Genomic DNA, 57,671 nt, shown 5'->3' with positions numbered 1-57,671 from the left:
CCATTGTCGAGCGTGTTGGGTTATCTAGAAACGTGGAAGATTCAAAACCCGCAATCAGACCCATTAATTGACGTTGCTTACCGCAATGGCAATAAGTTGTCTGAACAGCTCCATTCACTGCTCGACAGTGCCAAACATGACAATTCTGTTCCTACCTATCAATACGTGTCGATAGATTTGAATGGGTTACTGAGTGAGTGCTTAGAAACGATTCAAAGTCAGTACCGCCATAAAGATGTCGAACTTAAGGTGGATATGCCTGATGGAGTAAAAGCGGCTGGTGACAGTGACTTGCTTGAAAGGTTGATTTTGAACTTGTTAGACAATGCGTTGAGGCATAGCCCAAGTGGAACAGCAGTTTCACTGAGTGTGGATTTTGAACCGGACTCGAAGCGAGTGAGAGTCGTGATTCACAATGAGGTGGAGCAGGAAGCACCGAATGGTTCATTGGGCATAGGAACCAAGATCGCTCAGTCGATACTGATGTTGCATCACAGTGTGCTAGAAACAACAAAGGCAGAGAACTCATTTCAGCAAAGCTTTTACTTGCCTTCGATATAGTTCTTTCTGCCTTTGGTATTCGCTGGGCTGTTTTTGAATTGCAGCCAGCTAAAGATTAAGCAAGGTTACGCGTCTTTCTTCTCTTCGTTGCCTTCATTTACTTTTGCGTAGAAGTGAAGCAACTCAGTTAACTCTTTAACCCAACCGAATGCATCTTTAGGTGCGTTCTTTAAGATCTTCTCTACTTTTTCGCAGTGCACTTCGATTGCGATTGCTTCTTCAAGGTTGAAAGAGATTGAGTAGAAGTGCCAAAGCAGTAGGCGAGTCATGCGCTCGATGTTTTGTTGTGAGTTATCCGACTCAGAAAACGCTAGGTTTACTTCGCCAAGCGCAATAGCCGTCATTCGCAGCATCGCATCGAATTTTGCCGACTGCATGCGCTCTTCGCTGGTTACTTCTTCTTGTTCGAACGTGAACAATTCTGTCATTGCGTCTTCAGGAACAAGGCGATGGATCATTCTTAAACTAAATTCTTCTAGTTCATGACGAGGCATGGTGATTAAACAAGTTAAGGTGTAGTCGCGTTGCATGGTGTTCTCTTGAATCAGCAAAAAGGTCGGACAGTTTAATGGAGAAGCGAGCTTAGAAAAAGCAGATTTTAGATAAGCCTACCTTTGCAGGCTTATCTGGGTGCCACGTATTTGAAAACTAGTGGAAATGGTGAACATCAACAGCATTACGCTTTACTATGGCTTGGCGGCTGATATTGCATGGATTGGTCGTTTCTCATAAAGATATTGCTCGCGACCAAGCTACCAATGCAAATCGAACCAAGGGCGAGCCAAGTCATCGCATCGGGAATCTCGTTAAAAAGCGGGATGGCTAACAAGGTTGCTACTGCGGGGGTTGCACTGCCAAAGGCGGCAGAACGTTCAGCCCCTAAGGTATTGACCGCATAAAGGTAAGTGAACGCCGCTATTAAACCCGCTCCAACACCTTGTACCATTGAATGAATGGCTAGCTCTGCGAAAGGCCATTGAGCGAAAGGGGTATCCATTAAATGGCTAGGGAGCTTTCCGGTGAGGATAAGCAGCACTAACAACAAAGTAGAGCAGAGAGAAATAAACCCTGCACTGACCAAAGCATCTAGGTTGGCGACACGGGCAGAGATAGTGAAGGTTGCCCACATCAAGCTCCCGCACAGGAACAGTAAGTGACCTTTGGTGTATTCAAAGTTGAAGCTGTTTAAGCTACTCCCCAAAAACAACAGTATGCCGAGCAAAACCAGACCTAAACCTACAACACGGTGTCGGCTGAGTGGTTGCTTAAAAAAGAGTACTGCAATTCCTGTGACGAACAGCGGAAGTGTCCCCGGAACTAACGCACTGCCATGTGATACGGGGACAAACTGCATGGCCGTTCCGGCAACAAGTAGATAAGGCAATCCGCTACCCACAAACATACCCGTTAGATATCGTTTAGGGACGACTGCAATGGCGCAGCGTGCTTTCCACATCAACGGTAATAGCACCAAAGCCGGTATGAGAAATCTTGTGAGAGCGATATCTGCAGGTGTTAAATCTGAATTCGCGCCGCCTTTAAGAGAAAGGAAAAAGCTCGCCCAGATCAGCAGAGTGACGGTAATTGATAGATAGCCAAGGTTCATAATAAACAATGAAAGTGAATGATGACTAATTATGGAGGAGAGCTCGTGCCTCAAGTTGGCAAGTTTCGTTCTAACTTGACCTATCATTGAGGATTTCTGCTAACATTCTTTCAATTGTTAACGAATTGAACTAATGAATGGCTTTCACTATGGACAGAATTGATAGACATCTTCTCGAGTTGCTGCAAAAGGACGGTAGATTGACCACAGCAGAGTTAGCTGATGAAGTCGGCTTATCCCCGTCACCTTGTGCTAGACGTATCAAAAGGCTTGAAGAAAAAGGCATTATCGACGGTTACCGCGTGAGCTTATCTCGAGAGAAGGTGGGTGTGGCGATGAGTGTGTTTGTCGAAGTGAGCCTAAACAACCACCAAGAAGTGTCGATCGATAAGTTCGAAGGTGCCATTGTCGAGATGGAGGAGGTGATCAGCTGCCATGTCGTTTCTGGCGCTTACGATTATCTGTTAGAAGTCGTTAGCCCGAACCTGATGGCCTATGAAGCGTTTACCAGAAAGCTTCAGCGTCTCTCTAACGTTAAAGACATCCATACTCATCTCGCGATAAGACAAGTGAAAGGCAATGCGCCGCTTCCTGTTTACACCGACTAAGCAGAGGGAAAGTGTGAGTGTTATCGAGTATAGTGAGCTGAAAACGAAATGGTTTGATCTTTGGATAACAATGCGAAGGTGACAAAAGATCTTCCACAAAATGACAAAATCACGGCAATAAAAAACGGAGCACCTCGTGAAAGGTACTCCGTATATGATAGGTGCAAAACTTAGTGATACTTAAAGTGAGAGATTGAACAATCCCCAGTTTGTGCATTAATTCTGAATGAAAAAGCATGTGAATGGTAATCCACACCATCATTCCAAATTGTTTCTCCAAATATCTTACATAGCTCTAGCTCACTTACTGAACCGAACTCTTCCATGTGTTTAGCTACAGATAAAAGTTTACCTCTTATCTCTGCAGTCCATTCCGTGTTACTCAAGCAGTTGAAAGCCATAGTCTTTTGCATATTACCTAGCCAAAATGTTTCTTGTTATTAAGTTATATGAAGATTCATGATAACAATTTTCTGGCGTTTGTAAATCTATTTTGTGATGAATATCTCACATACTCGCTTGCATTGGTCGGAAATTGAACTGCATTGTTGATAGTTAGCACATTAGTTTTACAACTTATTGATAAAGCTTTGATTAGCGAGCTCTTAGAATATTATGAACTGGGTAGAACATATTTATCGGAAAAGTCCAGTCGAACAGTGAGGTGATCTAATGGTTTCTTCAGTTTGATACATCGCTTACCGGTTGGTTTGTGTGGCGTGCTTCATCAAGCATCGTAGCTTCTCTACGGTATATTGAAGACAGCTGCCGAAATTTTTCACTGAGTGTATAGAGATCTCGAGAGAGTGATTGTGAGCTTTGTACGTGCACCTGCGCACTTTCTGTTTGTCTCGGTAGTTTTGCTCTAGCACAATGTTTAGCGACGGCTTGCCAAGAATGTGTGAGAGACTCAGCCCCATCTAACTCGGTAGACACAACGTATGCCTGTTTTAATAGAACCTCAGAGATATTGTAAGCGGTATTCATATGACTATTGAGCTGTACATTAAACCTTTGTTCGTACTTTGCCCAAAGCTTAATGATCTGCTTTTTGGTGAAATGTTTGGATAACAGCGTTTGTGACTTGTAGGTTGAGAGAACTTGGTTGAATTCTTTGGTGTATTGGTTGTAACGTCCTTCAAATGAGAGCTGGCGATCCAACAGTATTTGCCAGTTTTCACTGCTACATTGGTTTGCTAGCACGACATTAGTACTCAAAGGTACACACACAATGATAACCTTCACCCAAAAACTCATGACTTTCCTCTGCTTACCGCGTTCTCTATATAGAGTATAGATGAGCAGCAGCATGAGTTGGTGTACACTTGAACCATACCTAAAACGGAAGAGCTGGTGGATTTGATGAAAAAAGCGCTGATCGCTTTACTTGTGTTGTTAATATTGGGAGGAGGAGCTGCGTATTACTTCTTGATCATGAATAAAGCCCCAATTCCACCAGAGAAAATAGAAGAGCCAGCTGTAGAAGTTACTCAGCAGTCAGAATCTGACCTTGCACCCATAATGGATCTTCAGCCTGAACCAGAACAGACGGAATTTTACGTTTTGGATAGAAAGCTTGAAGTGGTAGAACAGCCTGAAATTGATGGGTTGATAACAGATTATCTCTACAAAGGTGAAAAGATCGAAGTGTTAGAGAAACAAGGCGAATGGGCTCGTATCTCTGATTATATTGTTCTCAAAGAAGGTGGCCCGCAGACAGCTGAATGGGTGTCTATGTCAGGTCTATCTAATGATGAAGTGATTATCTCAGAAAAAGAAAGCAAAGAGATATTAGATTCCTATTTGGTTAAGTCTGATGACCTCAAGATTCATCAAGAGAAATTCCGTAATTCGGTGGCTAAACTGATCTCTGAAGGGGAGTGTGTCCCAAGTGATTTTGAAGAACTCGGCGGGTGGGTGAAATCGGTTAAGTACAGCAATCGAGATGTTTATTTTATTTATTGTGGTGGGTTGTCCCTTGAAAATAAAATTTATCTTGATGTAAATACAAATGAAATATTTATGAGGTAGAACCCCACGCTCTATTTATTAATAATGTTTACTTAAGCCCACTCATAGATTGAGTGGGCTTTTTTTGCCTATTCATAATGTTCAGTTTTCCAATCCAGAACGTTAATTATATTGAGTTTTATATGGAATGATAAGGAACCATTTATTAATGGCTAATAAGAGTTTTATTATTATTACCATGATCAATCGTTTCAAAATCTCACTTTGCATTCTTCTTGAAACAAGCTAAGAAATATGGGTTTATCTCTTGTTAACAATGACTTATCTACTTGGTGATAAAGTTAAAAGTAAATAAATCTTTTTGATATCAGTATCTTGCATTAATTTACATGTTCGCAACATTTCATTGGTTTTGAGAGGGAAGTCAAGTTTTTAATCATAAGATATAAATATTTTCCATTTGTAATAATATTTTTTGATTTTGAGTTGTAGGGTTTAATTAAAGCAAAACGTAAAGTTTAATTATCAACTAAGACATTATCTTATTAACATCATTGTTATTTAATTGCTTGTAAGGGATGGAACCATTAATGAAAAAGCTTGCTTTAATTACAGGGTCAAAAGGCGGTATCGGCTCAGCAATTTCCTCTAAATTAGTTGCAGACGGTTATCGTGTCATCGCGACTTATTTTACAGGAAACTACCAATGTGCATTGGAATGGTTTAACGAAAAAAAATTCACCGAAGATCAAGTGAGATTGTTTGAATTAGATGTTACCAATACTGCGGAATGTGCGCTGAGCTTAAGCAAGTTGTTAGAAGAAGAAGGCACTGTGGATGTACTGGTCAACAACGCAGGTATTACTCGTGATAGCGTATTTAAAAAGATGGATGCTGAAGCATGGAAAGAGGTTATCGAAACGAACTTAAACAGTTTGTTCAACGTGACTCAACCTTTGTTCGCTCCTATGTGCGAAAAGGGTAATTGTCGAGTCATCAATATCTCTTCCGTCAATGGTCTTAAAGGTCAATTCGGACAAACTAACTACTCGGCAGCGAAAGCTGGAATGATTGGTTTCTCTAAAGCTTTGGCTGCGGAAGGCGCTCGTAGTGGCGTAACAGTGAACGTAATTGCCCCTGGCTACACAGCAACTCCTATGGTTGAGCAAATGAAGCCTGAAGTACTGGATTCAATCAAGAACCAAATCCCGATGAAACGCTTAGCAACACCTGTTGAAATTGCGGACGCAGTGGGCTTTTTAGCGAGTGAATCTGGCGCGTACATTACAGGCGAAACATTGTCTGTGAATGGCGGCTTGTACATGCACTAATTGGCGAAACTGAAGGGAATGGAATGATGGAAAAAGTATTTATTGTTGCAGCTAAGCGCACTCCTATTGGTGCATTCACCGGGTCACTAAAAAACGTATCTGCGGGTGATTTGGCTGGCGTTGCTATCAAAGGCGCACTTGAGTCTGTCGATCTTGCGTTGGATGCGATTGATGAAGTGATTGTCGGCAACGTGATTTCGGCTGGTCAAGGCATGGGGGTTGCTCGTCAGGCTTCCATCTATGCAGGGTTACCTGAGGAAACACCTGCATACGGCGTGAACATGATTTGCGGCAGCGGCATGAAATCAGTGATGGATGCAGCGGCGCACATCAAAGCACAAGATGCTGAAGTCGTTATTGCTGCTGGCGTTGAAGTCATGTCTCAAATTCCTTTTGTGGTACCAGCGAGCGTTCGTAACGGTCACAAAATGGGTGACATCTCAATGAAAGACTTACTGGTTGGTGATGGCTTAACCGATGCGTTTAATCACTACCACATGGGCATGACCGCTGAAAATATCGCGAATACGTTGAATATTTCTCGCCTTGCTCAAGATAACTATGCCCTAGAAAGCCAACAGAAAGCAGTTGCGGCGATTGAAGCGGGTAAGTTTAACGATCAAATTGTGCCTGTAGAAGTTAAGCAGCGTCGACAAACTGTCACTTTTGATACCGATGAGTACCCGAAGTCAGACGCAACCTTCGAAGGTCTACAAAAGCTTCGCCCAGCATTTGACCGTGAAGGGTCTGTGACTGCGGGTAACGCTTCGGGCATCAATGATGGCGCGAGTGCAATCATCTTAGCGTCTGAATCGGCGGTAGTGAAACATGGTCTAACACCTTTAGTGGAACTGACCAGTTACGCACAGTCAGGTCTGGACCCAAAGATTATGGGGTTAGGCCCAGTAGAAGCCGTTTCTAAAACGCTTGATAAGGCGAATCTAACTCTAGAAGAAGTAGATTTGTTTGAATTGAATGAAGCGTTTGCAGCACAAGCTCTTGGCGTAATGTACCAATTGTCAGAGCAGCATGACTTACCGCTTGATGAGTTCAAGCCAAAGGTCAATGTGAATGGTGGTGCAATCGCGCTTGGCCATCCTTTAGGTGCTTCAGGCAATCGAATTATTGTTTCACTCATCCATGAAATGCTTGAACAGAAAACGACTTATGGCGTTGCTTCACTCTGTGTGGGTGGAGGAATGGGAACCGCTGTTTTGCTAAAAGGTATTGAAGGTTAGAGCCTGATATATCGGTAGCAATCTTAAATATCGGATCAGCTTTTCAAAGCATCGTGAGTTAATCGATGAGCGTTGGCTGAACCGATAGTGACACAAATTTATTAAACTATGTATTCATCAGGAGTTACTTATGTACACGGATATTTTCAAAACAATTACTGACCAAACTGAAAAGCAATTTGAACCGTACTTAAAGTTCAACAAGTTGGTTGCAAAGAACGTCCAAACGATGACTGAACTGCAAATGAATGCAATGCAGACTTACACGGACATGGGTCTTGCGCAAATGAAAGCAGTGACTGAAATCAAAGACGTGGCTAGCCTAACGGCGTTCAACAGCCAGCAACTAGCAGCGCTAACTCAACTGTCTCAACAGATGATGAGTGATAGCTCAAAAATGCAAGCTGCTGCAAAAGAGTTCAAAGAAGATGTTGAAACACTAACAACTGAAAACTTGAAAACAGTTACACCTGCATAAATTTAATCGCCATCGAGTTAGCGCAGTGTTTACTGTGAGGCTCGGTGGCGATTTTCCGATTATTGGAGTCATGTTATGTTTCAACACTTCTTTTCGGACTACCTTGTTAAACTTCAACAAACGAACCAGCAATGGTGGGAAAGCTTTGAACAAAACAAGGAAGCCGCGCAATCTCCCCTAAACCAAGCGATGCAAGAATTGAACTTTGATGATGCATCAAAAATCTTCGAGCAAGCCGCTAACCAACCCGCCGTTCTACTTCAGTTACAATCTCAATGGTGGGAACAGCAACTTAAGATCTGGCAGAATACCGCGCTGATGGGCAACACCGAGAGTGTTATCTCAGAAGACCGCAGCGACAAGCGCTTTATTGATGAAGCGTGGAAAAACGACCCGTTCTACAGCTTTATAAAACAATCCTATTTGTTATTCAGTAAAAGCTATATCGACACCATCAACTCGATCGAAGGTATTGACGAAAAAACCAAAGAGCGAGTGGCGTTCTTTTCTCGTCAGGCAATCAATGCACTTTCTCCAAGCAACTTTATTGCAACGAATCCAGAGTTGATGAAACTGACGCTTGAGCGAAATGGTGAAAACCTCCTCGATGGATTAGAGCAGTTACAAGCAGACGTTGAAGCAAGCGCCGATATACTCAAGATCCGCATGACCAACAACAACGCTTTCCGATTGGGTGTGGATGTTGCGAACACCGAAGGTGATGTTGTCTTTCAAAACGAGCTGTTTGAGCTGATTCAGTACCATCCAAAGACACCGCAGGTTAACGCGACGCCTTTGTTAATCGTTCCGCCGTTCATCAATAAGTACTACATTCTTGACCTTCGTGAGAAGAACTCGATGGTTCGCTGGTTACTTGAGCAAGGACATAGCGTATTCATGATGTCTTGGCGCAACCCTGGTGAAGCGCAGAAAGACACTGAGTTTGGTGATTATGTTACGGAAGGCGTGGTTAAAGCCGTTGCTGCGATTGAAGACATTACCGGTAAAGAGCAGATTAATGCAGCAGGTTACTGTATTGGTGGCACTGTGCTCGCTTCAACGGTGGCTTACTACGCTGCAAAACGCATGAAGAAACGTATTAAAACCGCGACGTTCTTTACCACCTTGTTGGATTTCTCGCAGCCGGGTGAGGTGGGCGCGTATATCAATGAGACAATCATCAACGCGATTGAGAAGCAGAACGATGGCAAGGGCTATATGGATGGTCGTTCGTTGAGTGTGACGTTCAGTTTGCTTCGTGAAAACAGTCTGTACTGGAACTACTACATTGATAACTACCTCAAAGGCAGCAGCCCGATGGAGTTTGATCTTCTGTACTGGAACAGTGACAGCACAAACGTGGCGGCTAAGTGTCATAACTTCTTGTTGCGAGAGCTTTATCTAGAAAACAAACTGGTTCAAGACAAAGGCGTGAAAGTGGGCGGTGTTTGGATTGATCTCAATAAGATAAAAATACCAAGCTATTTCATTTCAGCCAAAGAAGATCATATCGCTCTTTGGCAGGGGACTTACCGTGGTGCCTTGAATACCGGTGGCAACAAGACGTTCGTGCTGGGCGAGTCTGGTCATATTGCGGGTATTGTTAATCACCCAGACAAGAAGAAGTATGGATTCTGGCTTAACGATAACTTAGATGATTCTGCAGACGAGTGGTTATCGAATGCGACTCACAATGAAGGTTCATGGTGGACACACTGGAATCAGTGGCTCCAAGGTTTTGAAACTGAAGAAAAAATCGAACCTTTCAATCAAGGCTCAGAGCTTAATCCTGTGATTGGCAAGGCTCCAGGTAACTATGTAAAACAGGTACTTCCTATCGTCGATAAAGAAAACGTTGATACAGAAGTTGCTAAGAAAGACGTACCGGAAAGTGAAGCTTAGAGTACGTATACGTATTTGAAAGTAAAAGTACAGAGCGTCAGATAATAAAAAAGCCACTGAAATCAGTGGCTTTTCCTATCAACGCATTATCAGAAGTAACTGGTAGACGTTGATGCAATCTCGATTATTAATCGATTTCTTTGTCTTTACCCATAGATAAAATCCAAAGAGAAACGGCTGCAACACCTGCGAAGCCGCCAAGAATGATAACTGGCATAGCGCTGTAACCTAGGATGTGCCAAATTACGCTTTCTAAAGTACTCATTCAATCGCTCCTTATTGCCAGCCTTCAACGCCGTGCATGTCTGGTAGTTTGTGTGCAATACCTTTGTGACAGTCTACACACGTTTTTTCACCAGAAGCTAGCGCAGTCGAGTGTTGTTTCGCGCTACGAGGGCTCTGCTCTGAGAAGTCCATGTAATCGAACTGGTGACAGTTACGACACTCAAGTGAATCGTTCTTTTTCAATCGAGCCCATTCGCGTTCCGCTAGGTGAGCACGACGTGCTTTGAACTTTTCTTCAGTATTGATGGTTTTCGCAATAAAGTGTGCGTATAGCTCTTTAGATGCTTGAACCTTACGAACAATTTTATCTGTCCATTCATGAGGTACGTGACAGTCTGAACAGATAGCACGAACACCAGAACGGTTAGAGTAGTGAATTGTCTCTTGGATTTCAGCAACGATAGGTGCGTGACAGCCAGAACAGAACTCTTCCGTGTTAGTTGCCTCCATACCCGTGTTGAATGCACCCCAGAACAAAAGACCACCCGAGAAACCCAAGAACAAAACAACGCCTACGGCTGCTTTACTTGGTGTCGCGAGTCTTTTCCAAAACGCTTTAAGTAATTTTATCATATATAGCCTCTCTTACAGTCCGGCTACGATTAACGCAGTGAATCTACAGGTTTGAACTCGTTCTCAACTAGTGGCTTAGCATTAGCTTGAGGTACGTGACACTGTAGACAGAAGTAACGACGAGGTGATACGTCTGCAAGTACCGCATCTTCACGGTTCATGTAGTGAGTTACACTCACTTTAGTAGCACCCATTTCTTTTGCGTTTTTCCAGCTGTGGCAAGAAAGACACTTGTTAGCGTTAAGAGAAACTTCATAGCTACGAATAGTATGAGGCACTAGAGGTGGTTGGTATACGTAGTCACTCTCAAGTACTTGGTCACGAGGGAACTTTTTGAAGTCATCTGCTGCGCGAGTTGCTTCAAGTTCACTTGCACCACGTAGAGATTCTACGCCACCAATGCCGCCTGGGTTATCCAGTTCAGCTTGAGCTTGAACTGCACCAGCTAGCAAAAGACCAGCTGATAGTAGAGCAGTAATCAGTTTTTTCATGGTTAATTTCTCCGCCTAAAGGCTAATTCTTTGAGAGGACTACTTTTTTCAAAAGCGTGAAAAAAGTAGCCGCAATATTAGATACTTAAGATCGTCTCTCTAAGCCTAGGGCTTAAGCGACTTTAGTGATCTTAACTGGACACTTCTTGTAGTCCGTCTGTTTAGACAGAGGATCCGTTGCATCCAAGATCAACTTGTTGATCAGAATTCTTGCATCAAAGAATGGTACGAATACCAAGCCTTGTGGTGGACGGTTACGGCCGCGAGTTTCAACACGCACACGAACTTCACCACGTTTGTTTTCGATAAGAACTTCATCACCACGGCGAAGACCACGAGCTTTAGCGTCAGCAGGGTGGATGTAACAAAGTGCATCCGGTACTGCTTTGTAAAGCTCTGGTACACGACGAGTCATAGTACCTGTATGCCAGTGCTCAAGAACACGGCCTGTACATAGCCACATATCGTATTCTTCGTTTGGTACTTCTGGTGGAGCTTCATATGGAGCATTGATGATCAGCGCTTTACCATCTGGTTTTCCGTAGAAGTCCCAGCCAGAGCCTTTCTTAGCGTATGGATCTGAACCTTCTTTAAAGCGCCATAGTGTTTCTTTACCGTCAACAACTGGCCAACGTAGGCCGCGTACTTTGTGATAAGTATCGTATGGTGCTAAATCGTGACCGTGGTCGCGACCAAATGCAGCGTACTCTTCGAATAGACCTTTTTGAACGTAGAAACCTTGTGCTTGTGCATCGTCGTTAAGCTCTTGAGCTTCAGACAGAGGGAACGCATCAACATTGCCGTTTTTGTAAAGTACGTCGTACATGGTTTTGCCACGGTACTCAGGCATCTTCGCAACCAGTTCTTCCCCCCAAACTTCTTCAATAGTGAAGCGCTTAGAGAACTCCATGATTTGCCATAGGTCAGACTTAGCTTCACCTACCGTTTTCACTTGTTGGTACCAAGCTTGTGTACGACGCTCAGCGTTACCGTAAGCACCTTCTTTCTCAATCCACATTGCGGTAGGAAGTATAAGGTCAGCAGCTTGAGCTGTTGCTGTTGGGTACGGGTCTGAACAAACAATGAAGTTGTCTGGGTTACGGTAACCAGGTAGACGCTCAGTGTTGATGTTTGGACCAGCTTGCATGTTGTTGTTACACATTACCCAGTAAGCGTTGATCGTACCGTCTTTCAATGCTCGGTCTTGAGCAACAGCGTGTTTACCAGGTTTTGCTGGGATAGTGCCTTCTGGAAGTTTCCAGATGTCTTCTGCAATCTTACGGTGTTTAGGGTTAGCAACCACCATATCTGCAGGTAGACGGTGAGAGAACGTACCTACTTCACGAGCTGTACCACACGCAGATGGCTGGCCAGTTAGTGAGAATGGGCTGTTACCTGGAGTAGAAATCTTACCTGTTAGAAGGTGGATGTTGTACACAAGGCTGTTCATCCATACACCACGAGTATGTTGGTTCATACCCATAGTCCAAAGTGACATCACTTTGATGTTTGGATCCGCGTATTGCTTAGCAAGCTTGATCAGGTTCTCTTCAGATACGCCTGACATTTCAGATGCTTTTTCTACTGTGTACTCAGCAACCGATGCTTTGTAATCTTCGAAAGAGATTGCAGTCATTGCGCCTGAGTTAGGGTTTGCTGCTGCTTTCTGTAGAGGGTCATCATCACGAAGACCGTAACCGATGTCTGTTGTTGCTTGCTTGAAGTTCGTGTGTTTGTTCACGAAGTCCCAGTTAACTGCATCGTTTTGGATGATGTAGTTTGCGATGAAGTTTGCAATCGCAAGGTCAGACTGAGGGTTGAAGATGTAACCAGTGTCTGCAAGCTCAAAAGAACGGTGGTAGTAAGTAGACAGTACGTTTACTTGAACGTGTGGGTGGCTTAGACGACGGTCTGTAATACGAGTCCATAGTACTGGGTGCATTTCTGCCATGTTTGAACCCCACAGTACAAATGCGTCTGCGTGTTCAAAGTCATCGTAACAACCCATTGGCTCATCGATACCGAAGGTACGCATGAATGCACCTACCGCAGAAGCCATACAGTGACGAGCGTTTGGATCGATGTTGTTTGAACGGAAACCCGCTTTCATCATCTTAACGGCTGCGTAGCCTTCCATTACTGTCCACTGACCAGAACCGAACATACCAACACCTGTTGGGCCGTTCTTCTTAAGAGATGCTTTCCATTTCTCAGCCATCACGTCGAACGCTTTGTCCCAAGATACTGGTGCGAAATCACCATCTTTATGGAACTCGCCATCTTTCATACGAAGAAGAGGCTGTTCTAGACGGTCTTTGCCGTACATGATTTTTGAAAGGAAGTAGCCTTTGATACAGTTAAGGCCTTTGTTTACCGGTGCTTCTGGGTCGCCTTGAGTCGCAACCACTTTGCCGTTTTGAGTACCTACTAGTACCGAACAGCCCGTACCACAAAAACGACAAGGCGCTTTATCCCACGTGATTTTTGTTTGATCAGAGCTAGCAATCAGATTGGTTGCTGTTGCTGGTAGTGTCACACCTGCAACGGCTGCCGCTGATGCAGCTGCGTTTGCTTTCACAAACGCACGTCTTGTCATTTTCATACTTCACCCTCAAGTTGAGAATTGTTGCTTCCAGTTTCTAAATCCGTTTCTTCTAGTCCAGTTTCGATTTGGTGATAAACCAAAGCTGTCCCTAAAACGTTCTTAATGTTGTTTATTGCTTCGATGGTGTCCGTTACAAAACCTTGGTTTTCGGTTTCTAGGACCACGATGATTTTGCCTTCAGGGCTATCTCCGTAGATTTCAGCGTTATCGAATTGCTCGATCTCTGCTTTGATCTCATTGAGATGCTCTGGGCTCACATGCACGACTAAACTTGATATATGCACTTCATTTAGTGCCATAAATTGCTCTCGTTATTTTTATTTATGCATTACTCACAAGAATAGCTGAAGTAGGGCAAACTGCTACGCAGGCTCCACAACCGTTACACTCATTTAACTCGATTTTTGGTAGAGCAACACTGCCTGCTCTAAGTTGAAATTGAATGGCCATAGGTTCACACATGTCACCACAGCTTCGGCATTCAACATTTTGTTGCGCTAAACACTTATCAGAGATACTTGCTTTTGCTTGCCAAGGCTCTCCTTGCTTTGGCGTAAAAATGGGTTCAGGACAAACGTCTGCGCATTGATAGCAGAACGTACATTCATCAATTGAGAAATCGACAGTAGGAAACCCACCATCGCCTACAATGATTATCTCAGTCTCACAACTCTCGATGCATTTACCGCAACGAGTGCAGTCATCTGCAAAGCTTTCTAGGTTTTTAATCCAAGGCAAACGAATCTGGCTTGAATCAACTTTTTGCCTAGAAAATAGACGGCGTTTTGATAGATCTACCACTAGATACCCATAGATGTTGCTAACATGTTGTAATTGTAGGTCATTATTCCATTAATATCTTGTAATTTGTCCTCACAAGTAGTGTAGTTTTAGAAACAATTGTATAAATACCCCCTTAGGGCTAATTGGGGGCATATATTGTCTCAGATCAATAAATTACGAAGCGAGTGATCACATATTGAATGGAGCTATGATTTTTGATGTGTGACAATACGATCTTGCTGGCAAGTCATTTATCAATAGGAAGGCTCTTTTGCTTATAAAACCGGTTTCATCTGTAACGAGTACGATAGCTAAGTCACTGCTATCTATACTGCTGTTGTCGGTTACTACGACTGGCTTTGCTATCTTTACATTGGCTTCAAGTCTGAATGATGCAGAAGCGGTGAATGTCGCAGGTTCAATGCGAATGCAGAGTTACCGTCTAGCCCATGATATTCAAATAGAATCAGTTGATTATGATTCTCATATCCGTGAATTCGAAAGCTCTCTTTACTCACCGTCGATGACCAATTTGGTAAGTTGGGAAGTTCCGACAGACATCACAGAAGACTATTATCTAATCATTGGCCGTTGGCATGAGCTGAAACGTGTATTGAACAGTGAAGATCGCAAACACTATCTCGTGTTAGTTGAAAACTTCGTGACTGAAATCGATGGCTTCGTTTTTAAGCTGCAAGAGTTCTCTGAAGATAAGCTGATAAAACTGGCGTGGGCTGGTGGTATTGGTTTAGGCGGAATTCTGGTCATATCTCTTTTTGTTGTTCACTTTGTACGTAAACAAGTTGTTAAACCGCTACATGCCTTAGTTGGAGCCAGCCAGCGAATTAAGAACAGTGATTTTGAAGTAGAACTCAAAGTGACCAGTAGCAACGAAATGGGCATTTTGACTAAAACCTTTAACTCGATGGCGAAAGATCTCGGCGTGCTTTATCGCAATCTTGAAGATGTAGTAGATGCTAAGACGGTAGAACTACAAAATGCTAACCAGTCACTGCAGGCACTTTATCACTCGTCACAAGAACTTACGGTTACACGTATCGCCCCAGAAAACTTCCGAGCTATTCTGCAGCACCTAGTCAGTCTAGAAGGAATAGAGTCGTTAAGGCTTGAGATAGCTGATAACTCGGGTCGTTCATTGATTATGGATGAAGGCTACGATTCGAATTTAGATTACGAAAAGTTCGAGATGAAGCTAGATGATAACGAACTCATTCTCGGTTACTTGTACTGTTCGTATCACCATGGGCATTCTACCAAGGCGTTGATCGAGAGCTTTATTCAACTGTTATCTCGAGCTATTTATTATAATCGTGCCCAAAAGAAAGCCGAACAGCTTATTATTATGGAAGAACGAGCGACGATCGCACGTGAGTTGCACGATTCACTGGCTCAATCACTATCCTACTTGAAAATCCAAGTTACATTATTAAAGCGTGTGATTGGTAAGTTACCAGAGCAGCAACACAGAGAGCAGTCAGAACAAATAGCGTCGGAAATCGGTAACGGTTTAGCAGACGCCTACACTCAGTTAAGAGAGCTACTCACCACATTCAGGTTGACCATAAAAGAGGGCAACTTCGGAGATGCTTTGAGCACCATGCTTGAAGAGCTCAGCGAAAGAACAGATGCAAAGATTAACCTAACCAATAATCTTTCATCCATAGAGCTTGATGCACACAGTCAGGTTCACTTGCTTCAGTTGATTCGTGAGGCAACAATAAATGCAATAAAACACGCCAATGCCGACTTGATAGATGTATGCTGTATCGATGAGGACGGTGAAGTATTAGTCGTGATTAAAGATAATGGAGATGGCTTTGACTCAAGTAGTTCTAAGACGAACCACTACGGGATGAGCATTATGCAGGAGCGTGCGGCAAGACTGAATGGCGACTTAACGATTGAAGCAGCTCAAGGTGAAGGCTGTACAGTCATATTGAAATATAAAAGTTTGAAGGAAGTTAAAGTTGACGATTTGTAAAGTAATGCTGGTTGATGATCATCCATTGATGCGTAGAGGTATAAGTCAATTACTGAGCTTTGAAGATGAATTCGAAGTGATTGCAGAAGCAAGTAACGGCACTGAAGCAGTCGCTCTTGCCCATGAAGAAGAACCTGATTTGATCTTATTGGATCTTAATATGAAAGGTATGTCTGGACTTGATACGCTGAAAGCACTTCGTACTGACGGCTCAAGCGCAAACATTGTAATCCTGACTGTCTCTGATAGCCCTGCAGACATTGAAGCGATTGTAAAAGCGGGTGCTGATGGTTACTTGTTGAAAGACACAGAACCCGATGAGTTAATCGAACTGCTTAAGCAAGCACACAGTGGTGACAAGGCATACAGCAGTGTGGTTGCTCGTTACTTAAATGACGCAGGTAGCCGTAATGATATCTTCGACCAACTGACTGAACGCGAAATGCAAATCCTTCAAGAAGTTGCGAAAGGTTACCGCAACAAACAGATCGCTGATCACCTGTTTATTTCTGAATCGACAGTTAAGGTACATATGAAAAGCTTGCTGAAAAAGCTGCAAGTGCCTTCACGTACTGCTGCCACGGTTCTGTATCTAGAACGCTATGGTGAAATGAAGTAGGGCTTGTTCCTTTGAAATAAAACTATTTCAAGCCTGACGGCTTATACGTGTCTCGATAGTCTTAACGATGTTGAGACAGTGATATTAAAAAGGCGCTGAACTTATTAAGTTCAGCGCCTTTTGTTTAAGCATTTTATATCGATATTGGTGTTACTAAGTAGCTGTGCTTACTAACGTTGGCTTACGCTGCCATAGGAACCAATACAAGCGTACCGAAGATAACCGTAATAAGACCACAGATTACAGGTACAGACGTACGTTTTACTACTTCAAATGGGCTGATTTTACCCATACCAGATGTCGCTACAATTACACCAGATACTGGCGAGATGGTACGACCTAGGTTCGATGCTTGAAGCATTGGGATGATTAGGAACGCAGGGTTCAAGCCCATTTTCGCAGCCAGTGATGGAGCCAGTTCTACGAATGCATAGAATGGCGCGTTACCAGAACCTGTCGCGATAGCTGCAGCCACCGTTAGACCCGTCAGGATAAGCATCAATGCGATACCGCCTGCGCCTGCAGATTCAGCAAGACCGATTAGGTTATCAATCGCACCAATAGACATTAGACCTTGAGCAAATACGCCCGCCGCAACCAACAGCATTACCACGCCTTTGAACGCGTCAGCCATACCTTGGTAGCAAGAGTCTAAATCTTCTAGTGTTTTCTCGCCGTCAAACTTCTTAACAACGTAATCGATGACCGCGCCCACGAAGATAGAACCTACCACAATGGTGTAGATATCAAGTGAAAGCCCTGGAATCGTACGACCGTTGAATAGGAAAACGCCGATGATAGGTAGGAATGGAAGTGCAGCGTAGAAAGCTGGTGCCGTTGTTTCGATTTCAGAAACGTCAACTTTTTCCATTGGTGTGTTTTCTTTCTTATCCAGATATTTGTTCCAGAAGAAAGCGGCCGCAGCCATCACGATGATCGCACAGATAGAAACAGGCAGTACCGTTTGAACAGCAAACACATCAAGAGACATGCCTGACTTTTCTGCCGCGATGACCACATCACCAGAGGTTGGTGAAAGAATGATGGCTGCAGGTGATGCACAAACCGCAACTGCCGCTGGGCGAGAAATACCCATTGCCGTCATCATTGGGAATAGGGTTGCCATCAATAGTACACCGAGACCCGTTGCAGAACTTACTGCTAGAGACATTAGACACGCTACGATGTAAGCCGCAACAAGAAGTACGTAGGGAGATTTGATCGCAGCAAGTGGTTTAGAGAACTGTTTCACTACCACATTGTTAGCACCAATGTGCGTCATGTAAGAAGCAAAACCACAAAGAAGCATGATTTGCATGCCTAGGCCGCCCCCGCGGTACTGAAGCATGTATTTAACAAATTCTAGTGAGTCGGTAACCATGTTACCTGTTGAAGCGACTTTAGCTGGTAAGACTGTGTGACCAATAAGGCCGGTGATAAGAAGTAGGGCAAGGCCAGCAGTTAGTAATACACCCGCCGCTTTATAGCCTTTCACAATAAAGTAACCAACAGCGATAGTAATCACTAATCCGATCAAGAGCTCTAACATAGAAATCTCCACAAAGTTTAAAAAATATAAGAAAGTGTTTCAGAATATGACAATGAATGTACAGAAAACTGCACTGTGGCACGAGGCATAGTTGAGGTTGATATGATCTAAGACAAACATTTTTTTCGATGTTAATTGTGGTTGTAAATCGTGATTAACTACTGTTGTTTAGATGTTAATAAACAAATTTTGCGGCTCGTTAGAATATAACTTGGATCACCTTTGGTTGTTCTAGTTGCATATGGAGGTTTCGTTTTATAAATCGTGAGTGTTTTTTGTACTTTGGAAGGGAACGTGTAACGAAGTGGGTATTTATCGGAGTAAAGAGGTGAGAATCTTAGCTTTGAAGCCTACTTATGTTTAAAGATTACTTATGTTTAACGCCTACTTACTTCCCATAAGTAAGCGCTAAAACACAAGTTATAATAAGGCGATTCTTCAGCTTCTTCGTTTAACTCAGAACCTTCATTTAATACGACTTCGTCCTCGAGTACCACTTCTTCAACTTCTTCTGCGAATAGGGGCATAGAGAAAGCGATTAGAACGAAAGTTAGCTTTGGTAGGAATCGTGTGTATGAAATTGTATTTGCTAATGGGTGCGATGTTCGTGAGATAGTGTGTTTCGACATAATGGTTTTGTATATAAAGTGATTTAACACGACGAACTAAGTGTTAGTCTGATGAGTAGACAGTGATCGAATCGAACCGTTGGCATTGCCGGCGCAGCTTTCATCGTAATCGACTCCCAATTCATTTTTGGGGTCGGAATGGTATGCACGGATTGGATTAAGTGGAGGTGCTGATTGAATAAACTTACTTCACTTACAGCGTTCTCAAGTTGTTTGGTATTCATCTACATTCCTGTCGACTGTTGTTCTTGTAATTTGGCGCTTAGTTTATGGTCAAAGCGCGCGAACAGTATTTAAATGAATGTGAATGATCTTTCGTGAGGTTGCTTGATATTCGTTTAGGAATATTTCGACTGTGGATAGGTTAGGCTCTGTTTATGAGGGAGGAAGTGGCACATCGAGCCGGGTGCAAAATGAACTCGAAAAAGTATGACAGGCAAGAAAAGCGAAACCCTGCGTTAAGAGCAGGGTTTTTTATTGAATTAGGATTGAGTCGTTCGGCTATGCAATATGCGTCATTTTGTTCATCACAAAGCTTTCAATACAATCTTCGGTCGCAGCTACGTACTCAGCGATGTGCTGGCTTGCTAAGTGCTGCTCTAGGTGAGCTTCAGACTCCCAGTTTTCATGAAAAACGAAGTGAGCCGGATTATCGTTATCTTGGTGTAGATCGTAGTTAATACAGCCATCTTCAATACGGGTTTTATCGATCAATTTAATCATCTCGGATTTAACTAACTCAATCTTACTTCCTTTAGAGACGATTGTTGCAATAATGGTTAGCTTACTCATTCTAATTCCTTGGTTTTTAACTCAATAAGTGCAAGTAATATAGTTATAAATTCAGATTCAAGAAAGAGTTCTGAAATCCAATAACTATGGTTCTTGGCGTCCACAATTCAAACTCGAGAGCATAAAGCTAGTGGTAATCGGTTACGCTTATTAAAAAGCCCTCATAGTAATATGAGGGCTTCTTAGGGTTCAATTGAGTGGGTTAGTTACTGAAATCTGCTTTGACCCAAACCATACGGTGATCTGAAGAAACATCTTTTCCGTTACCATAATCACCAATTCGTGAGTCATTGAATAGCTTGCGTCCTTCTTCGTACGAAGCTGACCAATAAACACCAGATTCAACAATGTTTAATGAAGCGGACGGCAGTGCGTAATCTACAGCAAGTCCAAATGTCGAAGTGATACGGTTTGGCTGTGGGTGAGACGATGATTTATCTACCGCATGTTCAGCTGCACCATAACTTGTTGGGTACAAGCTGCCATTGGTGACATCTTGGTTAACTAATACATCATTGTGCAAGTCCTGCATTACAGAACTAATACCGTCGCCATCTACTGGGTCTAGGTTTTGATCGCCCATCATGACAAAGTGTTTACCTTGCTCTAAGCCGCCAGTTTTTCCTGAGTCGTCATAGATGAATGATTTGTTTTGGATGTACTGGTGCCAGAAGTCGACTTCTGCTGCGTTCTGTTCAATGTTCTTACCTACATCGAAAGCGGGCGGAGTAGGGTGTGACATCAGTAAGTGAACGGTTTCTGTGCCATCTTTGGTTGGGATGAGGATCGGCGCATCAACGTGGTTCTTTGAAGATAAACGAACTTCTGCCCATTCTTCGGCCGTGTACCACTCATCGCCGCAAACCATACCTGTTGGGAACTTACTAGGGTCGTCGCAAACAGTGATTGTTGGAATAGTGGCACCTTCGAGATCTTTCCATTTGAACTCTTGGAATGTACGAGTGTTGGCTGTATCGATTTCATATTTTGACATTAGAGCAAATGCGTATTGCCCATGATACAAACCGAAGCCCCACGCATCTCCTGGCAATGTTCCAGCGTTACCATCATTATCTAAATCAAAACCAAATTCGTTCAGTAAACCTGTATTAGTTGAGTAGCTTTCAAAGTATGGGTATGAGATTGGCTCTAGGTTCGCGTCGCCACCTGCACCTTCAATACTTTGAGCAACAGAAAGGTAGTTCTTTTGAAAACCTTCAAGCGCTGATTTATCAGCACCTGTTCCGTCATTGTTAAACTCAGCCATCATAAGCACATCAGGACGATTCTTTTGAATCACAGCTGCGACGTTACGGATCTGAATAACTTTTGCTGCCTTTTCTTTGTCAGCGGCGCTAATTGTATTGTCCAAATAATCGGACACCAACCTCGCTTGAACGCTAGGTTCGATTTGCATTTCAGTGACGAGATCTTGGAATGTCGCACGATCAAAAGACAAGTTATAAGTAGCGATCTTTACTTCTTCAGGTTGAACGTAATCAGTGTCGCTGCTGCAACCAATTAAAAGCGCAGAAGAGATAGCGAAAGCGATAGAGGTTTTTAACATTTTCATAAAATGGGTCCGCTGATTGCTGAAAGAATTTTGGGACGCGCATGTTATGAGATGGATGTCATTCTGTAAGTGACATTACTCACAGGTATGATTCTGGAATGACATTTTGTTGCATTGAAAATGTGACATTTGGAACTGGTGTCTGTTATTAGAATAAATACTTAAATTTCATGAATTTAATTAGATCTGTGAAATAAAAAAGCCCTCATGGCAAGATGAGGGCTTTTGAATAAGAAATAAACTGAGTTGTTATTGGTGTGTTAAGTGTACTACTCCACCTTAAGCATATTGTTCCACTGTCATCACCCAATTTTTCTTCTGTTGTTCGAAATTCATTTTGATTTGCTGGTAACGAACTTTAAGAACTGAGTGTTCGTACTTCTTCACAACGTCTTCACGTTTACTTTCAAGTAGCTGCTTTTTGACTTCGTAGTACTCGTTCATGTTTGATACTAGAGCATCGAACTCTTGTTGAAGCTTGTCTGCGATTTGTTGCTTGTCGGCACGGTGCATAATTTTTTGCTGCGTGCGTTTAAGTAGCATAGACGCTTCGGCTTTCTCGATACGAGCTTGAGGGGTTTTCTTTAGCTTACTTGCCAGTCCCATCAGCGAAGCACTCTTGATCAACCACTTTGTTGGATCGTATTGCCACCAGTAGATTCCGTTACGGTAGTCGTTCTCAAAGATGTGGTGGAAGTTGTGGTAGCCTTCGCCGAAAGTGAGTACTGCTAACACACCGTTATCACGCGCTGTGTTTTTGTCAGTAAAAGGTTGGCTCCCCCAGATGTGAGCAAGAGAGTTAATGAAGAATGTTGTGTGGTGGTTAAGTACCAAACGAACCGCACCTACGATTAACAACATGCCAAGCACGTCACCGTAAATAACACCTAAAGCGATAGGAACACCGAAGTTCATCAGCAATGCCAACAGAACATAGTGTTTGTGCTGCCACATAACAATCTTGTCTTTTTTAAGATCACGACAGTTTTCATAGTTTTCATACATTGAGGTACTGTAATTACGAATCATCCAGCCTATGTGTGAGTACCAAAACCCTCGTTTTGCAGAGTATGGGTCTTTGTCATTATTATCGACATGCTTGTGGTGCACTCGGTGATCAGAAGACCAGTGTAGCGCGCTGTTCTGCAGGGCAAATGCACCACCTAATGCAAATAAGAATCTTAGGCTTGAATGCGCTTCAAAAGCTTTGTGTGACCATAAACGGTGATAACCTGTCGTGATTGAAAGGTTACAGAACGTAAAACAGATCGCTAGCCATATCCAGTGCTCCATACCATAGCCAAAAAAGTAGCCATAAACAGGGGCTGCAACAACAGCAAGCAGCATACTAAAAGAGAATATAAAAATATTGAGCCAGATTAATGGCGGCTTTTTTGTTGATGGGTTATCGGCACTATTCATTAGCAAATTTCCATTGAGCTTACATCTGTGCGCTAGAATATCAGCGTACACGTGTAAGTCAAGATTGAAAGTGTAAACGTGTATTAGTATGTTTTACTTAAATATTGTATAAAGGTAGTGTGAAATGTAGTAGCAAGTCATAAATGGAAGTACTAAGGGCTAATAAATGGAAATTAAGGTAGCTGAATATAAAGATTATGAGCGGATTGCCCAATTACATGCGGATAGCTGGAAGCTATATTACCGCGGCATTCTTGCTGATGATTACTTAGAGAATGATGTTTTGGAGGACAGATCTGTTATTTGGCAGACTCGTTTGATTAATCCTCCTTTCAACCAACATGTTTTATTGCTTGAAGAAGGCGGTTTACTGGTTGGTTTCGTCTGCGCGTTTGGTAATCACAACTTTGAGCGTGGCACGTTCATTGATGCGTTACATGTAGACAATAATTATCGCGGTAGAGGTATTGGTAAGCGTCTACTGTCTGAATTATCAAAATGGTTGCAGCAATACTATTCGGACTCAGGGCTTTACCTAGAGGTGATGTCTGAGAACCACCAAGCGATAGCTTTTTATGAGGCGATTGGCGGCAAAGAAGAACTTGAGCAAGTTTGGAACGCACCATGCGGTAGTCAAGTGAACGAGAAAGTGATTTCTTGGAACTCTCCTGTTGAACTTGAACAGAAAACAGCAAGCGTCGTGTATTCTTAGTTGATTCTTGTTTAATACTGGTTTTTTTGCTAATTAACAACTTCTGACCGAAGTTACTTTAAAGCCGAAGAACAAAGACAAAAGCCCCGAGCATTAAATTGTTCGGGGCTTTTTTGATTGGATTCGTGGCCGTTTTAATGATTCGCTAAGACGCGTGAAATACTGGGCGATTAATCACACCATGTGATCTTATTCCTACCGCCTTTCTTCGAAATGTAGAGTGCTTGGTCGGCGTCGTCGATAAGTTGCTCTACAGAACCAAGGGCCTGCGGTGCATGTTTCACACCGATTGAAATCGTTACTTCTAACCTAAGGCGAGAAGGGGATTCTAAAAGGGAATTAACTAGCGATTCAATTGAAGCCTCGGTTTCTCCTTGAACCATCACCAAAAACTCTTCACCACCGTATCGAAAGCAGTTACTGCTGGTCGGTAGTCGTTTTTGAATTTCATCGGCCAATTCTTTGATCACCATATCGCCCATTTGGTGGCCGTAGGTGTCGTTAATCAATTTGAAATGATCAATATCTATCATGATCGATGTAATGGATAGCTGACGGTTTATGCTCGGTTCTATCACCTGATGAAGATAAAGGCGGTTGTAGCAGCCCGTTAGCGCGTCTTGATAAGAAAGCGCCTCAAACATATTGGATTGTTTGCGAAGCTGAATCGCTTGTTTACGCAGTTGCTCGGATTGAGCGAAACGTTTGTGTACTTCTAAATTACGTCTTATACAGGCCGCTGAGATTAGGATGTAAGCCGAAATATAAACAGAAATTGTGTCGATCTCATGCTTTGGCTCAGCTTCATAAAGCAGTGGCGCAAGGCCGATGAGATAAGCCAAAAAGATAAACGACAGGGTAGAGATACTGTACTTGGCTGACAACCTTGAAAACGTACCAATGTAGATCATCACTAAAATGATACCGCCTTGGTAATCGAAGTTGTTCAGCTCAATAGCAAGTCGACCGACATAGACCAAGAAAAGTGAGCTAATTACAAGGAAAGTACTTTCTACGAGTTCCAAAACGTTGGGTTTGCTTGTAATGCAGTATCTGGCGACAGCCATCATCAATAGAAAAAGTATGACTCTGAAAATGATAGGTGTAAGACACTCACTCCCAAAGTGTATGTAGTCGGTAACGAGGAAAGCACAGAATATTGAGATCGGGATGTAGATGAAATTTATGTACGGCAAATAAATTTCATTATCGAAATAGGTTTTAAATCTTTGATTCTTGAACCCAGAATAAGAGCGCATTGAGAAATTAGCCGAGATTGATACACAATAATTTGCGTAGTATGTCACAGTCTTTGGGATTGTAAACGACCATTTCTATAGATTTGTCAGTATGTTAGCTAGATCAACAAACCGTATCAGGCAATATTCATGTTCTATGGGGAATAGAACATGAATACTTTAGAGGCTGATGTAAAAATGATTAAGAGAGATTAACGTTTGTTCTTCAAGTAACGCTTACGACGCTCCTCTTTCTTCTTAATCTGTTGTTCGGCTTTCAGAGCAGCAGCTTCTTCAACTTCGATCAGCTCTTGTGTGATCATTTCTGGCAACTCAAGCGTTACCTTACCTAAAGTGCCGTTACGCAATTCGTGAAGTAGGATTTCCGAACATTTGTGAATGTCGATATGACCACCGGCACGAAGTGCGCCACGCTTACGACCAATCGCTTCCATCAATTCGATGTCAGACTCTGGCAGCTCTTCAATTTGGTAACGTTCTTGCAAAAGGTTAGGGTACTGCTTTGCTAGGTATTCTACTGTGTAGAATGCCACTTCATCGTATTCCATTGCCGTATCTTTTACAGCACCTGTTGCAGCCAAGCGGAAGCCACTGTGTGGGTTTTCTACTTTAGGCCAAAGGATTCCAGGAGTGTCTGAAAGGATCACGCCATTTTGCAGATTGATACGTTGTTGGCGACGAGTTACCGCAGGTTGGTTACCTGTAACCGCAATCGTACGTCCAGCCAAGCAGTTGATGATGGTCGATTTGCCTACGTTCGGGATCCCCATGATCATTGTGCGAATGTTCTTGCCCATCTGTTCACGGTGTGGCGCCAGCTTACGTACTAGCTCCATAACGTGGTTAACTTCTTCTTTTACGCTAGTAGTAATCGCAATCGCTTTAACGCCTTGCTCTTTCTCGAAGTGCTCAATCCAACGTTGAGTCAGTTCAGGATCTGCAAGGTCACGCTTGTTCAACACTTTTACACAAGGCTTATCGCCGCGCAGTGAAGAGATCATTGGGTTTTCGCTACTGAACGGGATACGAGCGTCCAATACTTCGATGATCACATCAACTTGTGGGATAACTTCTTCGATTTCTTTGCGGGCTTTATGCATGTGACCCGGAAACCATTGAATAGACATAGAGACAAACCTTGATAAATATATTTGCTGCACATTGTAAGGGTTCGCTAGGGCGTGTAAAGCGCTATGTTGTACCTGAAGCCATGTCTTTACAGTGTTACCTAGGAGCTATGGATGTCGCCTGACTAGATATGGCAGGAGTTTCCCTGCCATTTAACAACACTTAGTAACAATGGATGAGAGTGTAGGAACGACAGAAAGTTCTGGTTTGACGGATTATTTCCTAGATCGAGACTCTAAGAAATAGGTCATAAATAGCATGTATAGCAAGACTAAAAATAGCTGGAAAATGCGAACGTAGAATTTGTCATCCAATGCGCCGCTGCTTATTGATGTTCCCATAAGTACATTGAACCCGGTAAAGGCCGTAATATATATAGGCGCCTTTTGTGGTTCGGTATAAATCTTTATTCCGAAAAGCGTAATGACACTGAGTACAACCATCATATATACATACATATTAGGTGCTAAAGATATGATGAGAAAAGCGACGAATGTAATTAGACCTGCGAGGATGTTACTTGCTGTGAAAAATAACGCGGTCTTACCGGACGTTTCACTGCTTGCCATTAACGATAATAACATTACAAATGCAACGGTAAGCAGTATCTGAGAAAGTTGAAAATAGAAGTAAAAGCATACGAGCGGAAACGAAATCACCCATGCGCGCACAGCGGCTGTCCACCGCATTTCTTTGGTCAGTAGGGATGCGGGAAACCCTTCAAAGTCCGTCTTCTCTTCTTCTGGAAAATAAACGTGCGAAAGGGCGTACAAAGCGACGGCCAAAGTGCCTGAAAACGCAAAACCGATTCCTACATTAAGCGCGGATGCTTGATCGATTATCGTTATAGATGGAAGTAATATCAGTTCGATCATTAGGAATGTTGCGAACATGACCCATTTAGGGTCGGTAAACAAATAGTATGCCCAAAGCATCCCGAGTGTGAGTGTAGAAAGAAAGGCAATTTTATACTCAGGTAGCCCTGTTGATACTGCGAATCCAATAGCAGCGCTGGATAGAAGCGCGTAGGCCAACTGTTTGACATGGAGAATATGAAATTGAGGCTTATCAGCGATAAATTTTGCGGTCAGAAGTGGCGTGCAAAAAGCTAATGGCCAGTTAAACCATAGTGCAAGGAATGTTGCTAGGCCGACTGCCGTGACGTAGCGAAAAATCCTACGCTCTTGTGCTTGCTCTATTTTATCGAACATAAGAGAACAAGCTCACTACATTAATCCAGGTTTTTCCAAGCAGGTTAAATAGAGTGTTTTCGCCAGTATAAACGATGACATCTGCTTGGCCTCCAATTCGCATTGAGTGGATCGCCGATGGTTCGTTTATTTTAATCGTAACTGGAATACGTTGTGTGTCTCTTAACCATCCATTTTGGTTTTGTACATTCGCAAGGTCACCAAGTTGTTCGTTTTTACCCCATGTGACCCCCAAGTCGATTGAAGAAACTGTGCCTTTGAATGTCGTGCCTGGAGCAAGATCTAATGCAATTTCAACGTCATCGCCTGGTTTTATGTTACCGAGACTATTTTCTCTAAAATAAGCTTCAAGCCATAAATTGTCGCTTTCGACGAAGGTGATCAATGGAGAGCCTGAAGAAGCGTAAGAACCTTCTGATAAGCTCAAGTTGGTTACCGCACCATCTGAAGGCGCTGATAGGGTTGTGCGCGATAAGTCCAATTGGGCTTTTTGTAATTCAAGTAGTGCTGATTGTATTTGGGCATTTTCCTCTCCCTCAGGACCCACTTGAGCTTTGGCTTTTTCTAGATTAGCGCGAGCGTTCATGACTTCAGCATTAGCTTTATCAATCGTGGCACGTGTTGTATCGGCATCAGACTTTGATACGACCCCTTTGTCTGCCATAGCCAATACTCGTTGACCCTGACGCCGAGCATTTTGTTGTGCAACTAACGATGTTGTGAGTTGTGCTTGAGCGGAAATAATACTGGCCATTTGCGCCCCAACTTGCTGCCCGGCTATCTTCAATTTTGCTTCTGCTTGTTTAACGGCTATCTCATAGTCGGTAGAGACAATTTTGAGTAACACGTCATTTTTCTCAACTTTAGTGTTTGCAGTAATATTAATTCTCTCTATTTGTCCTGATACTTGTGGTTTTAAGGAAATGACGTTGCCTTCAACCCTAACGTTGTCGGTAGTTGGAATAATTCTGTCTGAAACTACAGCGATGCCGATGGAAAGGATGGTGAATGCCAATAAACTGTTTGTTGTTATTTTTACTTTATTGATGGGTTTCTTTTTTTGCGTTCCGGTGTCGATTTGTTTTATTTCTGACATGCGAGGCTCTCAATTTAAGATTCTGATATGTAGGGATTTAGGTGTTCTACTCCCATCAATGAACCATCAGGTTATTAATGAGAGAGTGAACTGTTTTTAAGATGAACATAAGATCAAATATCTTGATTTAATGGCCATATCGTGACATTGAAATTTTTATTGGCGTGATGAAATTGGAATGTATCCTCGGGCAGAGTCGAATCGGTATAAATTAAAGTGGTTATTTTTGATGTGTCGCCAAATGGCTAGCATGGCTTTAGATGAATGATTAGCATCAATTTTTGAATATTATTTGTAGTTGATTTGATGGCTCGATAACTGCAATAAATATAAGACTAACGTTAAATGGAACTGGATATGAAACTGATAAAGACTCTCGCATTATCTATGATTGTGTTGACTGCCAACGCGTATGCAATCACAGATGCCAGTAAGATTGGCGCAAACTCAGGTGCTATGAATTACTGCTACGATAACTTTTCTGACCTTAGCCAAAATTCTAAATACAAAATTCTAAAAATGAAAACCTATGAAAAATATCGAGATCTACCTAGTGATGAGCGTGCACGAGCGTTATTAATGAAAACGGCAGCAGAAGAAGGCGAGTATTTAGGGGAGCCTCTGGATAAGAATCGATGCAATAGCCTAAGAAAGATGCTTTATATTCAGTACAACTAAATAGTATGAATTTAGCCCCTTATTCAATTTACTAATAAGGGGCTTTCTAATTCTTAGGCAGGATTTTCAACATATCAACGTGAAGTGAATAAGGTCGGAAGGTGAAAGCATATGAATAGAGGAGTACCACTTGTTCGCACAGGTTGTATTCATGATCTAGCTGAACTCTTTAGTGAAAAAGATATTAATGTCCATTCTTTGATTACTGGCGTAAAAGCACCGGTTGACATACAAACCTGTGCATTCCCGTTTATACCTGAGACTGTTTTACTCAACATAATCAGAATGTTTGGTGAAAGTGTTTCGCTGGATACATTTGTGACTCGTGTTTGGTTAATGTGTAAGAACACCTATATACCTGGCGTGATTGCTCATTTGGTTAAAGCAAGGGAGGGCACTGTAAAAGAAGCACTAGAAGAATTCTGTGAAATCATTCGATATTACTCAAGCGGAGTTAGAATATCTTTAAAGCTCCATAATGATTGTTACTGGTTAGTGCGTGAAAAAGAGGGCGCTACACAAGACTGGTTTAAGTACGCTGAGATATTCTCGATCATTTTTCTGGATGAGTTGGTAACAGCTTTGACAAAACAAAACAGCAAAGAAAAGTATGTGACAATTGTTAGCCCACATACGGAGTGCTTTTTTGAATGTTCAAAGTTAGCACATGTTCAGTTTTTCACACTCCGTTCAGTCACAGGTATTCGCCTAAATAACGAACTTTTGAATCAGAAAGTTAACTCACTAAAAAAGTCAGAACGAAGAGTACTCACAGATCGAGAAGGTATCCCTAGTGATTTCTTGTGCTCATTCAAATATGCCATGCAACCATACTTGTCGATGGGAAAGTTACCTATATCAACGGCTGCGAACATATTGGGAATGAGTCCTAGGACTATCCAGAGGCGCTTACTCGGCGCAAGTTTAACTTATCGCGAAGTGTTAGATGATCTTATTTTAAATGAGGCTCAGGTTCGACTGAAGCACTCGGATGACTCAATAACGTCAATAGCTACCAATATCGGCTATGGTGAGTCTGCTAACTTCACTCGTTTCTTTAAACGCAAAACCGGTTTTACTCCCTCACAGTTCCGCAGTAGACATCAGTGCTTATAGGTTGGTGTTTATGGGGAAGCATTATATTTGATTCAATACTCGATATCTTGTTTTTAGAAGTGACACTTTGCTTTCTTTTTCTTGCCATAAGAACTTTAGCAAATCGTATTCGCGTGGCGTGATATGACAATTCCTCAAAGCCCAGATCCAATAACATTATTGGGTAGACAACAAATAGAGGAATCATCATGTCACACCGTTTTAATGAATATCGCTTACCACTTGAAAGCTCTCTGAAACATGCAGTTTCTTACCTAGAATCTTTAGCAGATAGACAGGTAGATAAAGGTACAACCTCACAAGCTTTACGTGAATCTATCGGCGGAGATTTACCATTGCGACCAACAGACCCATCACAAGTGATTGATGAAATGGTAAAGAATGTCGATGCTGGTTTAATGGCATCGGGTGGTGCACGTTTTTTTGGGTACGCGATTGGCAGTTCGTTTCCTGCTTCACTAGCAGCAGATTGGCTAGTGAGTGCTTGGGACCAAAATGTGCCTTATTACGTTTCTAGCCCTGCTATGTCTGTTGTTGAAGAAACAGCGGCAGAGTGGATGGTTGAGCTATTAGGTTTAAATCAAGGTACGGCGGTAGGTTTCACTTCTGGTGCGCAAGAAGCTATATACACCGGTTTGATAACCGCCCGCAATACACTGCTTGAACGTGCTGGTTGGGATGTAGTCACCAAAGGCTTGTTTGGAGCTCCTCGTATTAACGTTGTTGTCAGTGACCAAATCCACTCAACGATAAAGCGCGCACTGTCAATGATTGGTATCGGTCTAGAAACAATCGTCAAAGTGCCAACAGACGATAACTTACGCATAATTCCAGACAACCTCAAAGCGACTATTTCTGCGCTAGAAGGTCCAACTCTCGTTTGCGCACAGGCTGGCTGTATTGATTCAGGTGCATTCGACCCATTTAATGAACTGGCTGATGCCGTAGAAATGCATGGTAATGCATGGCTACACGTAGATGGTGCAATTGGTTTATGGGCAGCAGCTAGTGATAAACAAAAATACCTGTTGAAAGGGATTGAGAGAGCAGATTCTATTGATACGGATGGCCATAAATGGTTCAACATGCCGTATGACAGTGGAATGATCATCGTAAAAGACGCCGCAGCGCTATCTAAGGCTATGGGTGGAAGTAATATGGGTGATTACCTTAACGATGCAATGGAAAAACCAGATCGAAACGCAATTAACTTTGGTATTTCTGCATCAAGAAGAGCACGTGGCGTTCCTGTGTATGCAGCGTTTAAATCATTAGGTAAAGAAGGGATTGTTGAGCACATTGATCGTTGTACTGAACTAGCACAGCGTATGGCGAAAAAACTTTCTGCAGTAGAAGGCATCACGATTCTGAACGATGTTGTATCCAATCGTTTCTCAGCTCAATTTGGTCAAGGTGATGATATCTACCGCAATGAACTCACGGATCGAGTTGTTCACCGTTTGCAGGAAGAAGGAACGCTATATCCATCAACTTCGGGCTACAAAGGCTTAAAGACGATGCTGTTCTCGGTTTTGAGTTGCCATACTTCGATGGAAGATATTGACCTTTCTGCTGAAAAGATCATTGAAGCATACCAGACGGAGAAAGAATTGATGGATAATGCAGCATCTTAATTCATCTTTCAGAGAGTAAGTCCCAATTGAATATTGGGGCTTTTTATTAATTTTCATCTAATACATGAGTTATGGAATCCTCTACTTATAGGGTTTTGAAAAATAATTATGGAGTTAATTATGAAATTTAAAGCTACGGTTTACCTATTGTTTTCATTAATATTAGTGGGTTGTTCTGGTTCATTTATCGTTGATGAGCACGTTATCTCTACAGATGGTGAACATCGATTATTTGAAATTGATAGAGGTTTCGAGTTCGTTGGCTATTTTGATTATACTAAGGTTAATAGTAATAATAACAGCGTGTTAAGTACAAATCATACAAAGGTTAAAGTGTTTTTAAGTAACAGTGGTGAGACTATACTTGCACAGATTTCGAATTGTAGTAACTGTGATTTTGATTTAAACCGTAAAGGCAATAAAATATTAAGCTACGCGAATACAAATCGAAATACGTTGATGGTTAACAGAAAAAACATTAGTGATTTATACAAGCTACATCCTAGTTATATTTCCAAATTAAATAAGTTGCTACCGTTGGGAGATCAAGTCAATAACATTAATAACTATTGTTTTGACTATTATGAGCTTCCTCAAAGAAGAAGCAATATTAAAGTCGGAAAGCTTGAGTCTTGTGATATTCCTGTCTCGACAATATCAATAAAACACATCAAAGTAATATGATGTGTTTCATTTAAGCAATGCTAAACGCATCAGCTATTCACTATCTTGAGATGAATAAAATGCGGTTATGTCTTTCAAATCTTGATCATTGAGCTTACTCAGTTGTGCTTGCATCATATCTGCGTAGTCGCCTTGTCTGTCTCCGTTTTGATACGCTTTCATTGCATTAAAGAGATAGAGGGGATCTTGACCTGAAAGGTTTGGGTAGGTGCTATTAGTTGATGGGCTGGTGGGGTTATGGCAAAACACACAGCTTGGAGATTTCATTTTACCTAGAGCAGAGTTTCCAAAATCAGCAGCATAAAGGCTAGGCGAAAGGGTAAGCAAGATCAAAGCGAAGGGATGGTAAGTCACGGTTTTACTCCATTAAAAGCATGACAATAAAGCTTCCCCTTAGGGGAAGCTCAAGGATTATTTGTTCTAGATGAACACTTAATATGGTTTATGGTGCTATTGGTGATTTCTTAGGCAAGTCGTGAGTCAATCGGATCACCTAAACTTTTTGAAAACAGTTTTTCGCCGACTAGAAGAGTGCAGGGAGATTTAGGTTTTCTGAGATCGGCTGTTGTTGAATTTTAGTATAGAAAATTACTAAGGGGAGCGGGGATCAAGCTTTGAATTGAATATTCATATTTTGAATTTCATGTCTGGTTGTATAATGTTCTCTAAACTATTGATAAAATTTGCTTTTCTTATTGCTTCTTTTCGGTTATTGACGTTTATTTTTTTATATATGTTGTATACGTGTGTTTTTACCGTACTTTCTGAAATAAATAGTTCGTTTGATATTTCTAAATTTGAATCTCCTCTTATCACTCGCTTGAATATTTGAACTTCTCTTTTCGTAAGGCTAGATAGTATTACCTTCGACTTGAAAGTGTAATCGTGTCTATTAGTTAAAATATGTGACATTAACTTTCTCGGCAACCACAAATCGTCGTCACACACTGTTTTTAAACAACGGGTAAGGTGATCAATAGGAGCGTCCTGATAGATGATTCCTTTTATATTAAACAAGTTGAATAGTTGCATTACAGTAATACTCTGTCCGGTAATGTCTGCAGGAACATCATAGACTACCCATTTATTGGATTCTATTCTTGATAAGATGATGCTGATATCTTCGATCTTTGCCAAGAGTAAGTAGCTAATAAGGACGACATCGAAAGTTTTATGGTTACTCGAGCGCCCAATGCTTGTCATACATGCTCTGCTAAAAGAAAAGTCACTGTATTTTTCTATTTCACGCTGAATAAACTGGTTGTTAATACCATTGTCACCAATTAGGAGCATGTGCTTTAAATTATCTTTACGCATAACTTATTCCGAGCCTGGCAAATCATGTTTTGATTCTATGACGTTGTGTTTTATAAAATTGAGCTCTACGGCTTAATTTTTACATAATTGCATAATTACGGTTGCTGTGAAAGTCGAGGTGCAATAGAAATTTGTAATGTATCGTTATATTGTCCTCCTGGTTTGTTCTCTGTTTCACCTATAACAAAGCTTAAAGGAATCGGTTGACCAATCGTAGCCGAAAGACGTTGAATTCTTACATCCAGTTGCTCAAGGTTTACTCTGTCGTTATCGAGGGATAATTGATATGGAATGTCCCATTTGGTCTCATTAGATTCATGACGTAGCATTCCTTGGTGGGATGATTCCAATACGATGGTATAAGCTGTATTGCTTTGAACCCATAGGTTAGGCGCAGAACGAATAACTTTGTTTGAATATAATGTTCCAAGATCAAGGTCATAATGTTGTTGGGTTAATCCATAAAAATGAATTTTTGCAGCAGGCGGAACGTTAACAGAGACCGGGATGGAGCTAGGGCTAATTTCTATTTGTTTACTATTTGATATATAAGAAGGTGAGACTTCCAATAACCCCCGATAGGTTCCTGATGCTAACCATTGCTTGCTCGGGAATCGCATTTGTATCGTTGCCGAAGGATGGCTATCGGTTAATGATAAGTGCCATTGATTAGCCACCGGTATGCCAATCTGCCCTGACCACTCAAAGTTGAGTTTGTCTTGGCTAGACCCTTTTAACGAGCGACTGGTATCGTTAAGCTGCAAAATTAAGGTTAACTCGCAGGGCTCGCCAATTATGTTCGCATCTATTCGGTAAGTGTTTATTGTTGCGAATGTGCCTGCGCTGAAAACATCATATTGTGATTTAGATGAGACGGGTTGAATAATTAACGCACTGGCTTCACACGCCAATGCCGAAGGTACATGGTTTATGGCGATGAGGAACAAGGATCCCCAAAGAACTTGTTTATTCCACATAAACATCTCCTAGTCTTATCAAGTTGTCACTGCGTTCACTGAGGGTAATGATGACTGACTCTTGTTCTTTAGTGTCGAGTACCAATTGATATTTACCTGGCTTTAATCCAGAGATAGCAAATATGCCGTTACGGTTGGTAAAGAAGTCAATTGGCAACTGCTTTGCTTCACCAAGGTAATGTGCTACACCAGCGACAAGTGAAATAGGGTTGTTACTTTGACGATCGAATAGCTTGCCAATAACGGTTAATACTGCATCAGATCCAATTTGGAGTTGGAAGCCTCGTTTATAACCCGGCTTAATCCAAAAAGCGCCGTCACCTAAGTCATACCCTGGCGGCAAGTTATCGACCTCGTAACTGACTACTTGGCCATTATAAGCAACAAGGTCTGGGACCATAGCACTTGCATCACCTTTAAGATAAACGCGTGCGTGCTCACCGTCTTTTGTAGGATCGATAGCCACGTCATTCTCTTTCAGACTCTTATGTTTGGTGACAATCGCAAACGCTTCGCGTACTGGTCTGCCGACTGCCACAGATGAACCTGCAAAAGCAAGTGCACTACTAATAGTTACGTCGGTACTGTGGTTTCGTGTTTCACCACTAATTTCTTCAAGCCGCGAAGCGTGAGTCGCATTCAATTCATAACGGTTTGCCGTATAGTTAATCCCAGCATCCATATCGGCATCCGTCTCTTCGTTAGTAATAACACTCGCAAACGCCGACACCCCTCCTGTGTTACCAATATTATTCTGATAGCTGTAATCTAAGGCGGCCTCATTGAGTTCTGTGGTGTAACGACCGACAACACGAGTTTGTCGACTAAGAGGCCAACTTATGGTGACAGTCGTGCTGATGTCATCGTCTTCGCTCGCGTTATGCCGATAGTTAACGCGTGCACTCCAAGTAGCGGGAGTATCAAACAGCCCGTCCGATAAACTCGGGCTAATAAGCCAATAATCGTTCTCTTTGTCTATTCCTGATCTGTAATTGAGGGTCATGGCAGCACGTAAAGACTGACCAAGGTAAATGGAGCTGAATGCAGACACATAATGAGTGGTTAAGTTGATATCGATATCAGAAGCATCAAACCCTGAGACCCCAGTAAAATTGTTGGCCAGATATTCATAACTAAAACTCAGTTGTGGAGACAGCGTGTTCGTATTGGAAAACTCCGCATCGAACGCAAATTTGTAAGCGTCGCCAGTTCCAAATGTAGGGTGTTCGCTACGAGAGGCCGTGAGTTCAGTCACGCCCCATGTAGAAGCGAGTAACGCGGTGGCACCATATTGATAAAGATCTTCACGGGTTTGAAAGTTCGTACCCAACGTTAACCAAGGGCTAATACCCACATCAATATAACCATGGAAAATACGCTCGTCGGTTAGGTACTCTAGTTGTCCATTTTGTAATTCAGAAGGCGCTCCATACATGACGCTATATTCAAACTCACCGCTATTGAGCAAGTCGTTACCGGTAGCAATAGAAAACTCGATGCGTTCTTCATTCCCGGAGCGGTCGGTGATGACGAGTACAATATCATTGCTGCCTTGCGCCAGGGGGATATCACTAAGGTTATAGCTACCAGCGCCTAGGGTTAATCGTTGGACTGCAATCCCATCTATATAGACATCGACATTTGAAGCCCTTTGAAGGGTGAATGATTGATTGGCTCGTGGTCGCGCATTTCTGGTTGGAATGAGTGTGAAATCTCGCGTTAACCCAATACCAAGTATGTCGGCACTGTCCTGAAAAGATTGACCACTGTTGTACATATCGCCAAGGACAAGTCGTGTGCCTTGTTCTGCAAAGTCAATATTAAGACGAGATCCTTCTCTTACGTATCGCGAATCTTGTGATGAGCTGTTTTCTAAATAGGATTCGTACTCAAAGTTTAGAAAACCAATGTTAAGTGCTGAGTCGAATTGACCGCGATAGAGATCTTGCCTTGACGAATTTTGATCTACATATTGGGTCTCATTGGCCGAAAGGGCAAAGTTAACGTATCCACTTAATAAACTTGGTTCGGCATAGTTATAAAAATCATCTGCGCTGTTCATAGACAGTTGTTGGGTTAAGCTAAATTCAGGCGGTACCGTCACGATGCATTCTAATGACGAGAAATCGAAACTCAGATTTAATCCTACGCTCTCAAAATGATGCTGAGACAGCATTTCATCGTCTGTCGTGTCATTGAGTCTCCCAATACCTTCATGAGTTACGACGGAAGAAAGGAGAGAAAGCGTACTTTCCTTCGGTAACAAGATCTCGTTGTTTGCGGTAATGATAATGTCCGCTTCCCCCAGTATGGTGTCACTTATCCTTAGCAAAGAGGTAAGTTGAATATCTCGCCCTGTTGGATTCAAGACCATTTCCTGACCCCAAGCTGTAGGGCTTAAGGCGGCACAATAAAAAAGTACTAATCCTAAGACATACAAAACTTGCCACATCTTGTGATGGTTTTCAGTTTTCATGCCCATGGTAAGTGCCCATTGGTAAGTAATTTGAAGTAGAAGGGAAAGTAATAGTGGAGCGTGGTGGAATAAACTGCTCACCTAAAGCCGCATGTACTTTTTGGCTCTGAGATTCAAGCCCCGCAAAATGAAGTAGCGATGTATAGGTAAATCGTGACCCTGAATTAGTAAGTGTTAGCTTGCCTTGTTTATCTACGTGCAACTTCACGTCAGGTTCTAACGAGGATGAGTGAATGTGCAACAACGCATTGTAGTGAACTTGTAAGTTGATACCGGTTGTCAAATCGATGGGTTTATCTATTCTCGCGTTGTTCTGTCCAATATTCACGGTACTGAAACGGATGAAATAACTCTGAGAGGTTTCGAGTGATCTATTTCCCAACCATTGTATACGGAATACTTGACGTTCTCCGGGGGCTAACATCGCGGCAGGTGGAAACACAAACACCTCTTCACTCGCTAGCTCCGATGTCTCGAATGTACCATCAGATAAGAATTTTAATCGACGAACGTTAGCTTCAAGTGGGAGAGCTTGTGTTGAGTTGTTAGTCACAACCAGTTGAGATGCTGCCCGGTGATCTGTGTTGAGCTCGATGACGGTTGGAAACAGTGTTATGCCCAACGTTTGTGCACACAGAAAGCAATAGATGAGCGTTCCCCAAATATAACGTCTCATTGCTATTGTTCCTGCTCTATTTCAATCGTTAGGTTATTCACGTTGTAATTTTTAAGAGGCTGCATTTCAAAATAACGAGTGGAGTAGGGAAGGACTAAAGTTCCCGGAATACGCTTAGCGATTTCTACACCTTTTAAATAGATTGAGTTTTTACCATCAGATATTTTCCATGTTGTATTGGTTAATCGACCATAACTATTGCCACTGTTAATTACTTCAAGAACCCATTTGTTCCTTTTGTCATTTTGTTCGATACTTTTTACTTCAAGCTGAGAAACCGTGTTCTGAGGTCGGACGTTGATAAGCGTATTAAACTGAAGTAAAAGACTTACTTGCCCTTGGTTGCTGCTTGCTCTTTGAACTTTCACTTGCTTCACAGCAATTCGATACGCTTTAGATTCTGTGATGGAAGGATCGCCTAAATAGCGCACCATAATGGATTGTGATCGTCCAGGTTCAATAATCGCGGTCACAGGAATAACTAATAGCTCGTCATCAGCAGGAGTGGTGGTCTCTTTGCCATATTTGTCCATTGTCATATATACCGGAGACAACTCAACCGTGAGTGGTTCTTGAGAAGAGTTCTCAACCCTCATGGTCATTTGAGCTCTTTTTCCAAGCGGCGTCATTTCCATAGACATCGGTTCTACTTTGAACGCATGAGCGGACAAACAAGTGAATGACAATAGGAAAAGAACGATCCATTTATGCACGATCCATTGATACATAGCGAAGAGCTCCAAATTAAACTTACGTCGTTGAGATTGAGGCTGAGATTAAGTCGGAGGCCAATTAATAGCCCCCGACTTATTAGCCTCTAATTTGAGGTGATATTTACGGTTAATGTATCTGAGTAGCCACCTGCCCATGGGGAGGTTTCTGTCGTCACAATATCAATAGATGCGGCAACACCTGTCGCTAATGCGCCAGAACCGCCATAAGAATTACTGACTGAAACGTCATTTAGACCTGGGCCTCCTGGTGCATTAAGCGTGAAAGGAGCTAAGCCTGAAGGATTAAATGTTGCATCGTATGTAAGAGCGTAGTCTTCACTATCATCTGACTCTAGACCACCTTCAGCACTTGTCAGTGTCACCGTTGCACCATCGACGTCATTACACTTCATGTTAAGACCACTAACAGAAAGGTTTTGAATTTGAGATACGTTACCAAAGTCCATCAGTTGCGTTGAAAGACCAGTAACCTCACATACAGGTGAAACAAATCCCACTAACTGGACATCACCAGGAGCGGCTTGGACTTGAGCACCAAAAATAGCTGTGACTGTTGCTGCGTAGAGTGTTAGCTTTTTCATTAGAAATTCCTTTATCTTAAATGATTGGCTCGAATACTGCTGAGCGTATGTTTTTCTGCAGATACATTGCAGAGTTTTCACTTCGTCACGCTATGAATCGAAGGGTAAACTTCGATCTCAATAACGTCTTGATAATAACCTGCGTAACGCAAGCTATTTTCGAGTGCTACCCTAAGATTCCCATGTTGAGAGAACGGAATAACACCAGAACTGTCTATCATTACTGGTGAAGTAAGTTGGCTGCTGTGCCTACTTTCATGAAGACGAATTTCATCTATTTGTAATGACAAATTGTAACTTTCAATAATATCAACCCCTTGATGTTGATATTTTAACCCTCCATATTTTGAGTTAATCGTTATACCCAAAGGACGGTTACAATAGATATTAAAAGGCAACGATTGTACATCACGGTGTTCCGTAAAATTCATGATATTGCCAGAAAAGAAGTTTATTTCGCATCGGTCTTTGATCTGGCCGCTAATTCCTAACGTTAATTTGTTAGCACTGGCATATAATGAAAGTGACAGACTGAAAATTAACGCTGAGATGATTAAGTTATGAAGAATTCGAAATGCTCTAACCATAATCTCACCTCTCAACGATTGAATGTAACTTGTTGCTTAACTTTGAAAACTATATGTGCTTTGAAAAATGATGAAGTAGTAAAAAAAGTTTATTATTTAAGGAAAGTATGAGTTTTGGTATGATTTTAGCCTGATAGGTAGCGGCTAAATTACGAGGTATTAATATTATATTCAATTAGATAGAGGGATTTCACCCCAAATTTGGTTTGACGAGGAAATTTTATTTAATTGATAATAATAGAAGTATGGTCTACGTCGAGTGTGTTGAGTTTTGCGATGGGCTACTGTCATCACAATTATGGCAGTGTTATTAACGGAAATACTAACTTGAAAATTTGATTTATAAGTTGATTGTAGCGGTTATAAATTGTAATGGCGGAGAGGGACTATCTACTATTTCTTTATTTAAATTAGTTGTTTAAATAAATGATATAGGACAGATTTATTCTATTTTTAATTACCTTGTGCGTGGTAATTAAAAACTTTAAATGTTATCACTAAGTTATTTACCTTTAGCGACCATTCAATGTTCTATGTCACCAATGCAAGTCAAACGTAAGCGATAATAGAATGCTGAAATGTGGTGGATGATTCTTAGAAGGTATTCACATAGGCCAAAACGAGATTGCGTTCTGTTCCAGTCAATCTAGTGTGTTTTTTAGAAAACCAGCAGGTGTTGAAGGCTATTTTGGCTGTGGGAATGTTTAACGAATTTGTTAGAAAAATTAAAGCTTCCTAAGGGAAGCTTTAGTCTTAATTGCGATAGAGGCTCTTCTCGTTAAGAGTTAAAGCGCATTTTCTAGCTTTGTTAGGAAAGTAGTGATGTCTTCTGAACTGATATCTCTATGAGTAGCAAAGCGAACAGGATTCCCTGGTGACATCGTAAAGGGGGTGTCCAAACTTCACCTGAAATAACAGTGGGTAGGCCAGATTAAAGATGGTACCGGAGTTTAATTGGTTTTGGTAACCGAACTAGAATACCAACGTACCGCCCGACAAGCCATCACGAGAGGTCCCCATGTATAAGCGTTGATCTCGACCTTTGCCAAAATCAAAGTTTACAATACCAAGGGGAAACAAAAGGGTATGACTATCACCACAGTGTGAATCAGAATGAGCACAGAGAGTACCAAATAGTATCTCGCCACTGAATTCGTCCCATTCAACAGAGTATGTACAGTGTTCCGTTTCTAAAGAAGCATAGTTATGATCGATGAAATCTACATATGATTTCATACACAACATTGATCAAATTTGAGTTTTAGGTTTATTACTTTGTTACGCGTCAGTTTCCCTATTCTAAATTTGTAGTCCTTTGCGGAGATGTTTGTAGGAATTTTCCTATATTTTCTTGTTAGTCCTTTAATAACAGTGGGTTACTGTTTTGTCTGATTTTCATTTAATTTGAAAAGTTAATAGATGGAGGTATTATGAACGACCTGCTTTTAGGAAGGTTACATGTTTAATTATATAAATACAGTTTTTATTGTGATTACTTTGATGTTTTCACTTATGTCAATGCCTGCCATAGCATTAGATAAGAAGAACGGTAAAATCGTGGTTGGCGTATTGTCAAACAGTGAAAACGATGATCTTAGTAAATTAGAAGCTATATATGGAGTTAGCTTAGACTACCTATTGAATATAAGTGGCTTCCTAAATCTTGATCTGGACATTAAAACTTATACAAATATTCCAGAATTACTTGATGATGTAGAGAATAACAGAATTGATGGAGCGTTGGGGTTTAGTAGAACAGATGAAAGAGAGAAAAAGTTCGTATTTACAGAATCGATTTTCTCAACGACTCTGGCCATTTGGTATAAAGATGCTTATCTGAGAAATAAACAACAAGAGAAGTTGACGTGGGCATGCATAGACCAGAGCGTATATTGCCAACTTATTGAGAAGCGTGGGTTCCACAAACTCTATAAAGCCAAGTCACGAGACGATGCTTTCGATGCTGTTTTATTGGGTAAAGCCGATGTCCTTTTATCAACTTATGTTTCAATCAATGAATACCTTGATCATAACGATGTGATGAGGGGGGTCGTAGATGTACCTGAGTGGTTGCATGAGGAGCAAGTGCGCATCATTTCCAGTAAAGATAATCAAGAGTTAATTGAACAAATTGATTCAATTTTATTGTGGGAAGTTGAAGGTCGTGGGGTGCGATCTGTCGAATCAAAGAATCCTTATCACATTAGCGATAAACTTATTTCGCAATACAAGTCAGGTCATATTGGTAAAGATGTGATCACCTACAGTTCTAATGGTGATGCGTACCCATTTATTTTTGAGAACGAAAATCAACAACTTGACGGCATGCTGGTTGAATATCTAGCCTTACTATCTGCAAGAACTGGGTTAGGTTTTGATTACATAGCTCCTGAGCTCAATTTGGATTCTGGATATACCACTTTTAACGCTGATGTTGTGCCTGTTTTGTATAGTGATAACTCTGAAGTGAATACGGCCAAATGGTTAATTACTAAACCGTTTATGCAGGCGAGCTTTACTAAAGTGACGGGTAATAAGTCGGCAAAGTCATCGAAAGCTAAGAAGCAAGGCATTCTTCTCAGCGTAAGTAAGCAGGGCCTTATCAATTTAGGGGAGCGTGATGATAACAACATCATTCGATATCGAGACATGAAACAAATTCTTGATGATTTGAAAAGTGACAAGATATCTGTGGCGTATATTCCGGATGATATTACCTATTCGATGATGTTGAACGATTCAACGGAAGGACTTACGTTCAATAAAAAAGAGGGAGTAACTTATTCCATTGCATTTGCTGTATCTAAGAAAAATTTTGAGTTGAAAAATGTCTTGAACAGCATCATCGATACGATAAGCGTTGAAGAAATTGAAAAGCTTAGCAGAAACTATCGTAAGTTTGATTTGACCTATGGCTACGACAGTAGTGATGTAAATAAATTAGCTGCTCTTGTACTTGTCATATTTCTAACGATTTCGTATTTGGGTTACTTAATCTTTACTAATCTACGTTACAAAGTGAAGCTTGCTGAATTGAATGCAGGCCAAGAAGAAAAAGAGAGGATTTGGCTCTCTGAAATCATCCAAGAGATCAATAATATTGTTTTTATTCATAATGAAAACAACGAGGTCTTATTGAGTAACTGCCCAAAGCTTCAAACTCAGGAATGCAGTGCTTGTTCGATGAAGTCTCAAACAACTGGTGATTCGTTGGTGGGTAATCAGATAGAGATTAAAACGATCCTTGGGGGGAGAAGCCTTAAAGATACTCACTTGGCGAAAGATTGTCGCTTAGATATTTCTCATGTTCACAGAGAGAGTAAAACGATCTCATCGTCGAACAGTGATAAGCGATTTATTCTAACATCTCTGCTTGATGTATCTGCGCAAAAGAAACGTGAAAACGCGTTAATAAAAGCTGAGCAAGAGGCCAAACTTGCCGTTGAAGCAAGAGAGAACCTGCTCACCACCATGAGCCATGAACTTCGCACGCCTTTATCTGCTGTGCATGGGTTGCTTGACATCATTAAGATCAATGCAGTTAACGATAAAGACAGCCGTTTAGTCGACCAAGCTATTCGTTCTCTTGACCACCTAAATAAGCTGGTGGATGGTGTACTAGATTTGTCGAAGATCGAATCTGGTGTGCTGTCTGTCAAAGCTGAAAAGGTCCAACTATTACCGCTTCTTTGCGATGTATTCAGAACCTTTGAACCGATATCTAAAAGCAAGAACCTTAATTACCGTGTTGAGATTCATCCCTTTGCTTATCAGTGGGTGATGGTTGATGGTATTCGTGTGTCTCAAATACTCACGAACTTGCTGTCGAATGCCGTGAAGTTTACGTCAGAAGGTGAGATCAGTGCTGTCGTTACGGCTGTCGATAATCAATTAGTTGTCGAGATAACCGATACCGGTATTGGCATGACTTCAACACAGCAACAGCAAGTCCTGAAACCCTTCGTACAAGCTGATGACAGCATAACAAGACACTACGGTGGAACAGGGTTGGGGCTCAGTATTGTTGATCAGCTCCTACAATGTATGGGCGGTGAACTAAAGATTGAGTCTGAGTTAAATCGAGGTACCACAATCAGTGTTTCTATCCCGTTTATATTATGTGACGGGGATGAGGGCTATTCAATCAAGAGTCTAACGTATTCGCGAGACCTGCCTAATAACTTAAAAGGTTGGTGCCATGAGTGGAAGCTTACAGAATCTGAGAATAAACCTGACTTGTACATTACACATAGTTCGCAACCCAATCTTGTCAGCATGACGGTTCGGCTAAACTTGAATGACCAAATCATGATTGAGCAAGAACAGTTGAAGTACCCAGACAGCTTGTTGAATTTGGTCGTGAGACCAGATGAACACACCGTTAGTTTACTAACTCCAGAGGCAGTGAGTGATTGGCAATATGGCGATGTTCTTATCGCGGAAGATAATCCAATTAACCAGAGCGTGATGACATTACAAATGAATGAACTCGGCATCAAACCTGTATTTGTGGATACCGGACTTCAAGCATGGGATTACATCAATCACAACTCGATTAAGGTACTACTTACTGATTTTCATATGCCTGAAATGGACGGCTATGAGTTAGCAAACAAGATCAAAAATAGTGAAGATTTTAAAGATATTGTCGTGATTGGTATCACTGCGGAAGATTCGCGAGTAGCGCGTGAGAAAACCAAACATATCGCTATTGATGAAATTCTTTATAAGCCATTCAGCGTGTCTAAGCTGTTAGCTATTTTGGAGAAACATGCGACGCCTTCTGTTCCAGTTCCCACATGGTTAACTCGATTCGACAAAAGTAATGCAATCGCGGTTGCTAGTGTGTTTATCGATACAATGACTGAAGACATCGCAAATATCGACATAAACTCGCCTACCATCAATCGAACGATTCATAGAATTAAAGGGGCGTTAAACGCTCTAGGCGCAACTGAAATTTCATCTTTGTGTAAAGACATTGCATGTTGTGAACGAGTAGCTAATAAAGACGAATTAAGGAAGCTGGTTGGGGCCATTGAATCAGAAATCGAATTTACCAGAAGGTGGTTGAAAGCCAATGAATACTAACCTTGAAATTATGATTGTTGATGATCATCCGATTCTTCTGGTCTTGTTGAAGCAGTTATTGGCCCAGTTTGGTTACAACGTTACGGTTTTCGACAATGTGTTGGAAGCTTGCGAGAAAGTAAAGGCTCAAAATTTCGACATCATATTTTGCGATATTCAAATGCCAGTCCATGACGGGGTAGACATGATGTTTATGCTGGACAAGGCAAATTATCAAGGCAATGTAGTATTGATAAGTTCAGTCGAACTCACAGTTCTTTCCGCTATTCGTGCGATGTGTGAAAACTTTTCATTTGATGTGTTGGGAATTATTGAAAAGCCCTACACCTTAAAATCGATTGAAGATGTATTGGCGATGAGGAGCAAACTTGGCACTCAAACGTTTCCAACGAGGAATAATATTGAGGTTTCCGATGAGGAATTCTTAATTGCGTTAGCAAAAGGCCAAATACAAAACTATTATCAACCTCAAGTTGATTTCGAAACGGCGACGGTGACGGCTTATGAAGCCTTGGCAAGGTGGGTTCACCCTGAATACGGCGTACTTTTTCCTGACACTTTCTTACCTATCGTTGAACGCTGTCAGTTGTCTGCAGAGCTATTTGATACTGTCTTAAATAATGCGCTAGACGACATGAAGGCTAATGGTTTGTGTAAGAAGATCGCGATCAATGTAAACCAATTTAATCTTGATGATAGCAACTTTGCGCAGACATTTATCGCAAGATGTTTAGAGAGGGGCGTAACCCCGTCCTCTTTTATTATCGAAATTACAGAGCACGATACCTACAAGAACAGTGTCTCTTTGTATAAAAATCTCACTAAATTGAGAGTCAATGATGTCGCTGTATCTATTGATGACTTCGGAACGGGAAACTCTTCATTAGTAAAGCTAGCTCAATTACCTTTCAACGAAATGAAGATTGACCGCTCGTTTATTTTTGACCTAACAAAGGATCAAAAGAAGAAAAACATCGTTTTATCAATATGTGGTTTGGCGAAAAATTTAGGTATCAAGTTAGTCGCTGAAGGGGTAGAGGATCAAGAAACTTGGTCATTACTGAAGGAGTATGGCGTTGATCTATGTCAGGGTTATTTCGTCTCTAAGCCGTTGCCTTTCAAACTTGTCTCAAACATAAATATAGATATCAGATGAACTGTTTAATTTTCGATGATCACCCTCTGGTTTGTGTTGCGATCAAATCACTTGTTGAATTTTCACCTCATATTGCTCAAGTCAATGTGGCTTCAGAGTTGAAAGCCGCAAATGAATTTGTTCGAAATTCTCAAATCGATTTATTGATCCTAGATGTCAATTTGGATGATTGCGATGGCTTCGATTTTTATCGTCGTATTAAATCGCATGGTTTTAGAGGGAGAGTAGTGTTCTATTCGGCCGAGACTAGTGCTTATTACAGTGAAATGGCCTTCAAGGTTGGAGCCCATGGGTATGTGTGCAAGTCGGAGCATTACAACGTACTTAAAGATGCGATTGAGGCAATTGTTAAAGGGTACTCATTCTTTAAAGAGGTTAACGACCCACGCAAGGTCGGACAAGATCTAAAGTTGTCTCCTCGTGAAACGACCGTTGCGAAATTGCTGTTAAAGGGGATGACAAATAAAGATATTGCTGAGCTACTTTCTATTAGTGAAAAAACAATTAGTACGTATAAATCTCGAATACTTACTAAGTACAGTGTCGACAATATCATTGAATTATATAGAGTTATTGATTTATGACTATCAAAAGAATTATCATGCTAATGCCAAAATTTAAAATAATGACGGCGTCACTTACATTTTCTGCAACGATATATCTATTGTTTCTTGCCAGCTTCGGCACGGTGAAAATCAACAAAGAGATTTCAGAATTTGATTTACATGTGATGCAGTTAGAAAGGTATAAAGACTACTTAGTTCTGCTTGGTTTATTTACGGAATCAAAATTAGCTCAAATGTCATACGACGATAGCCATTACTTCGACAGCGTTAATAAGATGAAACTTGCTGATACTATTTATCCTCTTGGTGAGCCTCGACTGAACAATACTGAAACCGTCGTTAGACATTTAATGCATGATATTGAGTTGTATAATGACTTAAATTCTAAGGACAACAGTTTTATGTTTTTTTATCGTTCTTATTCGGGTTCAAAATACATATTCCCGAGTGAACCTGAGGACTTTAGATCCTTAGAAGAGCGTCTTTCAGGAGATATGTGCGTTGAGGGTGAGGTGTGTTCGATTAAAGCAAAAGAATACCAATTGACGGATAGGGTTCTCATATCACGGCCTCATGTTGGGAGGCTAAGCCAGAAGGAAGTTCTTTCGATTGTATCTCCGGTATACTACCAAGGGGTCATCATTGGTGATTACGTGTTTAACGTGGAGATAGAACATTACATGAACGAGGTTGGCCAAAGTACGGCTTATGAGGTGAGAAACAATATCAATAACACGATTATTACGTATCCAGGGTATCCATATTCGTATCTGAACTTTAGTAAAACCGTAGTTGCAGACAACAAGAACACTTATACGTATCGTTATCCATATTCCAAGTTGATCATTGATTACTTTTGGTTGTTTATAGCTTTGCTGCTCGTTAGCATTAACTATCTCTTTTATGTTAATAAAGCCAATATCACCAAAGGTGAATTGGTTGATGCGAAGAACACGGCGTTAAGAGACCAAATGACAGGTTTGTACAATCGTCGAATTTATAGCACACGAGAATTCACTCAGTCAGTAGAAGGCAATACTTGTTCGGTTATCGTCATCGATGGCGACCGAATTAAAGATATTAACGATAACCTAGGCCACACTTGGGGAGATGAAGTGATTAAACACATCGCTTCTTCAATGAAAAACGTTTTTCGCCGAGATGATTTTTTACTGAGAGTAGGCGGTGACGAGTTTGTTGTCATTATGCCGAATTGCAGTATAGATAACGCTAGGAAAGCATCAGAGGTTCTAAAAAGTCAGGTGAATAGCTTTAAAATCTCTTCATTGGGGTTTGATGCTTCGGTGAGTATTGGTGTCGCATTTAAGGGCGAGAATGAGCCTCTAGAACACGCGCTTGAAAAAGCTGATGAAAAGCTTTATGAGCAAAAAGCACAGCGCTAATTGGGTGCTTACGTCATCTCACTTATCGATTTGTGTTTCGTTATGTTAGATGAATGTCATATCTAGCGGCTGGTGGAAAGGATAGCGTCAGCAATGGCTCGCTACCTTGTATTGACTAAACTTAGATACTAACGTGTACATGTTAGCTAAGTTTTTGAATTTACGATGAAGGGCTATTGCTGTGAATAAAGATTTAGATTTAAATCTTCTACGTATCTTGGTGTTGTTGGATAAGCATCAACAACTTAAGCCAGTGGCTAAAATTCTTGGTAAGAGTGAGGCTTCAATCAGTAAGTACCTTACTCGCTTAAGAGAGCAGTTGGGAGACGAACTATTTATCAGGCGTTCTCATCATTTTGAAAGTACCGATTTTTTAAGAAAACAATTGCCTGTTATTCAGTCTGGGCTTGACAGTTTAGAATCTTGTATGGGGGCCAGTGTTTTTAATCCTCTTACTTATGACAGAGCTATCACCATATCTATACCTCAGGATGTGCAACACTTTATTGGAGGAGCGATCTTAAACGAGCTTATGAAATTGCTTCCCAAAGCGCATATTAACATTGTGAGTCCAAGTGATAGACCTATTGATAGTATTCTTGATGGTAAAGTGGATGTACACTTGCATCACTACAATGAAGACTGTCCTAAATCTATATATCAACAAGCACTTGGTTCACTGCCTGTAGGGCTGGTTGTTCCAACTGAAGTTGATGCTCATACTTTAGAAACGGCTTTGTCATTACCCTTCATTTTATTAGAACTCAAAGGGTGGAAAGGGTCGAAGCAAATTGTTCGTATGATATTGGAAAAAAAAGGATTTGAAATATCGTCTAAGGTTACAGTTGGTGATGTTGGTTTGTTATTTAGCTTGTTAAAGCGTAGCGGCAGCGCGACGATCATGATGAACTTTGGCTTTCCTATTGAAGGTTTCAAATTTTTCGAAGTACCAGAGTCGTATTATGCCAATGGTCGCCCGAAGATTGCGGCTTATATCAAACAAACGCACCGCCATAATGCGCTTCATCAACTATTGATCACCGTGATGGAGCGGAGTCTCAATCCTGTAAAATAGCTAGATAGTGTTGTTGAGCTGTATCAGTTCAATGATTGAATTAGCTCTGTATTTATTCAGAATACGAGTTTTATACGTACTGATAGTCTTTGCGCTCAGTGAGAGTCTCTCTGAGATGAGTTTATTGGAGTGGCCTTGGATAAGGTACTGAAATACTATGGCTTCTTTAGTCGATAGCTTGGTGCTTTGTCCATGCTTAATTTGGTCACATTTAAATAGAGAGTAGCCTTTCATAATACTGGTCAACGCGAAGCGTATGGACTCATAGTTTTCGTTCTTACTCAAAAAGCCATTTGCACCTAAGTGTAAAGCAGCATCTGATAAGCTTGGATTGTCTAGAGAAGAGACAAATAATAGTTTACCCTCGTAGCCATGTGCTTTGATGATCTTAGCTAGGTTAACTCCATCATTATCAAATAAAGTTATATCAAGTACGATTAAATCAATCCTTTGGTTTTTCACCAACTTTAAAATGCTGTCGGTATCTGTTGTCTTATAGATCTCTTCCACATCTAAAGAATTTCTGATTAACTCTGAAAGAGCTTCACGATACAGTGGTTGTTCATCAATGATTAAAGCGGTCTGTTTTGTCATAAGTCACCTACATTATTGTACTGTGAATCCTGTCCTTCTGAATCCTCAGATTGTGTTCAAGCTCAGATTCTATGGAAAAACATATTTCTAAGTATGAAAATGACATTTTAGAATTTTGAAAAACAGGTGGTTTAAAAGGGGAATCCCTTATTACTCTCTTAAACTTAGCGCTATTAATAGGTAGCTAGACTTCGGGCCCTATGTAGGATTTGATTGTAATTTATACTGTTTAGCTCTTCTTGTGTATATAAGTTGACCAGTACGTCATTGCACTTGTTTATTTTGATGCGAATATCGTGTTTGCCTTCATAGGGAGTGCTAAGCAGTGCTGAAAGTTTGATTATTGCTAAACAGGTATTTTTTGAGTGTGGCAAAAGGTCGTGAATGTCTAAATAATAATCAATGTGGCTATCTTTCGTTAAACGATCCGACGATTTCATTAACACCATCTCTTTGCGGATATTACTCAAGTGCTGCTGAGAGGCTTGTAGACGCTCTTTAAAGCTATTGAGCATCTGAATTTGGCTACGAATAATGCTCGGGTGTTGATTTTGATTAATACTGTCTTCCAACCTTTTTACGAATGTTGGCGTTTCGCTCAAGAAAGAGCACTGTTCTAATAAGAAACAAAGGTGATAGAAATCATAAAAGTGAAAATCGGAAGTATTATTCAACGCTTGTTTTATGTTGAGTGTTGCCGTCTTTAGGTCACCTTTGATTAATGCAATATGTGCAGAAATCAGCTTGTTCTGAAGAATAAGCTCTGGCGCTTTACCAAGATCGTTTAAAATTGAGTTGTACGAAGTAAATTTCCCTTCAAAGAGGTTTATTGGTCCGCCAAGCGGTTGCTTATAAAGAAAAGTACGCATGTAGTTAATTTGGGTATAAAACCCACCGCGAAAGGTATTAATGTTCTTTTTGTAATACCTTTTCATATAGGTGAACGCGTCTTGGTAAGCCTCTGCGGCAATAGATAAGTTTGCGATCACCAATTCTCTGTGCGCGCCCGCATCGAGTAACATCGCTGACTGTTTCAAGTGTTCGATGGCGTTGGGTAGGTCGTCTTCAATCGCATATATGTTCGACATTTCGTCGTGAAAGTAGGGATTGTCCTTTTTGGACTTAACTAAGTTGAGCATCTCTCTTGCTTCGCCCACTTGGTCTGTTTCAATGAGCGTGCTTGCAAGGCCTGTTTTGATCCAGTCTAAGTCATCCTCTTCGAGTAAGCTTTCATACTCCTTTTGAGCTTTATTAAATTGCTTACTTTTCAATAAGGCAGAGGCTTTGTGTTTTCGGATAAGCTTTGAATATTCAGGGTGGAATGGTTGAAGATCATCGCACTCGCGAACAACGGCAGAAAAATCGAATTCAGCTAACTTTTCAAAGATTGGTGCAAGGGCCAACTTTCGCTTGAGGGTTGAAAATATCCGTTTGATAAAGAACTGTTTGTTAAACGGCTTAAGTAGGTAATCGTCAGGTTCGGAGTCTACGATTGAGCGCACCACGTTGTAATCATTTTCGCCCGTGAGGAACATAAAAATCGTGTTCGATTTTAAAATTTGTGCGTGTTTGAGCTCTTCCAATAGTTGATAGCCAGTCAATTGAGTTTGGAAGTTATAGTCACAGATAATAATGTCAAAAGTGTTCTGATGGCACTGCTGAATAACGTCGAAAGGCTTGTATGCATAAGATATGGACACAAAGCCGATTTGTCGCAAGATTGTGGCTACACTACTTGTAACCAGACGAGAGTCGTCTGCAACCAATACAGTATATTTTTTAATATCTTTATTCATCATTTTTACTGTTGACTAAATTTAGCTAATTGTAACAAAACGGAAATGACTAAAATCGCCAAAGAGTTAAAATAAGAAAAATCCTACATCGATTTGATCAATTTCCTACACCACTAATCTCTAGCCATTCCTCAATTAATTCCACGCTATGTGAAATTAATTTAATAATTTTGAGGTTTGTTTCTTTGACACTACTATTTCCTAATTTCAATGCTGTCTCTTCCGCCTTAATTTTTTGCTCTAGCGAAAAATGTCCGATTGATGAAAGGCCGCCTTTCATGCGATGTATGACTTGTAATGTGGTTGTTCGCTCAGGCCATGCGCTCATGAGTTTCTCTAGGTCTTCGTTCATTACGCTAACGTAAACCTCCGCAAGGTAAGATCTTTGATCGTTAGGGTAGTTATTTAGCCAGCTAATTTCATGACCAATGTTAAGTTTGTTTTTCATGAAAATGTTTGTTGGTGAGTGATTTATTTATAGTAACTACAGGTTGGTATGAATAAAAATATCACAAATCTATTGGAGTTGGCTAATTCATATATCTAGCGAACCTAGAGATCTGTGTAATTAACATAAAGGTGGTGGGTTTTATTTATTCGCTCTCGACATGGGATAGTTCGCTATTTGGACAATGAAGCGTAATAGGCCACAATATCTTTGATATCTTGTTCAGAAATTCGACTTAATTGAGCCTTCATCAATTCAGCGCAGGTATTTCAGTTTACCAAGTTCTGGATCACCCAAATTATCTGCGTGAAGTGTGAAAGAGATAGTCGCAATGAGTAAAGCTAGGGGCTTGTTGTACACGTACATTATCCCGTGAAAACAAAAGTATAAAGCTTCCCGAGGGAAGCTTTAGTGTTAATTGCGGTAGACGCTCTTCTCGTTAAGAGTTAAAGCGCATTTTCTAGCTTTGTTAGGAAAGTAGTGATGTCTTCTGAACTGATATCTCTATGAGTAACAAAGCGAACAGGATTCCCTGGTGACATCGTAATGCCTTGTTCGCTCAGCTCGCGAGCGATTCGGTTTATATCCACGGACTCATCTAACTTCGCAAATACAATGTTGGTTTGAATGAAATCAGGGTTAACCGAAAAACCTTCTAGCTTACTTAAACCAATCGCTAGGTTTTTTGCGTTCGCATGGTCTGCTTTAAGCTGAGTCACGTTCTCTGTTAGAGCCATCTTACCAGCTGCGGCAAGAATACCTGCTTGGCGCATACCACCGCCGACCATTTTACGTAGTCGACGTGCTTTAGCGATGTACTCTTTGCTGCCAAGAAGTAGTGAACCGATTGGAGCGCCTAAACCTTTCGATAAGCAAATCGTCATAGAATCGAAGTGTTGTGCGATCTCTTTAATGTGAACATCTAACGCGACTGCCGCATTGTAGACGCGCGCTCCATCTAGGTGCATTTGCAAGCCATGTTGGTTTACGAACTCACGAGCTTCCGCTAAATAAGACATTGGAAGTACTTTACCATTAATCGTATTTTCTAAACTAAGCAGCTTAGTACGTGCAAAGTGGCTGTCGTCTGGCTTAATCGCAGCAGCAAGTTTTTTAAAGTCTAGTGTGCCGTCTGCGTTGTTCTCAATGGGCTGAGGTTGAATAGAACCAAGTACCGCAGCGCCGCCAGCTTCGTACTTGTAGTTGTGCGCTTGTTGGCCACAAAGGTATTCGTCACCACGCTCACAGTGCGCCATTAAACCAAGTAGGTTAGCTTGCGTGCCAGAAGACGTGAACATAGCGGCTTCAAAGCCTGTTTCGTCTGCTGCCCACTGCTCAAGCTCGTTTAATGTTGGGTCGTCACCATATACATCATCGCCGACTTCTGCGTTTGCCATTACATCGCGCATTGCTTGTGAGGGTTTAGTTACGGTATCAGAACGAAAGTCCATGTTTCTCTCCTAGAGTATTATAGGTAGCCGCAGAGTTGGGCTTTACTTAAACAAGCGATAGTTTTTGTATCGGTGATTTGATCGTGTCGTATTTTGTTGTGTAGTTCTTCTAAGCTCAGCTCGATCACTTCTATGACTTCATCTTCATCACATTCAAAGCGGGTAGTGAGGCTTAGGTCTTTTGCGACGAATAGATGCTGTATCTCATCGCAGAAGCCAGCTAAAGGCGTAACTTGCCCTAAACTTTGAAAAGAAGTTGCACTGTAACCTGTTTCTTCTTCCAGTTCGCGCTGCGCGCATTCAAGAGGTGTTTCATCAATTTCCATAGTGCCTGCAGGTAACTCTAGAAGCCACTTTTTGAGAGAAGGGCGAAATTGGTTAATGAGGATAATCTTTCCAGACGAAGTGATAGGAAGAATAACGGCCGCGCCAGGGTGGTTGATTGTTGTATGTTTTACCACGACGTTCGTAGGGAGCGTCACGTTCTCTTCTATAAGAGAAATACTTTTCCATTGATGGATAACTTTACTCATGAAGTCTGGCCACATTCCTTGCCAATTTATCGATAACTGAAGACGTGCACCACCATAACGTCTATGGTGTCGAAAATAAAAGAAAAATTGGGTTTAGTTATAGATTTCGTTTTGTGCCGTTCGTGATGTTACTCTCATATTTGGAATCTATGATTACATGAAAATTACGACCCTAACCATCTGATATAAATGCAACTCAATAATAAAATACACTTGTAACAAAGTGCTAACAAATGTATAAAAACATATCTACACTCTCAACAGTTAAAAGATTTCCGGAGTAACGCATGAACCCTTCTATTTCCTCACATGCTGACAAAGCGCTACTCTCTGAAAGAATCAATAAATTAGCGCATGCTCTATCCGATGGTGTCTATGAAAGAGAAGACACGATTAAGCTCTGTTTACTGGCGGCTCTCGCCGGCGAAAGTGTATTCCTATTAGGCCCTCCGGGCATCGCAAAAAGTCTTATTGCTAAACGCTTGATCCAAGCTTTTGACAATAGCAGCTATTTCGAATATTTGATGACACGTTTCTCTACACCAGAGGAAGTGTTCGGCCCGCTAAGTATCCAAGAATTAAAAGACAACGGTCGTTATGTAAGACTGACCGAAGGCTACCTACCAACTGCACAAGTTGTGTTCCTTGATGAGATCTGGAAAGCAGGCCCTGCAATCCTAAACACACTGCTTACTGTAGTGAACGAAAAAACCTTCAAAAACGGCAGCGACATTGAGCGTGTACCGATGCGCTTGTTGGTATCTGCATCTAATGAACTTCCAGACGAAGACAGCGGCCTGGAAGCGCTTTATGACCGTATGTTGGTTCGCGTGTTTGTAAACCGTATTCAAAACAAACAAAACTTTAAATCGATGCTGACGACTGGCACATCTCAAGAAGCTGTGATTCCAAAAGGCTTGGCGATCACTGACATTGAATACCATCAATGGCAGAAAGAGCTCGACAAGTTAGAGCTGACCGATAACTCGTTTAACAAGCTGTATGAACTGAAAACCATGCTTGAGGAAACAGTTAAGAAGCAAGGTTCTGCATCAGAGTCTGATTTGTATGTATCCGACAGACGTTGGAAGAAAGCCGTTAAGCTATTGAAAGCGAGCGCCTTCTTTAGCGGGCGAGATAGCGTGAACCCGCTAGATATCATGCTTCTGCAAGATTGTTTATGGCATAGCCCAGAATCACGAGATGTGGTTCGTAGCGTGGTTAAAGACTTTGCATTGAACCGTGCGTTCGATCAGCAAGAGTCAAAAGCGCAAATCGAAATGTCTCGTGAAGAGTTAGAAGAGATTCAAGATGATGTTGAATCGACGCTATCTGTTTCGCTTTCTATGGAATCAACCAGCGGCTTGTTACGAAAAGACGTTTACCAGAATGATATCAAGAACGCGAAAATGTACAGCGTGGGCAGTGCATACAATCTAGTTAAACTGGTTATGCTACAAAGCAACATGTCGGTGTCTGAATCAGAGAAAGGCGATAGCCGTTGGGTATACGTAGCCAAAGACGATTTTGATCGTGTTCTTAAAGAAGGTCACGGCGATATTTACGGTTACGTAAACGAAAATAAAAACCTATGCCGTTTAAAACTCGACTTAGATGCATCGAACCAATTAGTGATTAAAGACATTGCCAATCGCTCTGTCTTGGTGAGCGTTGTTACCACAGATGGTTTGGATCAAGAACTGTATAACAAGTGGTTAAGTGGCGCTGAAAGAGCGCTAGAACAGTTAACCGAAGCGGAATTCAAGTTAAAACGCGTTCGCACTGAATTCCATGATGCGTTACCTCATAACTATATTGACCCTGATTTACCGAAAGCGATGGAAGCAAGTTTGCAAGCGGTAACGCAAGATCTTGAAACAACCAAAGTGAAGAGCAGTAAGATTGCTCAGCGTATTAAGTTTATGAGCCAGTACTTCGAGTAAGGGGAGAGCATATGTTAGGAGCAGACGGCTTAAACCTCGCTTTGATGGTGGCTGATTCAGGAATCATTGATACAGCGATGAATGATCTCATCGCTCGTTCTCAAGTCATGATGGCTGCAGAGAACAAAGGTGTGAAGACATCAGTGAAAAACCACTTAGTGAAATGGCGTGGTAAAGTAAAAAAACGCGTCACTAAAGTGTGTGAAACTGATCGATTCCAAGAGGAGATCGCCCTTTACCAAGAAGTGATTTACTGGGATGAACCTCAGTTCTTTGATGAGATAGACAGTGTTATCAAAAAGCTTGAGTGGCACTCAGCGTTTTATCTACAAGCTAGACGCCTTATGGAGAACAATAAGGGCGTTTATAACGCGATGTTTCCACACTACTTTTGCGACCAGTGGTACCAATCACTATCAGATGCGATCAAGCAAGCTCAAGTAACCGAACTTGAAACGAGCAAAGAAAAAGTCTTAGCCGATCTTTACCAGCGCATGGAAACCATGAAAAACATGGACAAAGTGACGGAGTCGGGTGATGAAGGCAGTGTAGGGCGCTTGTGGGATATGGCATCTGCCAAGTTAAGCAAAACAGACCTTACCATCATGAAGCGTCATGCTGAGTTCTTGAATAAGCACAAGGGCTTGCAAGAGATCGCTGAAAAGCTGGGCCGTATGGCTGGTGAAGAAGATGATCCTTCGCTTCACAAAGCCCCTGTAGAAGAATTGCAGATGGTTGAAGAGAAGAGCGATGAGGCCGTCGATGATATTGTTGGGATTCATGAAAGTGATGACCTGAACAAAATGCTGCCAAACGAAACCATGTTCCTAGCCTATCCTGAACTTGAGGTTATCTTTTACAAGCACTTGGCCGACAAGCGTTTACTGAGCTATCGCTCGCAAGGTAAATCACGCACGTTACGTAAAGTGAAGGCGCAAAAACCAGATAGCAAGAACATCGATATTGAAAAGGGCCCGTTTATCGTCTGTGTGGACGCTTCGGGCTCTATGAGTGGTTTCCCTGAGCAGTCTGCTAAAGCTATGGCTTATGCCTTAATGCAAATTGCTCTTGCGGAAGAGAGAGACTGTTACGTGATTCTGTTCTCTTCTGAGCAGATTACTTATGAGTTAACAAGGCAAGATGGCTTACGTGAAGCGAGCGACTTCTTAAGTTACTCATTCCACGGCGGTACGGATCTAGAACCTGTTCTTATGAAGTCGATTGATTTGATGACGGGTGATAAATACAAGAATGCCGATTTAATCGTACTTTCGGACTTTATTGCACCTAAACAATCTGACGAAATGATTGCTCAGGTTGAAAAGTTGAAAGAACACAAAAACCGTTTCCATGCGGTTAGTCTTTCTAAGTATGGTAACCCTCAACTTATGACGATGTTCGACCACTGCTGGGCGTATCATCCGAGCCTTGTCGGTCGTTTCATGAAGAAGTGGTAGCGCTAAAACATCTTATTTAAATCGATTTTGCTGTGTGTTTTTTGATTGAAGAGATCGAACATGCAGCAATTTGATTTAAATGTCAGCAAACGGAATTTAAATTCACTTTTTTGTTTGACTATCTCTCCCCAATCCGTAAAGTAGGCACCCGAACACAGCGGTGAGGCTTACTTAAGTCCCTAAAGTGTTGAATTAAAAAGGCGCCTTGGCAGAGTGGCTATGCAGCGGATTGCAAATCCGTGGACCTCGGTTCGACTCCGGGAGGCGCCTCCAT

53 protein-coding genes, 1 tRNA gene and 2 pseudogenes (1 of these 56 running past the window's edge) are annotated in these 57,671 nt (G+C 41.5%); 22 read left to right on the top strand and 34 right to left on the bottom strand.

Translation table 11 applies throughout. The features are described 5' to 3' along the window. Positions 1-561: the 3' portion of a HAMP domain-containing sensor histidine kinase gene (locus QQ041_RS08410; RefSeq protein ID WP_146490730.1), read on the top strand. Its footprint begins 813 nt before the window's first position; the window shows 561 of its 1,374 coding nt (coding positions 814-1,374); its start codon lies off the left edge, out of view; it ends in the stop codon at positions 559-561. A 65-nt stretch (positions 562-626) separates the two neighbouring features. Here the strand turns inward: QQ041_RS08410 and QQ041_RS08405 are convergent, their stop codons facing one another. Both QQ041_RS08405 and QQ041_RS08400 read right to left on the bottom strand, forming a co-directional pair. Further along, the gene (locus tag QQ041_RS08405; RefSeq protein WP_146490729.1) at positions 627-1,091 is read right to left on the bottom strand and encodes an exoribonuclease R; all 465 of its coding nucleotides are present in this window, start codon (positions 1,089-1,091) and stop codon (positions 627-629) included. 146 nt (positions 1,092-1,237) lie between these two features. After that, entirely contained in the window at positions 1,238-2,167 is a 930-nt protein-coding gene (locus tag QQ041_RS08400) for a DMT family transporter (RefSeq protein WP_146490728.1), read from the bottom strand. A 149-nt stretch (positions 2,168-2,316) separates the two neighbouring features. On the opposite strand from QQ041_RS08400, the gene QQ041_RS08395 reads away from it, so the two are divergent. Then, positions 2,317-2,775, top strand: a complete 459-nt coding sequence (locus QQ041_RS08395) for an Lrp/AsnC family transcriptional regulator (protein WP_102423585.1) — start codon at positions 2,317-2,319, stop codon at positions 2,773-2,775. A 170-nt stretch (positions 2,776-2,945) separates the two neighbouring features. Here QQ041_RS08395 and QQ041_RS08390 read toward each other — a convergent pair whose 3' ends face one another. Together QQ041_RS08390 and QQ041_RS08385 are read right to left on the bottom strand one after the other, a co-directional pair. After that, positions 2,946-3,188 (bottom strand): hypothetical protein, encoded by a 243-nt coding sequence (locus tag QQ041_RS08390; RefSeq protein ID WP_146490726.1) that lies wholly within the window; start codon positions 3,186-3,188, stop codon positions 2,946-2,948. Between the two features lie 268 nt (positions 3,189-3,456). Continuing rightward, positions 3,457-4,032: a hypothetical protein gene (locus QQ041_RS08385; protein WP_285953576.1), complete on the bottom strand. Its 576-nt coding sequence runs from the start codon at positions 4,030-4,032 to the stop codon at positions 3,457-3,459. Between the two features lie 96 nt (positions 4,033-4,128). Here QQ041_RS08385 and QQ041_RS08380 point away from each other — a divergent pair, with 96 nt between their 5' ends. The 5 genes from QQ041_RS08380 to phaC all read left to right on the top strand — a co-directional run bounded on the left by QQ041_RS08380 (position 4,129) and on the right by phaC (position 9,695). Next, the gene (locus tag QQ041_RS08380) at positions 4,129-4,806 is read left to right on the top strand and encodes an SH3 domain-containing protein (protein WP_285953575.1); all 678 of its coding nucleotides are present in this window, start codon (positions 4,129-4,131) and stop codon (positions 4,804-4,806) included. A gap of 530 nt (positions 4,807-5,336) precedes the next feature. Beyond that, on the top strand, positions 5,337-6,077 hold the full coding sequence (locus QQ041_RS08375; RefSeq protein ID WP_146490723.1) for an SDR family oxidoreductase: 741 nt from the start codon (positions 5,337-5,339) through the stop codon (positions 6,075-6,077). Positions 6,078-6,103: 26 nt separating this feature from the next. After that, positions 6,104-7,315 (top strand): acetyl-CoA C-acetyltransferase, encoded by a 1,212-nt coding sequence (locus QQ041_RS08370; protein WP_146490722.1) that lies wholly within the window; start codon positions 6,104-6,106, stop codon positions 7,313-7,315. A 130-nt stretch (positions 7,316-7,445) separates the two neighbouring features. Next, positions 7,446-7,793 carry a phasin family protein gene (locus QQ041_RS08365; RefSeq protein ID WP_055318901.1) on the top strand — a complete coding sequence of 116 codons (348 nt, stop codon included), beginning with the start codon at positions 7,446-7,448 and terminating at the stop codon, positions 7,791-7,793. A gap of 75 nt (positions 7,794-7,868) precedes the next feature. After that, complete coding sequence (gene phaC, locus QQ041_RS08360; protein WP_285953574.1) at positions 7,869-9,695, top strand: class I poly(R)-hydroxyalkanoic acid synthase; 1,827 nt, start codon at positions 7,869-7,871, stop codon at positions 9,693-9,695. Positions 9,696-9,822: 127 nt separating this feature from the next. Here phaC and QQ041_RS08355 read toward each other — a convergent pair whose 3' ends face one another. The 6 genes from QQ041_RS08355 to napF all read right to left on the bottom strand — a co-directional run bounded on the left by QQ041_RS08355 (position 9,823) and on the right by napF (position 14,450). Next, on the bottom strand, positions 9,823-9,960 hold the full coding sequence (locus QQ041_RS08355; RefSeq protein WP_010430103.1) for a TIGR02808 family protein: 138 nt from the start codon (positions 9,958-9,960) through the stop codon (positions 9,823-9,825). Positions 9,961-9,971: 11 nt separating this feature from the next. Next, on the bottom strand, positions 9,972-10,553 hold the full coding sequence (locus tag QQ041_RS08350; protein WP_009845456.1) for a NapC/NirT family cytochrome c: 582 nt from the start codon (positions 10,551-10,553) through the stop codon (positions 9,972-9,974). A 29-nt stretch (positions 10,554-10,582) separates the two neighbouring features. Next, a complete protein-coding gene (locus tag QQ041_RS08345; RefSeq protein WP_004731324.1) occupies positions 10,583-11,044 on the bottom strand; it encodes a nitrate reductase cytochrome c-type subunit in 462 nt (153 codons plus the stop codon). Between the two features lie 112 nt (positions 11,045-11,156). Then, positions 11,157-13,646, bottom strand: a complete 2,490-nt coding sequence (napA, locus tag QQ041_RS08340; RefSeq protein ID WP_048660077.1) for a periplasmic nitrate reductase subunit alpha — start codon at positions 13,644-13,646, stop codon at positions 11,157-11,159. Beyond that, the gene (locus QQ041_RS08335) at positions 13,643-13,948 is read right to left on the bottom strand and encodes a chaperone NapD (protein ID WP_017058194.1); all 306 of its coding nucleotides are present in this window, start codon (positions 13,946-13,948) and stop codon (positions 13,643-13,645) included. Before QQ041_RS08335 ends, napA begins: the two co-directional genes overlap by 4 nt. Before the next feature lie 22 nt (positions 13,949-13,970). After that, positions 13,971-14,450, bottom strand: coding sequence for a ferredoxin-type protein NapF (gene napF, locus QQ041_RS08330; RefSeq protein WP_048660078.1), 480 nt, complete (start codon positions 14,448-14,450; stop codon positions 13,971-13,973). Positions 14,451-14,703: 253 nt separating this feature from the next. Between napF and narQ the strand changes: the two genes are divergently transcribed. Both narQ and QQ041_RS08320 read left to right on the top strand, forming a co-directional pair. Continuing rightward, the gene (narQ, locus tag QQ041_RS08325; protein ID WP_146490720.1) at positions 14,704-16,434 is read left to right on the top strand and encodes a nitrate/nitrite two-component system sensor histidine kinase NarQ; all 1,731 of its coding nucleotides are present in this window, start codon (positions 14,704-14,706) and stop codon (positions 16,432-16,434) included. Beyond that, positions 16,421-17,053, top strand: coding sequence for a response regulator (locus tag QQ041_RS08320; RefSeq protein ID WP_008219279.1), 633 nt, complete (start codon positions 16,421-16,423; stop codon positions 17,051-17,053). The genes narQ and QQ041_RS08320 overlap by 14 nt, the downstream gene beginning before the upstream one ends. Positions 17,054-17,234: 181 nt before the next feature. Here QQ041_RS08320 and dcuC read toward each other — a convergent pair whose 3' ends face one another. The 5 genes and pseudogenes from dcuC to QQ041_RS08295 form a co-directional block, all read right to left on the bottom strand. Next, on the bottom strand, positions 17,235-18,602 hold the full coding sequence (gene dcuC / locus QQ041_RS08315; RefSeq protein WP_192890992.1) for an anaerobic C4-dicarboxylate transporter DcuC: 1,368 nt from the start codon (positions 18,600-18,602) through the stop codon (positions 17,235-17,237). Positions 18,603-19,027: 425 nt separating this feature from the next. Then, positions 19,028-19,231: pseudogene (locus QQ041_RS08310) on the bottom strand (hypothetical protein); the annotation flags it as partial. Positions 19,232-19,732: 501 nt separating this feature from the next. Continuing rightward, on the bottom strand, positions 19,733-20,023 hold the full coding sequence (locus tag QQ041_RS08305; RefSeq protein WP_146490713.1) for a putative quinol monooxygenase: 291 nt from the start codon (positions 20,021-20,023) through the stop codon (positions 19,733-19,735). Between the two features lie 202 nt (positions 20,024-20,225). Further along, on the bottom strand, positions 20,226-21,596 hold the full coding sequence (locus tag QQ041_RS08300; protein WP_146490712.1) for an endonuclease/exonuclease/phosphatase family protein: 1,371 nt from the start codon (positions 21,594-21,596) through the stop codon (positions 20,226-20,228). Positions 21,597-21,875: 279 nt separating this feature from the next. Continuing rightward, positions 21,876-23,018 (bottom strand): fatty acid desaturase, encoded by a 1,143-nt coding sequence (locus QQ041_RS08295; RefSeq protein WP_146490711.1) that lies wholly within the window; start codon positions 23,016-23,018, stop codon positions 21,876-21,878. Between the two features lie 166 nt (positions 23,019-23,184). On the opposite strand from QQ041_RS08295, the gene QQ041_RS08290 reads away from it, so the two are divergent. Continuing rightward, entirely contained in the window at positions 23,185-23,730 is a 546-nt protein-coding gene (locus QQ041_RS08290) for a GNAT family N-acetyltransferase (protein ID WP_060981238.1), read from the top strand. Between the two features lie 170 nt (positions 23,731-23,900). On the opposite strand, the gene QQ041_RS08285 is transcribed toward QQ041_RS08290, so the two are convergent. The 4 genes from QQ041_RS08285 to QQ041_RS08270 all read right to left on the bottom strand — a co-directional run bounded on the left by QQ041_RS08285 (position 23,901) and on the right by QQ041_RS08270 (position 28,424). Beyond that, positions 23,901-24,926, bottom strand: coding sequence for a GGDEF domain-containing protein (locus QQ041_RS08285; protein WP_285953572.1), 1,026 nt, complete (start codon positions 24,924-24,926; stop codon positions 23,901-23,903). Positions 24,927-25,180: 254 nt separating this feature from the next. Continuing rightward, the gene (ylqF, locus tag QQ041_RS08280) at positions 25,181-26,116 is read right to left on the bottom strand and encodes a ribosome biogenesis GTPase YlqF (protein WP_029405588.1); all 936 of its coding nucleotides are present in this window, start codon (positions 26,114-26,116) and stop codon (positions 25,181-25,183) included. Positions 26,117-26,332: 216 nt separating this feature from the next. Then, positions 26,333-27,328 carry a DUF2955 domain-containing protein gene (locus QQ041_RS08275; protein WP_285953571.1) on the bottom strand — a complete coding sequence of 332 codons (996 nt, stop codon included), beginning with the start codon at positions 27,326-27,328 and terminating at the stop codon, positions 26,333-26,335. Continuing rightward, the gene (locus QQ041_RS08270) at positions 27,318-28,424 is read right to left on the bottom strand and encodes an HlyD family secretion protein (RefSeq protein ID WP_285953570.1); all 1,107 of its coding nucleotides are present in this window, start codon (positions 28,422-28,424) and stop codon (positions 27,318-27,320) included. Before QQ041_RS08270 ends, QQ041_RS08275 begins: the two co-directional genes overlap by 11 nt. A 357-nt stretch (positions 28,425-28,781) precedes the next feature. On the opposite strand from QQ041_RS08270, the gene QQ041_RS08265 reads away from it, so the two are divergent. The 4 genes from QQ041_RS08265 to QQ041_RS08250 all read left to right on the top strand — a co-directional run bounded on the left by QQ041_RS08265 (position 28,782) and on the right by QQ041_RS08250 (position 32,536). Next, positions 28,782-29,102 (top strand): hypothetical protein, encoded by a 321-nt coding sequence (locus tag QQ041_RS08265; RefSeq protein ID WP_285953569.1) that lies wholly within the window; start codon positions 28,782-28,784, stop codon positions 29,100-29,102. 111 nt (positions 29,103-29,213) lie between these two features. Then, positions 29,214-30,218, top strand: a complete 1,005-nt coding sequence (locus QQ041_RS08260) for an AraC family transcriptional regulator (RefSeq protein WP_285953568.1) — start codon at positions 29,214-29,216, stop codon at positions 30,216-30,218. A gap of 188 nt (positions 30,219-30,406) precedes the next feature. After that, complete coding sequence (locus QQ041_RS08255) at positions 30,407-31,852, top strand: pyridoxal-dependent decarboxylase (RefSeq protein ID WP_285953567.1); 1,446 nt, start codon at positions 30,407-30,409, stop codon at positions 31,850-31,852. Positions 31,853-31,972: 120 nt separating this feature from the next. Continuing rightward, positions 31,973-32,536, top strand: a complete 564-nt coding sequence (locus tag QQ041_RS08250) for a hypothetical protein (RefSeq protein ID WP_285953566.1) — start codon at positions 31,973-31,975, stop codon at positions 32,534-32,536. A 33-nt stretch (positions 32,537-32,569) separates the two neighbouring features. Here QQ041_RS08250 and QQ041_RS08245 read toward each other — a convergent pair whose 3' ends face one another. The 9 genes from QQ041_RS08245 to QQ041_RS08205 form a co-directional block, all read right to left on the bottom strand. Further along, positions 32,570-32,890, bottom strand: coding sequence for a cytochrome c (locus QQ041_RS08245; RefSeq protein ID WP_146492502.1), 321 nt, complete (start codon positions 32,888-32,890; stop codon positions 32,570-32,572). A 273-nt stretch (positions 32,891-33,163) separates the two neighbouring features. Next, positions 33,164-33,853: a helix-turn-helix transcriptional regulator gene (locus tag QQ041_RS08240; RefSeq protein ID WP_285953565.1), complete on the bottom strand. Its 690-nt coding sequence runs from the start codon at positions 33,851-33,853 to the stop codon at positions 33,164-33,166. A gap of 95 nt (positions 33,854-33,948) precedes the next feature. Continuing rightward, positions 33,949-34,830 (bottom strand): hypothetical protein, encoded by an 882-nt coding sequence (locus tag QQ041_RS08235; protein ID WP_285953564.1) that lies wholly within the window; start codon positions 34,828-34,830, stop codon positions 33,949-33,951. Next, positions 34,820-37,204: a fimbria/pilus outer membrane usher protein gene (locus tag QQ041_RS08230; RefSeq protein WP_285953729.1), complete on the bottom strand. Its 2,385-nt coding sequence runs from the start codon at positions 37,202-37,204 to the stop codon at positions 34,820-34,822. The genes QQ041_RS08235 and QQ041_RS08230 overlap by 11 nt, the downstream gene beginning before the upstream one ends. Before the next feature lie 91 nt (positions 37,205-37,295). Continuing rightward, entirely contained in the window at positions 37,296-37,982 is a 687-nt protein-coding gene (locus QQ041_RS08225; RefSeq protein ID WP_285953563.1) for a molecular chaperone, read from the bottom strand. A 2-nt stretch (positions 37,983-37,984) separates the two neighbouring features. Then, positions 37,985-38,710, bottom strand: a complete 726-nt coding sequence (locus QQ041_RS08220) for a molecular chaperone (RefSeq protein ID WP_285953562.1) — start codon at positions 38,708-38,710, stop codon at positions 37,985-37,987. An 89-nt stretch (positions 38,711-38,799) separates the two neighbouring features. Beyond that, positions 38,800-39,297 carry a hypothetical protein gene (locus QQ041_RS08215; protein ID WP_017080976.1) on the bottom strand — a complete coding sequence of 166 codons (498 nt, stop codon included), beginning with the start codon at positions 39,295-39,297 and terminating at the stop codon, positions 38,800-38,802. A gap of 77 nt (positions 39,298-39,374) precedes the next feature. Continuing rightward, positions 39,375-39,899 carry a hypothetical protein gene (locus QQ041_RS08210; RefSeq protein ID WP_285953561.1) on the bottom strand — a complete coding sequence of 175 codons (525 nt, stop codon included), beginning with the start codon at positions 39,897-39,899 and terminating at the stop codon, positions 39,375-39,377. 957 nt (positions 39,900-40,856) lie between these two features. Continuing rightward, entirely contained in the window at positions 40,857-41,120 is a 264-nt protein-coding gene (locus QQ041_RS08205; protein ID WP_285953560.1) for a hypothetical protein, read from the bottom strand. A 222-nt stretch (positions 41,121-41,342) separates the two neighbouring features. Here QQ041_RS08205 and QQ041_RS08200 point away from each other — a divergent pair, with 222 nt between their 5' ends. From QQ041_RS08200 to QQ041_RS08180, 5 genes are all read left to right on the top strand, one after another. Continuing rightward, positions 41,343-44,975 (top strand): transporter substrate-binding domain-containing protein, encoded by a 3,633-nt coding sequence (locus tag QQ041_RS08200; protein WP_285953559.1) that lies wholly within the window; start codon positions 41,343-41,345, stop codon positions 44,973-44,975. Beyond that, positions 44,965-46,131 (top strand): EAL domain-containing protein, encoded by a 1,167-nt coding sequence (locus tag QQ041_RS08195; RefSeq protein ID WP_285953558.1) that lies wholly within the window; start codon positions 44,965-44,967, stop codon positions 46,129-46,131. Before QQ041_RS08200 ends, QQ041_RS08195 begins: the two co-directional genes overlap by 11 nt. Then, entirely contained in the window at positions 46,128-46,715 is a 588-nt protein-coding gene (locus QQ041_RS08190; protein ID WP_285953557.1) for a response regulator transcription factor, read from the top strand. The genes QQ041_RS08195 and QQ041_RS08190 overlap by 4 nt, the downstream gene beginning before the upstream one ends. 17 nt (positions 46,716-46,732) lie before the next feature. Beyond that, on the top strand, positions 46,733-48,100 hold the full coding sequence (locus QQ041_RS08185) for a GGDEF domain-containing protein (RefSeq protein WP_285953556.1): 1,368 nt from the start codon (positions 46,733-46,735) through the stop codon (positions 48,098-48,100). A gap of 181 nt (positions 48,101-48,281) precedes the next feature. Continuing rightward, positions 48,282-49,175, top strand: coding sequence for a LysR family transcriptional regulator (locus tag QQ041_RS08180; RefSeq protein WP_285953555.1), 894 nt, complete (start codon positions 48,282-48,284; stop codon positions 49,173-49,175). On the opposite strand, the gene QQ041_RS08175 is transcribed toward QQ041_RS08180, so the two are convergent. From QQ041_RS08175 to QQ041_RS08150, 6 genes and pseudogenes are all read right to left on the bottom strand, one after another. Next, positions 49,176-49,769 (bottom strand): response regulator transcription factor, encoded by a 594-nt coding sequence (locus QQ041_RS08175; RefSeq protein ID WP_285953554.1) that lies wholly within the window; start codon positions 49,767-49,769, stop codon positions 49,176-49,178. Positions 49,770-49,942: 173 nt separating this feature from the next. Then, positions 49,943-51,568: a response regulator gene (locus tag QQ041_RS08170; RefSeq protein WP_285953553.1), complete on the bottom strand. Its 1,626-nt coding sequence runs from the start codon at positions 51,566-51,568 to the stop codon at positions 49,943-49,945. Between the two features lie 94 nt (positions 51,569-51,662). Continuing rightward, on the bottom strand, positions 51,663-52,013 hold the full coding sequence (locus QQ041_RS08165) for a hypothetical protein (protein ID WP_285953552.1): 351 nt from the start codon (positions 52,011-52,013) through the stop codon (positions 51,663-51,665). A gap of 173 nt (positions 52,014-52,186) precedes the next feature. Continuing rightward, positions 52,187-52,373 (bottom strand): annotated as a pseudogene (locus QQ041_RS08160) (cytochrome c). An 86-nt stretch (positions 52,374-52,459) separates the two neighbouring features. After that, positions 52,460-53,464, bottom strand: a complete 1,005-nt coding sequence (ltaE, locus tag QQ041_RS08155) for a low-specificity L-threonine aldolase (RefSeq protein ID WP_285953551.1) — start codon at positions 53,462-53,464, stop codon at positions 52,460-52,462. A gap of 17 nt (positions 53,465-53,481) precedes the next feature. After that, positions 53,482-53,997, bottom strand: coding sequence for an NUDIX hydrolase (locus QQ041_RS08150; RefSeq protein ID WP_146492494.1), 516 nt, complete (start codon positions 53,995-53,997; stop codon positions 53,482-53,484). A gap of 287 nt (positions 53,998-54,284) precedes the next feature. On the opposite strand from QQ041_RS08150, the gene QQ041_RS08145 reads away from it, so the two are divergent. From QQ041_RS08145 to QQ041_RS08135, 3 genes are all read left to right on the top strand, one after another. After that, positions 54,285-55,940, top strand: a complete 1,656-nt coding sequence (locus QQ041_RS08145) for an ATPase RavA domain-containing protein (RefSeq protein WP_050634205.1) — start codon at positions 54,285-54,287, stop codon at positions 55,938-55,940. 11 nt (positions 55,941-55,951) lie between these two features. Further along, positions 55,952-57,397 (top strand): ATPase RavA stimulator ViaA, encoded by a 1,446-nt coding sequence (gene viaA, locus QQ041_RS08140; protein ID WP_017070584.1) that lies wholly within the window; start codon positions 55,952-55,954, stop codon positions 57,395-57,397. Positions 57,398-57,596: 199 nt separating this feature from the next. Further along, positions 57,597-57,670, top strand: a tRNA-Cys gene (locus tag QQ041_RS08135). The last annotated feature ends 1 nt before the right edge of the window (position 57,671 follow it).

Source organism: Vibrio sp. TMPB1044 (genome assembly GCF_030442075.1).
GTDB lineage: Bacteria > Pseudomonadota > Gammaproteobacteria > Enterobacterales > Vibrionaceae > Vibrio > Vibrio satsumensis.
Note: the sequence above shows the minus strand (reverse complement) of the source record. Positions and strands in the feature narration are given on the sequence as shown.

Bases quoted from the DNA above. Each gene is read 5' to 3' on its own strand.
- QQ041_RS08405 (WP_146490729.1), bottom strand. From the start codon at position 1,091: ATGCAACGCGACTACACCTTAACTTGTTTAATCACCATGCCTCGTCAT.
- QQ041_RS08400 (WP_146490728.1), bottom strand. From the start codon at position 2,167: ATGAACCTTGGCTATCTATCAATTACCGTCACTCTGCTGATCTGGGCG.
- QQ041_RS08395 (WP_102423585.1), top strand. From the start codon at position 2,317: ATGGACAGAATTGATAGACATCTTCTCGAGTTGCTGCAAAAGGACGGT.
- QQ041_RS08390 (WP_146490726.1), bottom strand. From the start codon at position 3,188: ATGCAAAAGACTATGGCTTTCAACTGCTTGAGTAACACGGAATGGACT.
- QQ041_RS08385 (WP_285953576.1), bottom strand. From the start codon at position 4,032: ATGAGTTTTTGGGTGAAGGTTATCATTGTGTGTGTACCTTTGAGTACT.
- QQ041_RS08375 (WP_146490723.1), top strand. From the start codon at position 5,337: ATGAAAAAGCTTGCTTTAATTACAGGGTCAAAAGGCGGTATCGGCTCA.
- QQ041_RS08370 (WP_146490722.1), top strand. From the start codon at position 6,104: ATGGAAAAAGTATTTATTGTTGCAGCTAAGCGCACTCCTATTGGTGCA.
- QQ041_RS08365 (WP_055318901.1), top strand. From the start codon at position 7,446: ATGTACACGGATATTTTCAAAACAATTACTGACCAAACTGAAAAGCAA.
- phaC (WP_285953574.1), top strand. From the start codon at position 7,869: ATGTTTCAACACTTCTTTTCGGACTACCTTGTTAAACTTCAACAAACG.
- QQ041_RS08355 (WP_010430103.1), bottom strand. From the start codon at position 9,960: ATGAGTACTTTAGAAAGCGTAATTTGGCACATCCTAGGTTACAGCGCT.
- QQ041_RS08350 (WP_009845456.1), bottom strand. From the start codon at position 10,553: ATGATAAAATTACTTAAAGCGTTTTGGAAAAGACTCGCGACACCAAGT.
- QQ041_RS08345 (WP_004731324.1), bottom strand. From the start codon at position 11,044: ATGAAAAAACTGATTACTGCTCTACTATCAGCTGGTCTTTTGCTAGCT.
- napA (WP_048660077.1), bottom strand. From the start codon at position 13,646: ATGAAAATGACAAGACGTGCGTTTGTGAAAGCAAACGCAGCTGCATCA.
- QQ041_RS08335 (WP_017058194.1), bottom strand. From the start codon at position 13,948: ATGGCACTAAATGAAGTGCATATATCAAGTTTAGTCGTGCATGTGAGC.
- dcuC (WP_192890992.1), bottom strand. From the start codon at position 18,602: ATGTTAGAGCTCTTGATCGGATTAGTGATTACTATCGCTGTTGGTTAC.
- QQ041_RS08305 (WP_146490713.1), bottom strand. From the start codon at position 20,023: ATGAGTAAGCTAACCATTATTGCAACAATCGTCTCTAAAGGAAGTAAG.
- QQ041_RS08300 (WP_146490712.1), bottom strand. From the start codon at position 21,596: ATGAAAATGTTAAAAACCTCTATCGCTTTCGCTATCTCTTCTGCGCTT.
- QQ041_RS08295 (WP_146490711.1), bottom strand. From the start codon at position 23,018: ATGAATAGTGCCGATAACCCATCAACAAAAAAGCCGCCATTAATCTGG.
- QQ041_RS08290 (WP_060981238.1), top strand. From the start codon at position 23,185: ATGGAAATTAAGGTAGCTGAATATAAAGATTATGAGCGGATTGCCCAA.
- ylqF (WP_029405588.1), bottom strand. From the start codon at position 26,116: ATGTCTATTCAATGGTTTCCGGGTCACATGCATAAAGCCCGCAAAGAA.
- QQ041_RS08275 (WP_285953571.1), bottom strand. From the start codon at position 27,328: ATGTTCGATAAAATAGAGCAAGCACAAGAGCGTAGGATTTTTCGCTAC.
- QQ041_RS08270 (WP_285953570.1), bottom strand. From the start codon at position 28,424: ATGTCAGAAATAAAACAAATCGACACCGGAACGCAAAAAAAGAAACCC.
- QQ041_RS08265 (WP_285953569.1), top strand. From the start codon at position 28,782: ATGAAACTGATAAAGACTCTCGCATTATCTATGATTGTGTTGACTGCC.
- QQ041_RS08260 (WP_285953568.1), top strand. From the start codon at position 29,214: ATGAATAGAGGAGTACCACTTGTTCGCACAGGTTGTATTCATGATCTA.
- QQ041_RS08255 (WP_285953567.1), top strand. From the start codon at position 30,407: ATGTCACACCGTTTTAATGAATATCGCTTACCACTTGAAAGCTCTCTG.
- QQ041_RS08250 (WP_285953566.1), top strand. From the start codon at position 31,973: ATGAAATTTAAAGCTACGGTTTACCTATTGTTTTCATTAATATTAGTG.
- QQ041_RS08240 (WP_285953565.1), bottom strand. From the start codon at position 33,853: ATGCGTAAAGATAATTTAAAGCACATGCTCCTAATTGGTGACAATGGT.
- QQ041_RS08235 (WP_285953564.1), bottom strand. From the start codon at position 34,830: ATGTGGAATAAACAAGTTCTTTGGGGATCCTTGTTCCTCATCGCCATA.
- QQ041_RS08230 (WP_285953729.1), bottom strand. From the start codon at position 37,204: ATGGTCTTGAATCCAACAGGGCGAGATATTCAACTTACCTCTTTGCTA.
- QQ041_RS08225 (WP_285953563.1), bottom strand. From the start codon at position 37,982: ATGAGACGTTATATTTGGGGAACGCTCATCTATTGCTTTCTGTGTGCA.
- QQ041_RS08220 (WP_285953562.1), bottom strand. From the start codon at position 38,710: ATGTATCAATGGATCGTGCATAAATGGATCGTTCTTTTCCTATTGTCA.
- QQ041_RS08215 (WP_017080976.1), bottom strand. From the start codon at position 39,297: ATGAAAAAGCTAACACTCTACGCAGCAACAGTCACAGCTATTTTTGGT.
- QQ041_RS08205 (WP_285953560.1), bottom strand. From the start codon at position 41,120: ATGAAATCATATGTAGATTTCATCGATCATAACTATGCTTCTTTAGAA.
- QQ041_RS08200 (WP_285953559.1), top strand. From the start codon at position 41,343: ATGTTTAATTATATAAATACAGTTTTTATTGTGATTACTTTGATGTTT.
- QQ041_RS08195 (WP_285953558.1), top strand. From the start codon at position 44,965: ATGAATACTAACCTTGAAATTATGATTGTTGATGATCATCCGATTCTT.
- QQ041_RS08190 (WP_285953557.1), top strand. From the start codon at position 46,128: ATGAACTGTTTAATTTTCGATGATCACCCTCTGGTTTGTGTTGCGATC.
- QQ041_RS08185 (WP_285953556.1), top strand. From the start codon at position 46,733: ATGCTAATGCCAAAATTTAAAATAATGACGGCGTCACTTACATTTTCT.
- QQ041_RS08175 (WP_285953554.1), bottom strand. From the start codon at position 49,769: ATGACAAAACAGACCGCTTTAATCATTGATGAACAACCACTGTATCGT.
- QQ041_RS08170 (WP_285953553.1), bottom strand. From the start codon at position 51,568: ATGATGAATAAAGATATTAAAAAATATACTGTATTGGTTGCAGACGAC.
- QQ041_RS08165 (WP_285953552.1), bottom strand. From the start codon at position 52,013: ATGAAAAACAAACTTAACATTGGTCATGAAATTAGCTGGCTAAATAAC.
- ltaE (WP_285953551.1), bottom strand. From the start codon at position 53,464: ATGGACTTTCGTTCTGATACCGTAACTAAACCCTCACAAGCAATGCGC.
- QQ041_RS08150 (WP_146492494.1), bottom strand. From the start codon at position 53,997: ATGAGTAAAGTTATCCATCAATGGAAAAGTATTTCTCTTATAGAAGAG.
- QQ041_RS08145 (WP_050634205.1), top strand. From the start codon at position 54,285: ATGAACCCTTCTATTTCCTCACATGCTGACAAAGCGCTACTCTCTGAA.
- viaA (WP_017070584.1), top strand. From the start codon at position 55,952: ATGTTAGGAGCAGACGGCTTAAACCTCGCTTTGATGGTGGCTGATTCA.